The 55,850-nt window shown below is 74.9% G+C and carries 54 protein-coding genes and 1 pseudogene (1 of these 55 running past the window's edge); 35 read left to right on the top strand and 20 right to left on the bottom strand.

All coding sequences use genetic code 11. The features are described from left to right. Together AB0D08_RS07670 and AB0D08_RS07665 are read left to right on the top strand one after the other, a co-directional pair. A protein-coding gene (locus AB0D08_RS07670; RefSeq protein WP_359886872.1) for an MFS transporter crosses the window boundary here: on the top strand, positions 1–981 show its 3' portion. The gene continues 366 nt to the left of window position 1, outside the view; only the last 981 of its 1,347 coding nucleotides appear in the window; the start codon falls outside the window, past its left edge; the stop codon is at positions 979–981. 221 nt (positions 982–1,202) lie between these two features. Continuing rightward, positions 1,203–2,435, top strand: coding sequence for a glycerophosphodiester phosphodiesterase (locus AB0D08_RS07665; RefSeq protein ID WP_359886870.1), 1,233 nt, complete (start codon positions 1,203–1,205; stop codon positions 2,433–2,435). Between the two features lie 237 nt (positions 2,436–2,672). Here the strand turns inward: AB0D08_RS07665 and AB0D08_RS07660 are convergent, their stop codons facing one another. Then, a complete protein-coding gene (locus tag AB0D08_RS07660) occupies positions 2,673–2,951 on the bottom strand; it encodes a hypothetical protein (RefSeq protein WP_033818493.1) in 279 nt (92 codons plus the stop codon). Positions 2,952–2,987: 36 nt separating this feature from the next. Then, positions 2,988–3,890, bottom strand: coding sequence for an SPFH domain-containing protein (locus tag AB0D08_RS07655; RefSeq protein WP_033818502.1), 903 nt, complete (start codon positions 3,888–3,890; stop codon positions 2,988–2,990). 238 nt (positions 3,891–4,128) lie between these two features. Between AB0D08_RS07655 and AB0D08_RS07650 the strand changes: the two genes are divergently transcribed. The 5 genes and pseudogenes from AB0D08_RS07650 to AB0D08_RS07630 all read left to right on the top strand — a co-directional run bounded on the left by AB0D08_RS07650 (position 4,129) and on the right by AB0D08_RS07630 (position 10,985). Further along, on the top strand, positions 4,129–5,016 hold the full coding sequence (locus AB0D08_RS07650; RefSeq protein WP_033818494.1) for a DMT family transporter: 888 nt from the start codon (positions 4,129–4,131) through the stop codon (positions 5,014–5,016). Positions 5,017–5,375: 359 nt separating this feature from the next. Further along, positions 5,376–5,984: a hypothetical protein gene (locus AB0D08_RS07645; protein WP_033818495.1), complete on the top strand. Its 609-nt coding sequence runs from the start codon at positions 5,376–5,378 to the stop codon at positions 5,982–5,984. Between the two features lie 191 nt (positions 5,985–6,175). Beyond that, complete coding sequence (gene sph, locus AB0D08_RS07640) at positions 6,176–7,174, top strand: sphingomyelin phosphodiesterase (protein WP_033818496.1); 999 nt, start codon at positions 6,176–6,178, stop codon at positions 7,172–7,174. Between the two features lie 108 nt (positions 7,175–7,282). Continuing rightward, positions 7,283–9,588, top strand: a pseudogene (locus AB0D08_RS07635) (glycosyl hydrolase family 65 protein). Positions 9,589–9,593: 5 nt separating this feature from the next. Next, positions 9,594–10,985 (top strand): NADP-dependent succinic semialdehyde dehydrogenase, encoded by a 1,392-nt coding sequence (locus AB0D08_RS07630; protein ID WP_033818498.1) that lies wholly within the window; start codon positions 9,594–9,596, stop codon positions 10,983–10,985. A 9-nt stretch (positions 10,986–10,994) separates the two neighbouring features. On the opposite strand, the gene AB0D08_RS07625 is transcribed toward AB0D08_RS07630, so the two are convergent. Next, positions 10,995–11,279, bottom strand: coding sequence for a hypothetical protein (locus tag AB0D08_RS07625; protein ID WP_055731231.1), 285 nt, complete (start codon positions 11,277–11,279; stop codon positions 10,995–10,997). Between the two features lie 134 nt (positions 11,280–11,413). On the opposite strand from AB0D08_RS07625, the gene ligD reads away from it, so the two are divergent. From ligD to AB0D08_RS07610, 3 genes are all read left to right on the top strand, one after another. Then, the gene (gene ligD, locus AB0D08_RS07620) at positions 11,414–12,340 is read left to right on the top strand and encodes a non-homologous end-joining DNA ligase (RefSeq protein WP_359886925.1); all 927 of its coding nucleotides are present in this window, start codon (positions 11,414–11,416) and stop codon (positions 12,338–12,340) included. A gap of 87 nt (positions 12,341–12,427) precedes the next feature. Beyond that, positions 12,428–12,625 carry a DUF1508 domain-containing protein gene (locus tag AB0D08_RS07615; RefSeq protein WP_033818501.1) on the top strand — a complete coding sequence of 66 codons (198 nt, stop codon included), beginning with the start codon at positions 12,428–12,430 and terminating at the stop codon, positions 12,623–12,625. A 217-nt stretch (positions 12,626–12,842) separates the two neighbouring features. Then, positions 12,843–13,397, top strand: coding sequence for a hypothetical protein (locus AB0D08_RS07610; RefSeq protein WP_359886864.1), 555 nt, complete (start codon positions 12,843–12,845; stop codon positions 13,395–13,397). Here AB0D08_RS07610 and AB0D08_RS07605 read toward each other — a convergent pair. Further along, positions 13,353–13,790, bottom strand: a complete 438-nt coding sequence (locus AB0D08_RS07605; protein WP_051813950.1) for a DUF488 family protein — start codon at positions 13,788–13,790, stop codon at positions 13,353–13,355. The genes AB0D08_RS07610 and AB0D08_RS07605 overlap by 45 nt on opposite strands. A gap of 100 nt (positions 13,791–13,890) precedes the next feature. On the opposite strand from AB0D08_RS07605, the gene AB0D08_RS07600 reads away from it, so the two are divergent. From AB0D08_RS07600 to AB0D08_RS07590, 3 genes are all read left to right on the top strand, one after another. Then, positions 13,891–14,985 carry an NUDIX hydrolase gene (locus tag AB0D08_RS07600; RefSeq protein ID WP_359886861.1) on the top strand — a complete coding sequence of 365 codons (1,095 nt, stop codon included), beginning with the start codon at positions 13,891–13,893 and terminating at the stop codon, positions 14,983–14,985. A 75-nt stretch (positions 14,986–15,060) separates the two neighbouring features. Then, positions 15,061–15,444 (top strand): DUF6188 family protein, encoded by a 384-nt coding sequence (locus AB0D08_RS07595; protein ID WP_033821339.1) that lies wholly within the window; start codon positions 15,061–15,063, stop codon positions 15,442–15,444. Between the two features lie 174 nt (positions 15,445–15,618). Further along, positions 15,619–15,915 (top strand): DUF4193 domain-containing protein, encoded by a 297-nt coding sequence (locus tag AB0D08_RS07590; RefSeq protein WP_033821340.1) that lies wholly within the window; start codon positions 15,619–15,621, stop codon positions 15,913–15,915. 79 nt (positions 15,916–15,994) lie between these two features. On the opposite strand, the gene AB0D08_RS07585 is transcribed toward AB0D08_RS07590, so the two are convergent. Next, on the bottom strand, positions 15,995–18,193 hold the full coding sequence (locus AB0D08_RS07585; protein WP_359886858.1) for an alpha-N-acetylglucosaminidase: 2,199 nt from the start codon (positions 18,191–18,193) through the stop codon (positions 15,995–15,997). A gap of 363 nt (positions 18,194–18,556) precedes the next feature. On the opposite strand from AB0D08_RS07585, the gene AB0D08_RS07580 reads away from it, so the two are divergent. The 3 genes from AB0D08_RS07580 (at position 18,557) to AB0D08_RS07570 (ending at position 21,273) form a co-directional block, all read left to right on the top strand. Beyond that, the gene (locus AB0D08_RS07580; protein WP_082526648.1) at positions 18,557–19,348 is read left to right on the top strand and encodes a hypothetical protein; all 792 of its coding nucleotides are present in this window, start codon (positions 18,557–18,559) and stop codon (positions 19,346–19,348) included. Positions 19,349–19,475: 127 nt separating this feature from the next. Then, a complete protein-coding gene (locus AB0D08_RS07575) occupies positions 19,476–20,669 on the top strand; it encodes an Ig-like domain-containing protein (RefSeq protein WP_359886856.1) in 1,194 nt (397 codons plus the stop codon). A 49-nt stretch (positions 20,670–20,718) separates the two neighbouring features. After that, on the top strand, positions 20,719–21,273 hold the full coding sequence (locus AB0D08_RS07570; RefSeq protein WP_149038246.1) for a histidine kinase: 555 nt from the start codon (positions 20,719–20,721) through the stop codon (positions 21,271–21,273). 34 nt (positions 21,274–21,307) lie between these two features. On the opposite strand, the gene AB0D08_RS07565 is transcribed toward AB0D08_RS07570, so the two are convergent. Continuing rightward, a complete protein-coding gene (locus AB0D08_RS07565; protein ID WP_359886854.1) occupies positions 21,308–22,246 on the bottom strand; it encodes a polysaccharide deacetylase family protein in 939 nt (312 codons plus the stop codon). Positions 22,247–22,545: 299 nt separating this feature from the next. After that, positions 22,546–23,661 carry a PP2C family protein-serine/threonine phosphatase gene (locus AB0D08_RS07560; protein WP_033820025.1) on the bottom strand — a complete coding sequence of 372 codons (1,116 nt, stop codon included), beginning with the start codon at positions 23,659–23,661 and terminating at the stop codon, positions 22,546–22,548. Between the two features lie 221 nt (positions 23,662–23,882). Between AB0D08_RS07560 and AB0D08_RS07555 the strand changes: the two genes are divergently transcribed. The 15 genes from AB0D08_RS07555 (at position 23,883) to AB0D08_RS07485 (ending at position 39,309) form a co-directional block, all read left to right on the top strand. Next, positions 23,883–24,974 (top strand): hydrogenase expression protein HypE, encoded by a 1,092-nt coding sequence (locus tag AB0D08_RS07555; protein ID WP_033820024.1) that lies wholly within the window; start codon positions 23,883–23,885, stop codon positions 24,972–24,974. A gap of 162 nt (positions 24,975–25,136) precedes the next feature. Next, on the top strand, positions 25,137–26,921 hold the full coding sequence (locus AB0D08_RS07550; protein WP_033820023.1) for a nickel-dependent hydrogenase large subunit: 1,785 nt from the start codon (positions 25,137–25,139) through the stop codon (positions 26,919–26,921). Then, positions 26,918–27,469: a hypothetical protein gene (locus AB0D08_RS07545; RefSeq protein WP_359886852.1), complete on the top strand. Its 552-nt coding sequence runs from the start codon at positions 26,918–26,920 to the stop codon at positions 27,467–27,469. The genes AB0D08_RS07550 and AB0D08_RS07545 overlap by 4 nt, the downstream gene beginning before the upstream one ends. Then, the gene (locus tag AB0D08_RS07540) at positions 27,466–28,095 is read left to right on the top strand and encodes a DUF5947 family protein (RefSeq protein WP_033820021.1); all 630 of its coding nucleotides are present in this window, start codon (positions 27,466–27,468) and stop codon (positions 28,093–28,095) included. The genes AB0D08_RS07545 and AB0D08_RS07540 overlap by 4 nt, the downstream gene beginning before the upstream one ends. Then, positions 28,092–28,745, top strand: a complete 654-nt coding sequence (locus AB0D08_RS07535) for a DUF6084 family protein (protein WP_033820020.1) — start codon at positions 28,092–28,094, stop codon at positions 28,743–28,745. Before AB0D08_RS07540 ends, AB0D08_RS07535 begins: the two co-directional genes overlap by 4 nt. Next, entirely contained in the window at positions 28,742–30,121 is a 1,380-nt protein-coding gene (locus AB0D08_RS07530; RefSeq protein ID WP_033820019.1) for a hypothetical protein, read from the top strand. The genes AB0D08_RS07535 and AB0D08_RS07530 overlap by 4 nt, the downstream gene beginning before the upstream one ends. Beyond that, positions 30,118–30,642, top strand: coding sequence for a hydrogenase maturation protease (locus tag AB0D08_RS07525; protein ID WP_359886847.1), 525 nt, complete (start codon positions 30,118–30,120; stop codon positions 30,640–30,642). Before AB0D08_RS07530 ends, AB0D08_RS07525 begins: the two co-directional genes overlap by 4 nt. 277 nt (positions 30,643–30,919) lie before the next feature. Then, complete coding sequence (gene hypA, locus AB0D08_RS07520; protein WP_033820017.1) at positions 30,920–31,303, top strand: hydrogenase maturation nickel metallochaperone HypA; 384 nt, start codon at positions 30,920–30,922, stop codon at positions 31,301–31,303. Between the two features lie 4 nt (positions 31,304–31,307). Further along, a complete protein-coding gene (hypB, locus tag AB0D08_RS07515) occupies positions 31,308–32,108 on the top strand; it encodes a hydrogenase nickel incorporation protein HypB (protein WP_359886844.1) in 801 nt (266 codons plus the stop codon). Next, positions 32,105–34,432 (top strand): carbamoyltransferase HypF, encoded by a 2,328-nt coding sequence (hypF, locus tag AB0D08_RS07510; RefSeq protein WP_033820015.1) that lies wholly within the window; start codon positions 32,105–32,107, stop codon positions 34,430–34,432. The genes hypB and hypF overlap by 4 nt, the downstream gene beginning before the upstream one ends. Before the next feature lie 26 nt (positions 34,433–34,458). Continuing rightward, positions 34,459–34,752: a HypC/HybG/HupF family hydrogenase formation chaperone gene (locus AB0D08_RS07505; protein ID WP_033820014.1), complete on the top strand. Its 294-nt coding sequence runs from the start codon at positions 34,459–34,461 to the stop codon at positions 34,750–34,752. Continuing rightward, positions 34,749–35,903, top strand: a complete 1,155-nt coding sequence (gene hypD / locus AB0D08_RS07500) for a hydrogenase formation protein HypD (RefSeq protein WP_359886840.1) — start codon at positions 34,749–34,751, stop codon at positions 35,901–35,903. Before AB0D08_RS07505 ends, hypD begins: the two co-directional genes overlap by 4 nt. 1 nt (position 35,904) lies before the next feature. Beyond that, positions 35,905–36,984: a hydrogenase expression/formation protein HypE gene (hypE, locus tag AB0D08_RS07495; RefSeq protein WP_033820036.1), complete on the top strand. Its 1,080-nt coding sequence runs from the start codon at positions 35,905–35,907 to the stop codon at positions 36,982–36,984. A 120-nt stretch (positions 36,985–37,104) separates the two neighbouring features. After that, on the top strand, positions 37,105–38,199 hold the full coding sequence (locus AB0D08_RS07490) for a hypothetical protein (protein ID WP_359886837.1): 1,095 nt from the start codon (positions 37,105–37,107) through the stop codon (positions 38,197–38,199). A gap of 279 nt (positions 38,200–38,478) precedes the next feature. After that, positions 38,479–39,309 carry a hypothetical protein gene (locus AB0D08_RS07485; protein ID WP_359886835.1) on the top strand — a complete coding sequence of 277 codons (831 nt, stop codon included), beginning with the start codon at positions 38,479–38,481 and terminating at the stop codon, positions 39,307–39,309. A gap of 382 nt (positions 39,310–39,691) precedes the next feature. Here AB0D08_RS07485 and AB0D08_RS07480 read toward each other — a convergent pair whose 3' ends face one another. Continuing rightward, positions 39,692–39,946, bottom strand: coding sequence for a hypothetical protein (locus AB0D08_RS07480; protein ID WP_033820010.1), 255 nt, complete (start codon positions 39,944–39,946; stop codon positions 39,692–39,694). A gap of 65 nt (positions 39,947–40,011) precedes the next feature. Between AB0D08_RS07480 and AB0D08_RS07475 the strand changes: the two genes are divergently transcribed. Beyond that, positions 40,012–40,638, top strand: coding sequence for a sigma-70 family RNA polymerase sigma factor (locus tag AB0D08_RS07475; protein ID WP_051812209.1), 627 nt, complete (start codon positions 40,012–40,014; stop codon positions 40,636–40,638). A 39-nt stretch (positions 40,639–40,677) separates the two neighbouring features. On the opposite strand, the gene AB0D08_RS07470 is transcribed toward AB0D08_RS07475, so the two are convergent. Next, positions 40,678–41,094 carry a hypothetical protein gene (locus AB0D08_RS07470; protein WP_033820009.1) on the bottom strand — a complete coding sequence of 139 codons (417 nt, stop codon included), beginning with the start codon at positions 41,092–41,094 and terminating at the stop codon, positions 40,678–40,680. Positions 41,095–41,189: 95 nt separating this feature from the next. Here AB0D08_RS07470 and AB0D08_RS07465 point away from each other — a divergent pair, with 95 nt between their 5' ends. The 3 genes from AB0D08_RS07465 (at position 41,190) to AB0D08_RS07455 (ending at position 42,677) form a co-directional block, all read left to right on the top strand. Beyond that, on the top strand, positions 41,190–41,675 hold the full coding sequence (locus tag AB0D08_RS07465; RefSeq protein ID WP_033820008.1) for a DUF2975 domain-containing protein: 486 nt from the start codon (positions 41,190–41,192) through the stop codon (positions 41,673–41,675). Then, positions 41,675–41,962, top strand: coding sequence for a helix-turn-helix transcriptional regulator (locus AB0D08_RS07460; RefSeq protein WP_359886831.1), 288 nt, complete (start codon positions 41,675–41,677; stop codon positions 41,960–41,962). The genes AB0D08_RS07465 and AB0D08_RS07460 overlap by 1 nt, the downstream gene beginning before the upstream one ends. Positions 41,963–42,044: 82 nt before the next feature. Further along, complete coding sequence (locus AB0D08_RS07455; protein ID WP_359886828.1) at positions 42,045–42,677, top strand: alpha-ketoglutarate-dependent dioxygenase AlkB; 633 nt, start codon at positions 42,045–42,047, stop codon at positions 42,675–42,677. 18 nt (positions 42,678–42,695) lie between these two features. Here AB0D08_RS07455 and AB0D08_RS07450 read toward each other — a convergent pair whose 3' ends face one another. The 11 genes from AB0D08_RS07450 to AB0D08_RS07400 form a co-directional block, all read right to left on the bottom strand. After that, positions 42,696–43,160 carry a DUF5990 family protein gene (locus AB0D08_RS07450; protein ID WP_033820006.1) on the bottom strand — a complete coding sequence of 155 codons (465 nt, stop codon included), beginning with the start codon at positions 43,158–43,160 and terminating at the stop codon, positions 42,696–42,698. Positions 43,161–43,190: 30 nt separating this feature from the next. Further along, a complete protein-coding gene (sbnB, locus tag AB0D08_RS07445) occupies positions 43,191–44,225 on the bottom strand; it encodes a 2,3-diaminopropionate biosynthesis protein SbnB (protein WP_082526456.1) in 1,035 nt (344 codons plus the stop codon). An 88-nt stretch (positions 44,226–44,313) separates the two neighbouring features. Next, on the bottom strand, positions 44,314–45,414 hold the full coding sequence (gene sbnA, locus AB0D08_RS07440) for a 2,3-diaminopropionate biosynthesis protein SbnA (protein ID WP_359886824.1): 1,101 nt from the start codon (positions 45,412–45,414) through the stop codon (positions 44,314–44,316). 224 nt (positions 45,415–45,638) lie between these two features. Continuing rightward, positions 45,639–47,054, bottom strand: a complete 1,416-nt coding sequence (locus tag AB0D08_RS07435; protein ID WP_359886823.1) for a condensation domain-containing protein — start codon at positions 47,052–47,054, stop codon at positions 45,639–45,641. Then, positions 47,051–47,317 carry an acyl carrier protein gene (locus AB0D08_RS07430; protein ID WP_359886820.1) on the bottom strand — a complete coding sequence of 89 codons (267 nt, stop codon included), beginning with the start codon at positions 47,315–47,317 and terminating at the stop codon, positions 47,051–47,053. The genes AB0D08_RS07435 and AB0D08_RS07430 overlap by 4 nt, the downstream gene beginning before the upstream one ends. 69 nt (positions 47,318–47,386) lie before the next feature. Next, a complete protein-coding gene (locus AB0D08_RS07425) occupies positions 47,387–48,922 on the bottom strand; it encodes an acyl-CoA dehydrogenase family protein (protein ID WP_359886818.1) in 1,536 nt (511 codons plus the stop codon). Further along, positions 48,919–50,649: an acyl-CoA dehydrogenase family protein gene (locus tag AB0D08_RS07420; RefSeq protein WP_359886816.1), complete on the bottom strand. Its 1,731-nt coding sequence runs from the start codon at positions 50,647–50,649 to the stop codon at positions 48,919–48,921. Before AB0D08_RS07420 ends, AB0D08_RS07425 begins: the two co-directional genes overlap by 4 nt. Next, a complete protein-coding gene (locus AB0D08_RS07415) occupies positions 50,646–52,406 on the bottom strand; it encodes a fatty acyl-AMP ligase (protein WP_051812203.1) in 1,761 nt (586 codons plus the stop codon). Before AB0D08_RS07415 ends, AB0D08_RS07420 begins: the two co-directional genes overlap by 4 nt. 7 nt (positions 52,407–52,413) lie before the next feature. After that, a complete protein-coding gene (locus AB0D08_RS07410) occupies positions 52,414–53,781 on the bottom strand; it encodes an MFS transporter (protein WP_051812202.1) in 1,368 nt (455 codons plus the stop codon). Beyond that, a complete protein-coding gene (locus AB0D08_RS07405; RefSeq protein WP_359886812.1) occupies positions 53,778–54,755 on the bottom strand; it encodes an ornithine carbamoyltransferase in 978 nt (325 codons plus the stop codon). The genes AB0D08_RS07410 and AB0D08_RS07405 overlap by 4 nt, the downstream gene beginning before the upstream one ends. A gap of 54 nt (positions 54,756–54,809) precedes the next feature. Beyond that, positions 54,810–55,850 (bottom strand): alpha/beta fold hydrolase (locus AB0D08_RS07400; protein WP_359886809.1); only part of this gene is annotated, 1,041 nt, incomplete at its 5' end.

Raw genomic sequence — 55,850 nt, 5'->3', positions numbered from 1 at the left:
CTGCTGACGGCACCCGGCACGGGGGCGTTCACGGCGGCGGCCGTGCTGCTGGGCATCGGCAGCCAGTCCTGGCCGACCACGCACGCGGCGATGGTGGCGACGCTCGCGGACGGCCGGGTCCGCGACACCGCGCTGGCGGCCGGACGTTCGCTGCGCAACGCCGGTCTGGGCGCGGGCGCGCTGATCGCCACGGTGGCGCTGGCCGGCGGCGCGGGCACCCTGCGGGCGCTGGCGGCACTCACCGCCGCGGGCTGTCTGCTGGCGGCCGGGCTGGTGCTGTCGATGCGGGTGACTGCGGAGCGAGCGGAACGGGCGGCACCCGCGCAGGCCCCCGGGACCGCGGCGCCCGGGAAGGCCGTGCCGGGCACCGCCGGTCCCGGCCGGCCGGGACGGCTGGGACGGCTGGGACGGCTGGGACGGCTGGGACGGCTGGGACGGCTGAGCCTGGCCAACCTGCCGTTCGCGTTCTGCTTCGACGTCCTGGAGGTCGCGCTGCCCGCCCTCCTGGTGACCCGGCTGCACGCCTCCCCCGCCTGGTCGTCCGGGATCTTCGTCGGCAACACGCTGCTGGTGATCACGGCTCAGGTGGCGGTCGTGACCCGCCTGGCGCGGTACCCGCGCCGGACCGTGTTCGGCGCGGCGGGCTGGCTGCTCGCCCTGTCCTACCTGGGGTTCTGGGCCGGCGGCGGCCTCGGCGGTACCGCTGGTGCGGCCGCGGTGGCGGGCGTCTCGGTGCTGTACACCTTCGGCGAGATCCTCTACGCCGGGTCCGGTACGGCGCTGGTGGTGGCCGAGGCGCCGCCGCACCTGCTGGGCCGGGCGCTGGCCCGCTGGGAACTGTCCACCGGTCTCGGCCGGGCCGCCGCGCCGGCCGCCCTGACCGCCCTGCTCGCGGTCGGCCCGGGCGCCCTGTGGGCGGTCCTCGCCGGCTGCACGGCCCTGGCGGCGGTGGCGGTACGGCGCCTCGGCCCTGCCGCCTGACCCGGCCGCCCCGGACCCGGCCGACCGACCCGGCACCGCCGGGTGGCCGGAACACCGCCACCGCACCACCTCGGCGCGGGCCTCGGGAGTAGGGTCCGACGGGTTGTCATGCATTCGGCACCGGTTGGCGGCCGGTTCGTCCCGGGTTCACCGGCCGGTCCGGCCGCGGCGCCTAGGGTGCGGGTCGGAATGCGCCGGAACTCCAGCAGGGAGCACAGCACATGACGAACCGTCCGACCGAGGAACAGTCCTCCCGCCGCTCGTTCCTGCGCGCAACCGGGGCCGTCGGCCTCGGGGTGGCCGCGCTGGGGGCCGCGGGTGCGGGCGAGGCCGCCGCCGATGACGCGTCCGGTCCGCAGCCCTCCGCCGCTCAGCGGCCGGCCGCCGGCACCCGGCCGCCGGTGCACACCGGAACCGGCCTCGACCGGCTGCCGCACCCGCTGGTCATCGGCCACCGCGGCGCCAGCGGCTACCGTCCCGAGCACACCCTCGGCTCGTACGAGCTGGCGCTGGAGCTGGGCGCCGACGTCATCGAGCAGGACCTGGTGCCGACCAAGGACGGCCAGCTGGTGGTCCGGCACGAGAACAACATCGCCGAGACCACCGACGTCGCCGACCACCCCGAGTTCGCGGGCCGCCGGACCACAAAGACGGTCGACGGGGTGGCGCTGACCGGCTGGTTCACCGAGGACTTCACCCTCGCCGAGCTGCGCACCCTGCGCGCCAAGGAGCGCCTGCCGCAGCAGCGCCAGCGCAACACCCTGTACGACGGCCGGTGGCCGATCCCGACCTTCCGCGAGGTCATCGAGTTCGCCGCGCGCCGCTCGCGCACCCTCGGCCGCGACGTGTGGCTGTACGTCGAGACCAAGCACCCCAGCTACTTCCGCTCGATCGGCCTCCCGCTGGAGGAGCGGCTCGCCGACGAGCTCCGCCGCGCCGGGCTGGCGGGCCGGCAGGGCCGGGCGATCCTGCAGTCCTTCGAGCCGAGCAGCCTCCAGCGCCTCGCCGAGCTGGTCGGCAACCCGCGGATCCAGCTGCTGAGCGGCCCCACCACCCAGCCGTACGACTTCGTGCTGGCCGGGGACAAGCGCACCGTCGCCGACCTGGTCACCCCCGACGGGCTGCGCTGGCTGGCCACCTTCTCGCACGGCCTGGGGCCGACCACCGAGCTGATCGCCCCGACCGACCCGGCCACCGGCCGGCTCAAGCCGCCGACCACCCTGGTCGCGGACGCCCACCGGGCCGGGCTGGTGCTGCACCCGTGGACGGTCCGCAACGAGAACGGCTTCCTGCCCGCCGACTTCCGCCACGGCACCGACCCGGCGGCCTACGGCGACGCGATCGGCTGGGCGCGGCGGCTGTACGACCTCGGCGTGGACGGCTTCTTCACCGACAACTCCGACACCAGCGTGCTGGCCCGCGCGGACTTCTGGGCCTCCCACGGGGTGGGCTGACACCGGGTCACGGCCGGCGCGTCCACTCCGGGCCGCCGGCCGTCCCACGTTCCGGTGGCTCGCGACCGGCCGGGGCATGCGGGCGGGGCGGTGGTGGAAGGTCCGTCGCAGCAGCACCGACCGCCCCGCACCGGGAGGACGCCCATGCCCGCCGGCCACCTGTCCGACCTCGCCCGCCGCCCCGACCGGTCCTCCGTCACCCGGCCCTTGGCGTCGCCGACCCAGCCACCGGCGGCGCTACGGCTGCCCGCCGTCCGGCCCGTCCGGCCCTCCCGGGTCCGTCCTCCCGCCGGACGGTTCCTCCGGCGGGCCGGGAGCGGGGCTCCTCGGTGGCCGGCCGCGGGCCGGGATCCGGGCGACGCCGCCCGGCATCCGGCCGCCGTCGGTCAGCGCCCGGCGCAGCAGGAACTCGATCTGCGCGTTGGTGCTGCGCAGTTCGTCGGCGGCCCAGCGGGCGAGGGCGTCGTGGACGGCCGGGTCCAGCCGCAGCAGGATCTTCTTGCGCTCGGTCGCCACCTGACCACCTCGTCCACTGCTCGGTCCACTGCTCGGTCACTGGTACAGGGAGCCGGTGTTGACCACCGGCTGGGTGCCCCGGTCGCCGCAGAGGACGACCAGCAGGTTGCTGACCATCGCGGCCTTGCGCTCCTCGTCCAGCTCGACCACGTTGTCCTCGGCGAGGCGATCCAGCGCGAGGTTCACCATGCCGACCGCGCCCTCCACGATCAGGCGGCGGGCCGCGACGACGGCGCCCGCCTGCTGCCGCTGCAGCATGACCTGCGCCACCTCGGGAGCGTAGGCGAGGCGGGTGATCCGGGACTCGACGACCCGCACACCGGCGGAGGCGACCCGGGCATCGATCTCGGCGGACAGCGTGCGGGTGATCTCGTCGGCGCTGTCGCGCAGCGACATCTGGCCCTCGGTGTGCGCGTCGTAGGGGTAGCTGTTGGCGATGTGCCGGACGGCGGTCTCGGTCTGGATGGCCACGAACTCGACGAAGTCGTCGACCTCGTAGAGGGCCTTCGCGGTGTCCTCCACCTGCCAGACGACCACGGCGGCGATCTGGATCGGGTTGCCGTCGGCGTCGTTGACCTTGGCGGTCTCGGTCTCGTGGTTGCGGATCCGGGTGGAGATCAGGCGGCGGCTGGTGAAGGGGTTGAGCCAGGTCAGCCCGTCGGCCCGGACGGTGCCGCGGTACCGGCCGAGCAGCTGGACCACCCTGGCCTGGCCGGGGGAGACGGCGGTGAGCCCGCGGGAGACCAGCACCCCGCCGACGAACAGCAGCGGGCCGACGGAGACCAGGGTGGCGCCGAGCGCCGAGGGGTCGCCCGCCTGGGTGGCTATGCCCCAGACCGTGAGGCCCGCACCGCCGAAGATCAGCAGCAGGCTGAGCACCATCATCGGCAGCCCCGCCGCGCCGGTGATCACGCGTTCGGTGACCCGGGGCGCGGGCATCTCGACGCCGAAGCCCTCGACGGCGGCGGGTTCGGCTTGCGGTACGGACATGGCGGTCTGCTCCTCGGGACGGTACGGCACGTAACTATCATAGTGATATCACTTAACCTCGGCGCCGGGAACTCCCCCGCCGCCCGGCACGGAGACCGTCGAGGTGTGGCCCCGCCGCGGCCCGCCGCAAGATGGTGGATGACGGCCGTCCGACCCACCGGCCGGTACCAGGCGCCAGGAGAGGCCCGTGCACATCCCCCTCGCCGTGCTGTTCGCGCTGCTGACCATGCTCAGCAACGCACTCGCCGTGGTGCTCCAGCGCAAGGCCGCGCAACGGGTACCGCTGCACGAGGGGCTCGGCCGGGGGCTGATGGCCGGGCTGGTCCGCCAGCGGGTCTGGCTCGGGGGCATGCTGGCGGTCCTGGCCGCGGCCTGCTTCCAGGCGCTGGCGCTGGGCAACGGGCCGCTCTCGGTGGTGCAGCCGATCTTCGTGCTCGAACTCCCGGCCGCGCTGCTGCTGGGCAGCGTGATCCTGCGCCGCGGCCTGCCGCCGGACGCCTGGCGGGCAGCGGGTTTCGTCACGGTCGGCCTGGGCGTCGCGCTCGGGGCGGCCTCCCCCACCCCGGGCGACACCCAGGCACCGATGACCCGCTGGCTGGTCGCACTGGCCTGCTGTCTGGGCTCCGCCGCCGCCCTAACCGTCTCGGCCGCCCGGCGCCGTCCGGGCCCGGCCAGGGCCGCCGCCCTCGCCCTGGCCGCCGCGCTGTGCTACGCCCTGACGGCGGCGCTGCTGAAGTCGGCCGCCCAGACCTGGGAGACCGACGGCGCCGCCGGCTTCTTCACCGCCTGGCAGACCTACGGCTTCGCCGCGGTGGGCGTCACGGCGCTGTTCCTGCTGCAGCACGCCCTCCAGTCCGGCCCGCTGACCTTCTCCCAGCCCGCCCTGATCCTCGGCGACGCCGGCACGAGCGTGGCGCTGGGCGTGCTGCTCTACGACGAGCAGCTGCGCGGCGGCTGGTGGGTGGTGCCGGAGGTGATCGGGCTGATGCTGATCATGGCCGGGATCGTGCTGCTCAGCCGCTCCAGCGCGGCCCGGAACCTGATCGGCCCGGAAGGCTCGGCGGAGCGGGCGTAGCACCCGCGCGAACGGCCCCGCGGGCGGCCCAGCAGGCGGCCCAGCAGGCGGCTCTGCAGGCGACCCTTCGGGCGGCCCCCGGCGGTCCGCGCCCGGACGCCCGGACATCGGCCGGGACCACCCCTTGACGAGGGTCCCGACCGTCCCGACCGTCCCGGCGCGCCCGGCGCCGGCCGGTGCTGGGCACCCGCCCCGGCGGCCCCGCCGAAGGCCCCGAGCCCGGGCGCCGGACCGGCCTCGGCCCGCCCCCGGTCGGGCGAGTCCCGATCGCGCGGGGCCCTGACGGGGTGTGACTGTGGGGGGACGAGGCAGGGGACGGCTCTGCCGTGGACCCGGGTGGATTCGTGGACAGAAGGTACGTGGGCAGGGCCGCGGGGACGCGGGGCGGCCGCCGGCAGGCGCTGGCCGCGGTGGCGCTGGTGGTGGGGGCGTTCGGCGTGGTCGTGGCGTGCGACTCCTCCGGTTCCGGCGGTTCGGCGGCGAGCAGCTCGGCCTTCTCCCCGAACCCGTCCGGCTTCTCCGGCTCACCGCCGTCGGCGCTGTCCTCGCTGGCCTCCTCCGCCAAGTCCGAGGTGTCGTCCGCGGCCGCCTCGCTCTCGGCGGCCGCGTCCTCGTTCGCCGCCTCCGCCTCGGCGGAGGCGAGCCGGGGCCGGGCCGCGGCGGAGTCGGCGCTGGCCACCGCCGCCGGGCGCGGCAACGTCACCTCGGGCGTCACCATCACCGGGGTGCCGAAGGCCAGTTCCGGCGGCCTGAACGCCGCGGTGGTCACGGTGGTGAACACCACCTCCTCCCAGGCCTCGTACGCGGTGCGGGTCAACTTCTCGGACCCCTCCGGCAACGTGGTGGACACCAGCGTCCTCAGTTTCGAGAACGTCGCGCCGGGGGCGACGGCGAAGGAGACCGCGTTCAGCACCAAGTCGCCCGACCAGACGCTGGTGCCCACGGTGGCGCAGGCCGAGCGCTACTGAGGCGGGGCCGAAGGGTGTCCGGATGCCCGGCAGGGGCGCCCGGACACCCTTCGGCTACTGCCGAGTAGGGCTGTTTCGGCCGAGTTCACCTGATGCTCGACCGGCGTCTTGAAGGGCGTGGATCAGCGCGAGTTGACTACACAACACCTCGTCGACTGACGAGCCCCCGACAAGACTTAGCGGAGCATCTGATGCCCCAGTCCACGAGCCGCCGCACCCTGCGCCTGGCCGCCGCCGTCTGCACGGCGGCGGCGCTGCTCTCCCCGCTGGCCACCGCCCCCGCCTCCGCGGCCGCCGCCGAGAGCGCGCCCCTGACCGCTCCGCCGCTGAACGTGCTGACGTACAACACCTTCCTGATGAGCACCAGCCTGTACCCGAACTGGGGCCAGGACTACCGGGCCAAGGCCATCGCCGGGGCGGACTTCTTCCAGGGCCACGACGTGGTGGTGCTCCAGGAGGCGTTCGACAACGCGGCCTCCGACGCGCTCGCCGCCAAGGCCGCCGCGGCCTACCCGCACCAGACCCCGGTGGTCGGCCGGTCCAAGAGCGGGTGGGACGCCACCAGCGGCAGCTACAGCTCGACCACGCCCGAGGACGGCGGCGTGACGCTGCTCAGCAAGTGGCCGATCCTGCGCAAGGAGCAGTACATCTTCAAGGACGCCTGCGGCGCCGACTGGTGGTCGAACAAGGGCTTCGTGTACGCCGTCCTGAACGTCAACGGCCTGCGCACCCACGTGGTCGGCACCCACCTGCAGTCCACCGACACCGGCTGCTCCAGCGGCGAGCCCGCCACCGTCCGGGCCGCGCAGCTCACCGCGATGCGGGCGTTCCTGGACGCCAAGCAGATCCCGGCGAACGAGCCGATCGTGCTGGCCGGCGACCTCAACATCAACTCGCACGACTCCGAGTACCCGGCCCTGCTGGCCAACGGCAACCTCGCGCCCGCCTCCCAGCGGACCGGCTGGACCAACTCCTTCGACACCGTCGACAACTCCATCGCGGCCTACCGCTACCCCGGTGAGCCCAAGGAGGACCTGGACTACGTGCTGTACCGGGCCGACCACGCCCGCCCGCAGCAGTACACCAACCAGGTGTACCGCTTCCACAGCACCCCGTGGACGGTCAGCAGCTGGGGCAAGAGCTACACCTACAGCGACCTCTCCGACCACTACCCGGTGATCGCGGGCTGACCCGGCCCACCCCGGCCCCGGGCGGCGCGTCGTACAGGCGCCCGGGGCCGATCCGGGGGAGGGTGGTCGCATGGCCTGTCCGCCGACGACCGCGGGAGGTGCGGCGGCGTGATCCTCCACCCCGCGTACCCCGTCGATCCCTGGTGCCTGCGCGAGACTTCGCTGGACCTCGACGTGCTGGCGCAGAGCGAGTCGCTGTTCGCGCTCTCCAACGGGCACCTCGGCTGGCGCGGCACCCTGGACGAGGGCGAGCCGCTCGGCCTGCCCGGCTGCTACCTCAACGGCGTCTTCGAGCAGGAGCCCGGCTGCGACGGCGAGCCCGGCGAGCGGGTGCTCGACGTCCCGGACGGCCGCCTGGTGCGGCTGCTGGTCGACGACGAACCGTTCGACCTGCGCTACGGCCGGCTGCACCGCCACCGGCGCACCCTCGACCTGCGCAACGGCGTCCTGGAGCGGGACGTGGAGTGGACCGCGCCCTCCGGCCGCACCGTCCGGATCACCACCTCCCGGCTGGTCTCGCTCAGCCAGCGGGCGGTCGGCGCGATCGGCTACCGGGTGGAACCCGTCGACGGGCCCGCCCGGATCGTCCTGCAGTCCGAACTGCTCGCCACCGCCGACGCCCTGGAGCCCGAGGACGCCGCCGCCGACGGCACCCGGCTGCACCTGCTGCACCGCACCCGGCGCAGCGGCCAGCGGATCGCCGTCGCCGCCGAGCACACCGTGGACGGGCCGCCCGGCACCGCCACCGCCGTCGAGTACGGTCCCGGGCTGGCCCGCCTGACCGTGACCGCCTCGCTCCGGCCCGGCCAGGCGCTGCGGCTGGACAAGCTGGTCGCGCACGGCTGGTCCGCGGTCCGCTCCCGGCATGCCGTGCGCAGCCAGGTGGACGCGGCCCTGGCCCGCGCCGCGGCGACCGGACGGCAGGCGCTGGCCGAGGAGCAGCGGGCCGTGCTGGCCGGCTTCTGGGGCAGCGCCGACGTCGAGGTGGACGGGGACGCGGAGGTCCAGCAGGCCGTCCGGTTCGCGCTGTTCCAGCTATTCCAGGCGGGCGCGCGGGCCGAGCAGCGGGCCCTCGCCGCGAAGGGCCTGACCGGGCCCGGCCACGACGGGCACTGCTTCTGGGACACCGAGACCCACGTCCTGCCGGTGCTCACCTACACCGCGCCGCAGCTGGTCGCGCAGGCGCTGCGCTGGCGGCACGCCACCCTGCCCGCCGCGCGCCGCCGGGCCCGCCGGCTGGGGCTCGCGGGCGCCGCCTTCCCGTGCCGGACCATCGACGGCGAGGAGTGCGGCCCGCACCGGCCGGCCGACGCGGCCGCGTTCCACGTCAACGCCGGGATCGCCGACGCGGTGGTGCACTACACGGCGGCCACCGAGACCTGGTGCTGGACCGCGAGGCCGGGCTCGAACTGCTGGTCCACACCGCCCGGCTGTGGCGCTCGCTCGGCCACCACGACCCGGCCGGGGTGTTCCACCTGGACGGCGTGAGCGGGCCGGACGAGTACGGCGGCACCGCCGACGACAACCTGTACACCAACCTGATGGCCCAGCAGAACCTGCGGGCCGCCGCCGACGCCGCCGAGCGCAACGCGGACCTGGCGGTGGCGCTCGGGGTCAGCGACGAGGAGACCGCCGCCTGGCGGGACGCCGCGCTGCACCTGGCGGTGCCGTTCGACGAGCGGCTCGGCGTGCACGAGCAGTCGGCGGGCTTCACCCGGCACCAGCGCTGGGACTTCGCCGCCACCGGGCCCGGCGGGTACCCGCTGCTGCGCCACCACCCGTACTTCCAGCTGCAGCGTCGGCAGGTGGTGCAGCAGCCGGACCTGGTGCTGGCACTGTTCCGGCGCGGCGAGGCGTTCGGGCCGGAGCAGCGGGCCAGGGACTTCGCCTACTACGAGGAGCTGACCGTCCGGGACTCGCCGATCGCGGCCGGGGTGCAGGCGGTGCTGGCGGCGGAGACCGGGTACCCGGAGCTGGCGTACGACTACCTGGCCGAGACCGCGCTGCTGGACCTCGGCTCCACCGCGCACGACCTGCGCGACGGGCTGCGGCTGGCGGCGCTGGCCGGGACCTGGCTGGCGCTGGTGGCCGGGTTCGGCGGGCTGCGGCACCAGGGCGACGTGCTGTCGTTCGCGCCGCGGCTGCCGCCGGGCCTGGCCCGGCTGGCGTTCACCGTCCAGTTCCAGCGCCGCACACTGCGCGTGGAGGTGACCGCCGACCGGGCCGGGTACACCCTGCTGGAGGGCGCCGAGATCCAGCTGTGGCACCACGGCGAACCGCTGACCATCACCCGGGACACGCCCGCGCACCGGCCCGTACCGGCGCTGCCCGGGCGGCCCGCCCCCACCCAGCCGGCCGGTCGCCGGCCCCGCAACCGGCGCCGGTCGGCGGACCGCGCCGGCAGACAGGAGTGACCCAGATGCCCATCGCCACCGTCAACCCCGCCACCGGCGAGCTGTTGGAGGCCTTCACCCCGCTCGACCACCAGGAGCTGGAGCTGCGCCTGGCCCGCGCCGCGGCCACCTTCGAGGGGTACCGCACGACCGGCTTCGCCGACCGGGCGGCGATGCTGCACCGGGCCGCCGACCTGCTGGACGAGGAGCAGGAGCGGATCGCCCGGACCATGACCACCGAGATGGGCAAGCCGATCGGCTCGGCCCGCGCGGAGGCCGCCAAGTGCGCCAAGGCGATGCGCTGGTACGCCGACCGGGCGCCCCTGCTGCTGGCGGACGAGCACCCGGCGCAGGCCGACGTGGCCGACTCCGGGGCGTCCTCGGTGTACGTGCGCTACCGGCCACTGGGTGTGGTGCTGGCGGTGATGCCGTGGAACTTCCCGCTCTGGCAGGTGGTCAGGTTCGCGGCCCCCGCCCTGATGGCGGGCAACGTCGGGCTGCTCAAGCACGCCTCGAACGTGCCCCGCACCGCGCTGTTCCTGGAGGAACTGTTCGCCCGGGCCGGGTTCCCGGCGGGCTGCTTCCAGACCCTGCTGATCGAGTCCGGCGCGGTGGAGGGCGTGGTCCGCGACCCGCGGGTGGCGGCGGTGACGCTGACCGGCAGCGAGGGCGCCGGCCGGGCGGTCGCGGCCGCCGCCGGGGACGAGGTGAAGAAGACGGTGCTGGAGCTCGGCGGCAGCGACCCGTTCGTGGTGCTGCCCTCCGCCGACCTCGAGCAGGCCGTCAGGTGGGCGGTGACCGCCCGGGTGCAGAACAACGGCCAGTCCTGCATCGCGGCCAAGCGCTTCATCGTGCACACCGAGGTGTACGACGCGTTCGCCGCCGCGTTCATCGAGCGGATGGGTGCGCTGAAGGTCGGCGACCCGCAGGTGGAGGACATCGAGGTCGGACCGCTGGCGACCCGCCAGGGCCGCGCCGACCTGGAGGAGCTGGTGCAGGACGCGCTCGCGCTCGGCGCGGTGGCGGAGTGCGGCGGCGAGCGGCCGGCCGGTCTGGACGAGGGCTGGTACTACCGGCCGACAGTGCTGAGCGGGGTGACGTCCGCGATGCGGATCCACCACGAGGAGGCGTTCGGTCCGGTCGCGACGCTGTACCGGGCCGGGAGCCTCGACGAGGCGCTGACGCTGGCCAACGACACCCCGTTCGGGCTGAGTTCCAACGTGTGGACCGCCGACGCCGCCGAGCGTGACCGCTGCGTGCGCGACCTGCGGGCCGGCGGGGTGTTCTTCAACGGCATGACCGCCTCGCACCCCGCCTTCCCGTTCGGCGGTGTCAAGCGTTCCGGCTACGGCCGGGAGCTGTCGGCCCACGGCATCCGGGAGTTCTGCAACATCACCACCGTCTGGCTGGGGCGCTGAGCACCCCGATCACGCCACCGGGTACGGATGCGGCGGCTGCCCCAGCCTGGGGTGGCCGACCGCCCAGCCGGCCGTCAGCACCACCGTGGTCAGCCAGATCGCGCTCATCACGGCCAGCGCCACCGGGTCGTTCAGCTGCACCACGATCAGGGTCGCCCCGATCGCCAGGCCCCACCAGAACGCCAGCGCCAGCGCCGGGGTGTGCCGCAGCGCCGTGGTCAACCGCCTGTGCAGCGGAGCGGGCTTGCGGTGTGTCGGGCCGTGGAGCTGTCCGAGGTCGTAGGTCGTAACCATGGCGCCCACCTCCTGGGTCTGCCGCACCTGGTCCGTGCGCCGTCCCCCTGGTGACCACGATAGGGCCGCCCGGGTGATGCGGCGTGCCGAGCCGGGGGCCGGGCGGGTACCGCTCCCCCGTGGAGATCCATCCGATGCTGGCCACCGCGAGCGACCGGCGCGACTTCGACGGCGGCTGGCTGCTGGAACGCAAGCTCGACGGCATCCGGGCGCTCGCCCGGCGGGACGCCGGCGGGGTGCGGCTGCTGTCGCGCACCGGCAAGCCGCTCGGCGAGCGCTACCCGGAGCTGGTCGAGGCGCTGGCCGCCCAGCCGGTCCCCGAGTACACCGTCGACGGCGAGATCGTCGCGCTGGCCGGCGGGGCCACCAGCTTCGCCCGGCTGCAGCAGCGGATGCAGCTGCGCGACCCGCGGGCGGCGGCGGCCGCGGGCGTGCAGGTCACCTACTTCCTGTTCGACCTGCTGGACCTGTTCGGCCACGACACCACCGCGCTGGCCCTGACCGATCGCAAGGAACTGCTGCGGGAGTCGCTGGTCTACGGCGAGCGGCTGCGCTTCACCGAGCACCGGCGGGCCGACGGCCCGGTCCCGCTCGCCGAGGCGTGCGCGCAGGGCTGGGAGGGGCTGATCGCCAAACGGGCCGACAGCCGCTACCTGCCGCGGCGCTCCGCCGACTGGCTGAAGCTCAAGTGCGAGGCGGGTCAGGAGCTGGTGGTCGGCGGCTTCACCGACCCGGCCGGCAGCCGCGCCGGGTTCGGCGCCCTGCTGCTCGGCTACCACGAGGGCGGGCGGCTGCGGTACGCCGGGAAGGTCGGCACCGGCTTCGACACCCGCACGCTGCTGGCCCTGCGGGGCGCACTGGACGCGCTGGCGCAGCCGGACAGCCCGTTCGGCGGGCCGATGCCGGAGCGCCGGGTGCACTGGGTGGCACCGCGCCTGGTGGTGCAGGTCGGCTTCACCGAGTGGACCAGGGACGGGCGGCTGCGCCAGCCCCGCTTCCTCGGGCTGCGCCCCGACCGGCCGGCCGCGGAGGTGGTGCGGGAGTACCCGCTGCGGGGGTGACCCGTCCGACGGCGCCCGGGGTGCGCGGGTACCGGGGTCCGCCTAGGTTGCCGCTGGGGGGCGGTCCTACAAGAGGTGGAGACGTCCATGGCAGGGAAGTTCGAGATCTACCAGGATTCCGCGGGCAACCACAGGTTCCGGCTCAAGGCGAGCAACGGGTCCGTCGTGGTGACCGGCGACCCGGAGGAGTCGCTCGAGAAGTGCATGAAGAGCATCGAGTCGCTCCGCAAGCTGGCGCCGTACGCGCAGGTCCAGGAGGTTTCGCAGGCGCAGGCCCTGGCCTGAGCGCCCCGCTCGCCCGCACGGGCGCACCCGGGCCGGCCACCGTCGCGGTGGCCGGCCCGGCGGCGTGCCCGGGGCCGGTGGGCGGCCCGCAGCCGTGCATGGGATCTCCGCGAAAGCCTCACAGCCGGTACCTGTCGGGGCCCGCCGTGCCGTACGTAGGGTCCCTGACAGGTCGCGCACAAAATGCGCGGGCCTTGAGGCGACCCGGAAAGCTGACATGGACCACGGCAGCCCGAACTACTGCGTACCGTGCCGACGGCACCTGAACGGCGCGTTCTCCTGCCCCGGCTGCGGGGCCCCGGCGAGCGACTTCGTCCCGCTGCCGGCGGCCGCGCCCGAGGCCGCGCTGCGGCCCGCCGGCCGCGCCAGGCGCCGTACCGGGCGGGGACGCCGGATCGTGCTGATCACGGCGGCGGGGCTGGTGATCGGCGGCGCCGGGGTGGTCGCGCTGGCCGCGCCGCAGGACGACGGCGCCGCCCGGCCCGGGAGCGCCCCCACCGAGGAGCACCAGGCGCCGGTCATGCCCAGCCTGTCGCCGGTGGCGGTCTCCGCCCCGCCGAGCCCGTCCGCGACGGCCAGAGCGAGCCGCAGCGCCAGGCCGAGCGCGTCCGCGTCGGCGTCCACCGCCCCGGCCACCGCGTCCCGCGGGCCGGTCTCCCCCACCGCGCCGGCGCCCGCGCCGACCAGCGCCGCGCCGACCGGCCAGACCCCCACCACCCCGGCCCCCTCACCCACCCGGACCTGCAAGCCGATCCTGTTCTGGTGCAGCTGAGCGGCCGCCGAGCAGTTCGGCCAGCACCGGGAGGTGGCTCGGCTCCAGGTCGTGGGTGGCGGTCAGCAGGGTGAGCCGGCCGCCCGCGAGCTCGCGCAGCCGCCGCAGCGCCGCCGCGTGCGCCGGGTCGGCGAGCTCCGCGAGGTAGCGGAGGCGGAACTCCTCGTACCGCTCCGGCCGGTGCCCGTACCAGCGGCGCAGGCCGTCGCTCGGGGCGGCGTCGCGCAGCCACTCGTCGAAGAGTCCGGCGTCCTTGCGCACCCCGCGCGGCCAGAGCCGGTCGACCAGCACCCGGTGGCCCTCGGCGGCGGCGGGTTCGTCGTGGATCCTGCGCAGGGCGACGGTCACGGGCACTCCTCGGGCGGTGGGGCGGCGGTGTTCGGCTGCGGGCATCCTCGCGCGGACCGCGCCCGGACGCGTGCGCGCACGCCGTGGTGTCCTGCATGCTGTCCGCAACGGAACGCGACGGGCGGTACCGCGACAGGGGGCGTGTGTGACAACGAGTCAGCCGGCGGACGGGGACGGCCGTGACCTGCTCGCGGCGGCCGGTGTGCTGTTCACCGACGAGCGGGGGCGGCTGCTGGTGGTGCGGGTGTCCTACGCGGCCGAGCACCCGGTGGAGATCCCGGGCGGCGGCTGGGAGGACGCGGACGGCTCGCCGCGCGAGACCGCCCGGCGCGAGATCGAGGAGGAGCTCGGCATCACCCCCCGGCTCGGGCCGCTGGCCTGCCTGGACTGGTCGCTGGACGGGGACCGCCCGCCGATCGCCGCGTTCCTCTACTGGGCGGACCCGCTGACCGCGGCGCAGCTGGCGGCGGTCCGGCTGGAGGAGCGGGAGCTCGGCTGGTACGGGTACCTGGCGCCGGAGCTGGCCGCGTCCGCGCTGCCGCCGCTGCTGTCGCGGCGGGTGACGGCCTGTCTGCGGGCGCCGCGGTCGGCCGGGCCGCTGGAGCTGGAGGTCGGGCACCCGGCCGGCCACACCAGGGCCCACCTCGCGCCGGCGCCGCCCGCCGCGTACACCGGCGCGGCCGCCCTGCCCGGGCCGGGCGCGGCGCCGCGGCCGGCGCCCGCTCCGCCGATGGACCGGGAGACCTACCTGGCGACCCGGCCGAGGATCCGGGCGAAGGCGCGGATGCTGTTCACCGATCCCGAGGGGCGGATCCTGCTGGTCCGGTTGCGGCCGCGGGCGGGCGATCTCGGTCCGTACTGGGTGCTGCCCGGCGGCAGTGTGGAGGCGGACCGGGAGCTGCCGCGGCAGGCGGCCCGCCGGGAGATCCGCGAGGAGCTGGGCTGGGAGTGCGAGGTGGGCCGGCTGCTGGCGCTGGACTGGGTGCCCGCCGAGGCGGACCGGCCGGGTGACCGGGCGCGGCTGGTGCACGTCTACGACGGCGGGACGCTCGCCGCCGGGCGGCTCGCGACCGCGCGGCTGCAGCCGGCCGAGCTGGCCGAGGCGCGGATGTTCACACCGGACGGCGCCCGCGAGGTGCTCCCGGGGCCGTCCTGGGCGCGGATCGCCGGGGCGCTGGCCGCCCGGGACGGCGACGGCGGGCCGGCCGAGCTGGTCCAGGGGGTGCCGGCCGCGCCGTGAGCGGCCGGGCCCCGCGGTGGGCGCCCGGTGGGGCGGACAATGGACCCGGGTGACCGGGCGAGGGAGGCGGAGGCCATGGCGGCGGATCCGATCGAGGGCGCACTGCGCGGGCACCGGGTGGAGACCGTCGAGGGCGGCTACCGGCTGCGGGTGGGCCTGACCGGCGGGCTGGCGGTGACGGTGGACAACGACTTCCGGCTGACCGGCCCGCACGAGGTCGAGCACTTCTACCCCGGCCTGACCATGGCCCCGGCCGGCGGCCTCGCCGCACTGGTCGGCGCGTTGGTCACGGCCGTCCGGGTCAGCCCGGCCGGCAGCCTGGAGATGGACTTCGACACCGGCCGTACACTGGCCGTGCCGCCGGAACCCGGGCCCGGCGGACCGGCCGTGGCCTGGCGGGTGAGCGGCCCGGGCGGTGCGCTGTTCACCTCGGTGCCGGGCGGTTATCTGAGCGGCTGAACCGCCGGTGACGGACGGTGCGTTCCGGGTCCGGTGCCGGTTCACCGTCATCCGAACAGGTGCGGGCCGACCGTCCCGGCTTCCCCCTGCCGCGCGGACAGGACAGGATGTCCGTCGACACCCACCGCCGCGCGGTCCCCGACCGTGCGGTATCCCGACCGGAAGGCCGCCGTTTTGGCAACCGACTACGACGCCCCGCGCAACAACAACGAGGAATCGGACGACAGCATCGAGGAACTGAAGAGCCGGCGCAACGACAAGTCGACCGGTCAGGTCGACGCGGACTTCGAGGCGGTCGAGGGGCTGGAGCTGCCCGGCGCCGACCTGTCCGGTGAGGAGCTCGTCGTCCAGGTGCTGCCGGAGCAGCAGGACGAGTTCACCTGCGCCACCTGCTTCATGGTGCACCACCGCAGCCAGCTGGCCGGTAAGGACTCCCAGGGCCGGCCGATCTGCAAGGACTGCGCGTCCTGATCCGGCGCCCGCGAGGGCCGGGCCATGGTCGGTGTCCCTGATCATGGCCCCCGGGCCCGCTCCCCCGGCGCCGCCGCGGTCAGGGCCCGGTCGGCGGCGGGACGGCGGCCAGGACCTCCCGGGCCAGGACCACCGGGTCGCCCGTGGGGGTGAGCGGGTAGCTGCCGTGCTGACGGGACCAGGCGTCGTCCACGGCGAACCAGTCGACCGGCGCCGGGTCGCGGCCCGCCGTCAGCGCCGCGTCCAGGCCGGCGAAGTACCCGGCCCAGCGGGGGGCGTAGAGCGTGGCGACCAGCCCCGACCACTCCCGGTTGGCGTAGTCGTGCACGCCTTCCTCGCTGGGCCCGCGCCCGGCCCAGGTGGTGAGGATGGTCCGGGCGTCGTACTCCAGCTGGTCCCGTTCGGCGTCGGTGGCTCCCCAGGAACGGGCGGCCGCCAGCCACGGGCCGAGCAGGAAACGGGCGTCGGAGCCGGTCACCCGGTCCAGCAGCGCCGCGTCCGCGGCCCACTCGGCGGCCAGGCGGCGGAAGGCCGGCCGGTCCTTCGCCCGGTAGGCGCCGGCGATCAGCGGCAGCAGCTCGCGGCTGCGGTCGGCGAGCGTCTGGCGGGCCGTGTTGACCAGGTCGAAGCGGTAGGCGTCGGTGGCCCGCCGCTCGGGGGCGACCTGGAGCAGTTCGGCGAGCGCGGTGCGGACGGTCTGCGGGCGGTAGCGCAGGGCGGGCGGGCTCCAGCTCGCCGCGGTGGCCGCCGCGAGGTCGGGACGGGCCGCGAACAGGCCGTCCTGCGGCTCGCTCCAGGTCCCCGAGGGCAGGCTGTACGGGCCGAGGCGCAGCTGTTCCCAGGCCGCGGTGGCGTGCGGGTCGGGGCCGCCGTAGCGCCGGGCCGCGTACCGGGCGAACCAGTCCCCCTGGTCGATCCCGCCCGGCTCCCAGGCGAGTTGGGTGAACAGGTCGAAGGCGGCCGGGTCGGTGCCGGTGCCCTCGGGCAGGTAGGCGAGACCGCGCAGGGCGCTGCCGGGCCGGTCGCGCCACTGGCGGAAGCGGGTGGTCCAGGTCACGGTGTTGGCACCGACGGCGGTGTGGCCGCCGAAGTTGTGGATGGTGCCGAAGGCGTACGGGGTGCCGGCCCAGCTGCTCTCGCGGTCCAGGCCGTCGTAGCGGTCGGACAGTCCGTCGACGACCAGCATCCGGGTCCGGTCCACGCCGCCGAGCAGGGCGGCGGTGGGGTTGTCCTGCCACCCGAGGATCGCCCAGAGCGCACCGGGGTGGGCCGTCTGCAGGGCGCGCTGGACGGCGCCGGCGGCGGCACCGACGTCGACCGTGCCGGGGTTGCCGCCCTCGTGCAGCAGGTCCATCTTGTACATCGCGCTGTCGCCGAAATCGGCTCGCTGGGCGGCGTAGTAGGCGGCGGCCACCTCGGCGAACACGGGGGTGCGCGGGTCCAGCCAGTCGGGCCGGGCGAAGCCGACCCAGCTGCCCTGGGGGACGGTGACGGCGGTGGGGTTGCGGTCGGTGAACCCCGGCGGGACGGTCCCGAAGTAGCCGGGCAGCACCGGGGTCATGCCGAGCCCCCGGAGCTGGTCGGCGATCCGCCGGCCGAGCGCGGCGCGGTCGGCGGCCAGGTGCGCGGACACGGGCCCGCCGAAGCCGCTCATGTTCTGCAGCAGCCACCAGCTCTGGTGCGCGGGTGCGGGGATCCAGGCGCGCAGCTCGGCCTCGGTGTAGCCGAACCGGCGGAAGGTCTCGAGGTACGGCTGCTCGGCGCCGGTCTGCACGAAGACCTCGTTGACGCCGTGCAGGGCCAGCACGTCGATCTCGTGCTGGCGGGCGGCGAAGTCGCGGTAGGCGCCGGAGTAGCCGTCGTCGGTGTCGTTGAGGGCGTAGCGGTGGGCGACGGCGGCGGTGCGGGTGACCGGCTGCGATACGGCGGGCAGGGTGGCGGGGAGCGCGGCGAGGCTGTCGCCGGGCAGGCCGATGTCGACGCCCGCCACCTCGCGCAGGTACCAGCCGGCGCCGGCCAGCAGGGTGGCCGGGGAGGTTCCGCGGACCTCGACCGCGCCGGCCCGGCCGAGGACGGTGAAGGTGTCGGCGCCGGTGTCCCGGGCCGCGGGGGTGAGGGTGAGCTGGTCGGCGGCGGCCGCGGGCAGCAGCCGGTGGAGGCTCGCGACGGCCGCGGCCGGGTCGAAGGCGGGTTCCGCCCGCGCTGCCGCGGGGGCGGTGCTCAGGGTGGCGGCGGTCAGGGCCGCGGCCGCGGCCCACGCCGGACAGCGTCTCCTCATGGGGATCCCCTCGGCGGATGCGACGTCCCGGTCCGGCCGTCTGCAGGGCGGGTGTCTTCGCAGGTCGCGGCCGCCGCGCAGGCATCCGGCCGGTCCCATCGCAGCAGCGGCACGCGGCGGTGGTCAAGGACATCCGGGCCGCTGTCGGCCGATCGGGCCAACCGGGGACGGACGGGCGGCGGGTGAGCCGCGTCACCCGGTCGCGGCGGGCGGCCCGCGGCCGCCGGGGGCAATCGCGGCCTCGGGGAGCCGAGTTGACCGGCGGTGGACGGCGCGGCCGGGCGAGCGCGGGCGGAAATCCGGTGTCGGCCGTCGACGGCGGACCGCTAGCGTGGCCGCGAAGATCCACAAGGGGAGCAGCAGATGGTGGTAGCAGTATCCGGGCTCGGGGGCACCGGGCGGCGGCGGACGGCCGGTCGGGGCCTGGTGGCGGCGGCGGTCCTGGCGGGCGCGGTGGCCTGCGCGGGCGGCGGCGCGGGCGGGTCGGCGCCGGCCTCGGGCAAGGCGCCGGAGGCCTTCGGTGCGGCCGGCTACCGGGGTCTGACGCCGGGCCAGGCGAAGGACGCGGCGCTGGCGACCGGCGCGCTGCAGGCCGCGCCGGTGTCCACGCTCGGCGGGTGCACGGACTTCTCGTACCAGGGCGGGCCCGCGCCGGACCCGGCCCGGATGGCGGCCGAGACCGCCGCCGAGACCAGGTCGAAGGACCTGAACGCCAAGGCCGACGAGGCCGGCGCCAAGGCCGAGCAGGGCAAGGCCGGCCCGGGCGCCTCGGCCCGGGAGTACGCGGACGACGCCGGACGCCAGGCCGAGGCGGCCCGGCTGTTCGCCGACGCGACGCAGGCCATCGTCGACGAGATGAAGGTCCGTGAGGCCCGCGACGCGGCGTTCGCGGCGGCTGGCGGCGCGTCCTTCGGCAAGGACGGCCTGCGGGAGCTGGCCGCGCCGGCCGGGGCGCGTACGGCCGAGGGCGTCGGTGCGGGCTCCACGCTGGAGGAGCTGAAGCAGGCGTACGGCTCGCGCGGTCTGGAGCTGCGCAAGGACGGCCGGTACCAGGTGTCGGCCCAGGGCCCGGCGGGCTGGATGCTGGAGTTCACCGTCGCGGACGGCAAGGTCGGCTCGGTGACGCTGGTCAACCGCGACCTGAAGTGCGTCTGACCGGCCGGACAGCACTCCCGGCGCCGCCGCCGGAGATCCATGCGTGACCGAATCGTCCCTCTCTGCGGGAACCTGTCCGCCCGCTCCGGCGTGTATACGGCTGGAACCGGCAAGAGGGGTCATTCGGGTGGAACGGAACAACAGGGTCCTGGCGGTGGCGCTGCTCGGCGGCGCACTGGTGCTGACCACGGCGTGCAGCGGCGGCAGCGGAAGCGGATCGGGCGGGGCGGCGGCCGCGTCGAAGCAGAGGACCTCGGCGGCGGCGGTGACCATCGAGCCGGGCAACGGCGCGACGGACGTCAAGCCGACCGGAGCGCTCAAGGTCGCGGTGGCGAACGGCAAGCTGACCGAGGTGAAGGTCACCGGACCGGACGGCAAGGAGGTCCCGGGCGCGATAGCCGCCGACGGCCTGGGCTGGGTGCCCGCGGCCGGGCTCGCGGTGTCGACCGCGTACCGGGTGAGCGCCAAGGCCACCGACGCCGAGGGACTGGCCGCCACCGCGGAGAGCAGCTTCACCACCCTGACGCCCAAGGCGGGCGCGGGCCCGCAGGACAACATCGCCGACGGCCAGACCTACGGCACCGGCATGATCGTCTCACTGACCTTCAAGAAGGCCGTCAAGGACCGGGCGGCGGTGGAGCAGGCCGTCAGCTTCGAGACCTCCGACGGCAGCGTGGTCAAGGGCCACTGGTTCAACGACACCCGGATCGACTTCCGGCCGCAGACGTTCTGGAAGTCGCAGACCAAGGTGGTCGCGCACTACCGCCTCAAGAGCGTGGAGACCGCGCCCGGCGTGTACGGCGAGGTCGACAGCGACCAGACCTTCACCATCGGCCGCTCGCGGATCAGCACCGCGGACGCCGCCTCCCACCAGATGGTGGTCGAGGAGGAGGGCAAGCCCGCGGAGACCATCCCGATCAGCGCCGGCGCCTCCTCCCCCGCCTCGCAGAACACCTTCAACGGCACCATGGTGATCATGGCGAAGGAGGGCACCACCGTGATGGACTCCTCCACCGTCGTCAACCACGAGGGCCCGGACTACAAGGTCAAGATGCCGCACGCGCTGCGGCTCACCCCGACCGGCACCTACGTCCACGGCAAGTACGCCCCCGACAACCCGTTCGGCAGCCGCAACACCAGCCACGGCTGCGTCGGCCTCCAGGACGGCTCCGCGGAGGACGGCGACGACGGCTCGGTGGCGGGTAGGTTCTACGCCGCCTCGCTGATCGGCGACGTGGTGACGGTGAAGAACTCGGTCGGCCAGCAGGTCGACCCGGCCAACGGCCTCAGCGGCTGGAACATCGCCTGGGACAAGTGGTGACCACCCGCCGGGGTCCGGCACGACCGGCCCCGGCGGGCCTACCGTTGCGATGAGCACCCGCGCCCGCACGTCGAGAGGCAGCACGATGCACGAGAGCCACAGCATGGTCTTCGTGACCTTCGGATCCACCGAGGCCGCCCGCCGGGCGTACCACGAGATCAAGGAGGTGCACGGCGTGCGGCAGGCCGCCGTGATGGAGCGGTCGGCCGAGGGCCTGCTGGACGTACCGGAGAGCTGGGTGCGCGGCGCGGGCACGGCGACGGTGCTCAGCGGTGTGGTCGGCGGACTGGTCGGGCTGATCGGCGGGCCGATCGGGGTGTTCCTCGGCTGGGGCGCGGGCACGGCGCTCGGCGGCGGCGCGGAGTACAAGCGGCTCAGCGACTCGGCCGAGGGCCTGCTGGTCTTCAGCCGGGGCCTGGCCGACAGCACCAGCATGCTGATCGCCGAGCTGACCGAGACCTCCCCCGACGCGGTGGACGAGATCGCCGCCCGGCACGGCGGCCGGCTGGTGCGCCGCCCCGCCGACGAGGTGGAGGCCGAGGTGCGGGCGGCCCAGGAGGAGGCCGAGGAGTCGCTGCGGGCCGAGCACGAGCGACAGGACTGACGGCCGGCCGGTCAGCGGCGGCAGCAGCAGCGGTTCACCACGCCACGTCCGAGAGCCGGACGAACCGGTGGCCCGCGTCGAGCAGCTCCGGCAGCGCCGCGGCCACCCCGCGGGCGGTGCCGCTGCCGGGGTGGTTCATGTGCGCCAGCACGATCGAGCCGGGCCCGGCCGCGGCGACCGTGCGCCGGACCTGCTCGGCGCCGAACGTGGCGCCGCCGTCGCCGTTGACGGTGAAGCCGGCGATGCGCGCCCCCAGCGCGGTCACCACCTGCGCGGCCACGTCGTCGTAGTACGCGGTGCCGGAGCGGAAGAACGCGGGCGGGCGGCCGAGCAGTTCGGTGAGCCCCTCCTGGTTGCCGGCCACCTCGTCGTAGACCTCGCCGACGTCACGGGTGCCCGCGATGTCGTACGCCGAGCGGCCGGTCACCGACAGCGGCCGGTGCCGGGTGCCGTGGTTGCCGATCTCGAACAGCGGGTCGCCGGCGAGTTCCCGGAAGAGCTCGGGGTTGGCCTCCACCCAGCGGGAGTTGAGGAACAGCGTGGCGGGCACCTGCCGGGCCCGGAGGGTGCCGATCAGCGCCTCGTCGTACCCCGATCCGCCGGGGCCGCCGCACGCGTCGAAGGTCAGTGCAATGGCCCGTTCACCCTCGGGCAGTTCGGTGGCGGCGCCCGGCGGGTCGAAGCCCCAGCTGCGCGGCGACTCGCCGGACAGCCGCTCGACCAGCTCGGCGCGGCCGGGCAGGACCGCCGGGACGGCCCGGGCCGCCGGCCCGGGCGCCTGCTCCGCGGCCGGTGCGGCGGAGGGCCCGGCGGACGGTCCCGTCGACGGCTCCGGGGTCACCGGCGCCGCGAGGGCCGGGGCCTGCGGCGCGGACGTCTGCGGCCGCGGGGCCGCGGAGCGGCGGGAGATCCCGCAGCCGGAGACCGCGCTGCCGGCCAGCGCGGCCAGTACCACCCGACGAGCCAACGACATGCGGACCTCCGTGCCACCGGGACGACAGCGTTCTGACCCACCGTAGGCACGAGCGGCCCGATCGAGCCCGGGAAGATCTCCCCCGCGCCGCCGTTCGGGTTCTGATCAGCCGTCCGCCCCCCGGGCGCGTCCGCCGTGGCCCTGCCCTGCGCCCCTTCGGGAGTCAGCGGGCCGCGAGAGTGGCGAAGGCCGCCCGCACAGTTGTCGCCGGGCCGGTCCGGTCCACCGGGCGCGTCGCCGTGCTGTCCGTCACCGCGTCCGAGGGCGCCTTCGACGGCCCGGCGCTGCGGGCCGTGGGGTCACCCGGGGGGTGACGGCAGCCGGACGATCGCCACCATCGCGGCGTCGTCGCCGAGGCGGCCGCCGGTGTGCGCGGCCAGGTCCTGGCAGAGCAGCTTCAGCAGCTGCCCGGGGTCGTCGGCCGGCCAGGCGGCCAGCCGTTCGGCGAGCGGGTAGAAGCGTCCGGCCGTGTCCCGGGCCTCCACCACGCCGTCGGTGTACAGCAGCACGGTGTCACCGGGCTCGAACGGGAAGGACTCCAGGCCCAGCCCCCGCTCGGCCATCGCCGCCAGGCCCAGCGGCGGGGCCGGCTGCCGGGCCTCGAGCGCGACCACCCGGCCGCCGCGCAGCAGCAGCGGCGGCGGGTGGCCGCAGTCGACCAGGCTCAGTACGGGCCTGCCGTCAGGGATGTCGATCAGCACCGCGGTGGTGAAGGACTCCTGCCGCTCCGGGTCGTCCCCGGCCTCCTCCAGGTCGCCGGAGACGGTGCTGTCCAGGAAGTCGACCAGCCGGGTCAGTTCGACCCGGCGGTGGGCGGCGGCCCGGAACGCGCCGAGCACCAGCGCGGCGTCCCCGATCGCCCCCAGCCCCTTGCCCCGGACGTCGCCCACGATGAACCGGGTCGCCCGGCCGGAGCGCACCGCCGCGTACAGGTCGCCGCCGATCTGCGCCTCGGCCTCGGCGGCCACGTAGACCGAGGCGATCCGCAGCGGCCCCATCCGGGGCGGGATCGGGCGCAGCACCACCTGCTGCGCGGCCTCGGCGACCGAGCGCAGCTGGGTCATCTCCTTCTCGTGCTGCTCGCGCAGGTAGGCGAAGAGCGTCACCAGCGCGGAGATCACGGCCAGCGCGGTGATCTGGACGGTGTGGTTCAGGTCGAGCAGGGTGGTCCGGGCGGCGGCGACCGTGGCCTGGGCGAGGACGGCGAGCGCGCCGATGAAGCCGGTGGTCCTGGGACCGGCGAAGGAGGCCGTGATCGCGGGCGCGGCGACCAGGAACGGCCCGAGGTGGACCTCCGGCGGGGCGAGGACGTCGCCGATGCAGACCAGCACGATCAGGAGCAGCGGGATGACGACCAGGGCCCGCGAGGCCCGGCCGGGCCTGCGGATCGCCTCGGCGCGTGCCCGGATGTCCATGTCTCCTGGATACACCCCGCCCTGGGGAGGCGCTGGCGAAGGGAACGGCGGGGGGCGTCCCGGGCGCGCCGCGAGCGGTGCTCACCCGGTCGGCGCAGCCGCGGCCCGAGGTCCACCGGTTCGGCCGTATCGACCTCCCGGTCCGGGGAGGGCGTTGGTAGGAAGATGCCAAGAGACCGATTTGTCGGTCTTGTCGTGCCTTCGCGAGGAGGAGGCGTCCCATGGCTTCGACACCGACGACCACCGAGGCGACATCCCGATCCACCGGCCCGCCCGCCGGGGACGAGGAGCCGGTGGTCCACATCCTCTGGATCAACGCGGGCCTGAGCTGTGACGGTGACTCCGTCTCGCTCACCGCGGCGACCCAGCCCTCCATCGAGGAGATCGTCCTCGGCGTGCTGCCCGGCCTGCCGAAGATCGCCGTCCACTGGCCGCTGATCGACTTCGAGTGCGGTCCGGTGCAGGGCGCGGACAACTTCGTGGAGTGGTTCTTCAAGGCCGACCGCGGCGAGCTGGAGCCCTTCGTCCTGGTGGTCGAGGGGTCCATCCCGAACGAGTCCATCAAGGCCGAGGGCTACTGGTGCGGTTTCGGCGACGACCCGGAGACCGGCCAGCCGATCACCACCAGCGAGTGGGTGGACCGGCTCGCCCCCAAGGCCACCGGGGTGATCGCGATCGGCACCTGCGCGACGTACGGCGGCATCCACGCGATGGCGGGCAACCCGACCGGCGCGATGGGCCTGCCCGACTACCTGGGCTGGGACTGGAAGTCCAAGGCCGGGCTGCCGATCGTCTGCGTGCCGGGCTGCCCGATCCAGCCGGACAACTTCTCCGAGACGCTGGTCTACCTGCTCCACCAGCTGGCCGGCGCCGCGCCGATGATCCCGCTGGACGACAAGCTCCGCCCGACCTGGCTGTTCGGCGCGACCGTGCACGAGGGCTGCGACCGGGCCGGCTACTACGAGCAGGGGCAGTTCGCCTCGGAGTACGGCACGCCGGAGTGCCTGGTGCGGATCGGCTGCTGGGGCCCGGTGGTGAAGTGCAACGTCCCCAAGCGCGGCTGGATCAACGGTGTGGGCGGCTGTCCGAACGTGGGCGGCATCTGCATCGCCTGCACCATGCCCGGCTTCCCGGACAAGTTCATGCCGTTCATGGACGAGCCGCCGGGCGCCAAGGTGTCCAGCTCCGCGAGCGCCGCGTACGGCTCGGTGATCCGCCGGCTGCGCTCGATCACCGCACACTCCGTGGACCGGGAACCCAAGTGGCGGCACACCGGCCGCAAGCTCGCGACGGGCTACAAGCCGCCCTGGTGACCGCCGGCCGGCCGGTCCGGGGCCGCGCCCGCCCGCTGCGGCGGCCGCGGCCCCGCTCCGGTCGGCCGGCCCGCTCCCCGCAGAACTCTGCGCGGACCTCCGCAGACCCGCGGGCGGTCCGCAGACCCCTCCGCAGACCTTCAGAAGGGCACGACACACGCCATGACGACAACAGCCCCGCGGCCGGGCGGCAACGACGGCCTGGTGGAGATGAGCTGGGACCCGATCACCCGGATCGTGGGCAGCCTCGGCATCCACACCAAGATCGACTTCAAGCAGAAGAAGGTCGCCGAGTGCTACAGCACCTCGTCGGTCTTCCGCGGCTACAGCGTGTTCATGCGCGGCAAGGACCCGCGCGACGCGCACTTCATCACCAGCCGGATCTGCGGCATCTGCGGCGACAACCACGCCACCTGCTCGGTGTACGCGCAGAACATGGCGTACGGCGTGAAGCCGCCGCACCTGGGCGAGTGGATCATCAACCTCGGCGAGGCCGCCGAGTACATGTTCGACCACAACATCTTCCAGGAGAACCTGGTCGGGGTCGACTACTGCGAGAAGATGGTCCGCGAGACCAACCCCGGGGTGCTGGAGAAGGCCGAGCGCACCGAGGCGCCGCACGCCGCCGAGCACGGCTACAAGACCATCGCCGACATCATGCGCTCGCTCAACCCGATCGAGGGCGAGTTCTACCGCGAGGCGCTCCAAGTCTCCCGCTACACCCGGGAGATGTTCTGCCTGATGGAGGGCCGCCACGTGCACCCCTCCACGCTCTACCCGGGCGGCGTCGGCACGGTGGCCACGGTGCAGCTGTTCACCGACTACCTGAGCCGGCTGATGCGCTACGTCGAGTTCATGAAGCGGGTGGTGCCGCTCCACGACGACCTGTTCGACTTCTTCTACGAGGCGCTGCCGGGCTACGAGGAGGTCGGCCGCCGCCGGATCCTGCTCGGCTGCTGGGGTTCGCTCAACGACCCCGACCACTGCGACTTCACGTACCGCAACATGACGGACTGGGGCCGGCGGATGTTCGTCACCCCGGGCGTGGTGGTCGACGGCAAGCTGGTCACCAACGACCTCACCCAGATCAACCTGGGCATCCGGATCCTGCTCGGCTCCTCGTACTACCAGGACTGGGAGGGCAAGGAGCAGTTCGTCACCCACGACCCGCTCGGCAACCCGGTCGACCCGCGCCACCCGTGGAACCAGCACACCATCCCGCAGCCGCAGAAGCGCAACTTCGACGACAAGTACAGCTGGGTGATGTCGCCGCGCTGGTTCGACGGCAAGGACCACCTGGCGCTGGACACCGGCGGCGGCCCGATCGCCCGGCTGTGGTCGACCGCGCTGTCCGGCCTGGTCGACATCGGCTACATCAAGGCGACCGGGCACAGCGTGGTGATCAACCTGCCGCGGACCCTGACCAAGCCGGAGACCACCTTCGAGTGGAAGATCCCGAAGTGGTCCAACGCGCTGGAGCGCAACCGGGCCCGCACCTACTTCCAGGCCTACGCCGCGGCCGCCGCGCTGCACTTCGCCGAGAAGGCGCTGGCCGAGGTCCGCGCCGGGCGCACCCAGACCTGGGAGAAGTTCGAGGTGCCGGACGAGTCGATCGGCTGCGGCTTCACCGAGGCGGTGCGCGGCGTCCTCTCGCACCACATGGTGATCCGCGACGGCAAGATCGCCAACTACCACCCGTACCCGCCGACCCCGTGGAACGCCAGCGTCCGGGACAGCTACGGCACCCCCGGGCCGTACGAGGACGCGGTGCAGAACACCCCGATCTTCGAGGAGAACTCCCCGGAGAACTTCAAGGGCATCGACATCATGCGGGCGGTGCGCAGCTTCGACCCGTGTCTGCCCTGCGGTGTGCACATGTACCTGGGCGACGGCAAGTCGCTGCAGAAGATGCACGTGCCGACCGGCCTGAGCGGGATGACCGGGTGAGCGCGCCGACCGGGGAGGCGGCCGGGCGGCGGGTCGAGGAGATCCTCGACCGGCTCGCCGCCGACGGCGACCCGAAGGCGGCGGCCGCCGCCGAGGAGCTGGTACGGGTGCTGATGGACTTCTACGGCGCGGGCCTGGCCCGGGCGGTGGAACTGCTGTCGGCGGGCGCGCACGACCCCGACCGGCCGGCCGCAGGGCCGCTGGCGGAGCTGCTGGACGATCAGCTGGTCGCGGGGCTGCTGGTCCTGCACGACCTGCACCCCGAGGACACCGTCGGGCGGCTCGAACGGGCGGTGCGGCAGGTGCCCGGGGCGGCGCTGGCCTCCTTCGACCCCGCCTCCGGTGTGCTGCGGGTCCGGGTGGAGAACTCCGGCTCCGGCTGCGGGTGTTCGGGCGGCGCGGACGACGGCCGGGCGGCGGTGGCCGAGCTGGTCGCGGTGTTCGCGCCGGAGGTGACCGCCGTCGAGCTGGAACCGGCCGGGCCCAAGGAGCCCGCCCTGCTGCAGATCGGGCTCCGGCCGGGACTGCAGCCCGCGGAGGCCCGGTGAGCGCGCCCGCCCGCGGACTGCGTCGCTTCCGGGCGCCCGCACCGCCGCAGCCCGAGCGCTGCGAGCTGTGCACCGCCGTGCTGGCGGAGCGTCACCGGCACCTGGTCCGCACCGCGAGCCGGACCCTGACCTGCGCCTGCGTGCCCTGCGCCCTGCTGTTCGAACAGCCGGGCGCGGGGCGGGGCGGCTACCGGGCGGTCCCCGACCGGTACCTGTCCGACCCGGGCCACGCGCTGGACGCGGCGGCCTGGGAACGGCTGCAGATCCCGGTCGGCACCGCGTTCTTCTTCCGCAACGCGGAGCTGGACCGGCTGGTGGCGCTCTACCCCAGCCCCGCGGGGGCCACCGAGAGCGAGCTCGACCCGGCGGCCTGGCAGGCCGTCCTGGGCTCCAGCCCGCTGGCGGCACTGCTGCAGCCGGACGTCGAGGCCCTGCTGGTGCACCGCTCCGAGGAGCGCAGCGAGTGCTTCCTGGTACCGGTCGACGTCTGCTACGAGCTGGTCGGCCGGATGCGGCTGACCTGGCAGGGCTTCGACGGCGGGGCCGAGGCGCGGGCCGAGCTCGCCGCCTTCTTCGACAGCGTCCGGGCCCGCGCCCGGGCCGTACGGACCGAGGAGCCGGTGTGACCGAACTGGGTTTCAGCTGCACCGGGGTGCGGGCCGACCCGTACGCGGCCGGGCCGACCCTGGTGTTCCGGCTGCGGATCACCGCGTCCGAGGGTGCCCGGGTGCACGCCCTGGCGCTGCGCTGCCAGCTGCGGATCGAACCCGCCCGGCGGCGCTACGAGGCCGGGGAGCAGGCCGCGCTGGCGGACCTGTTCGGCGAGCCGGCCCGCTGGGGCAGCTCGCTCAACCCGGTGCAGTTCGCGCAGGTCTCGCTGACCGTGCCGGGTTTCACCGGGGAGACGGAGGCCGAGCTGGCTGTGCCGTGCAGCTACGACCTCGACCTCGCGGCGACCCGCTACTTCGACGCGCTGGCCGGCGGCGAGGCTCCGCTGCTGATGCTGTTCTCCGGCACCGCGTTCACCGGCGAGGGCGGCTTTCGGGTCGAGCCGGTGCCCTGGGACCGGGAGGCCAGGTGCGGCCTGCCCGCCGAGGTCTGGCGGGAGATGGTCGACCAGCACTTCCCGGGCTGCGGCTGGATCCGGCTGCCGCGCGAGGACCTGGCGGCGCTGCTGGCCTACCGCTCCCGCAACGCGCTGCCGTCGTGGGAGGCGACCGTCCGGTCGCTGCTGGCCGCGCAGGCCGTCCCCGTCGTCGAAGGGAGTGTGCTGTGACCGCCACCGCCGAGGTGGACTCCGCGCCGTTCGAGGTGGCGCGGCGGATCGCGGACGCCGTGCTGTTCGAGGGGTACGTGCTGTACCCGTACCGGGCGTCGGCGGCCAAGAACCGGCTGCGCTGGCAGTTCGGCGTCCTGGTGCCGCCGGCCTTCGAGGACGTCGGCGGCGAGCACTCCTGGCAGCGCACCGAGCTGCTGCTGGAGCCCAAGGCGGGCGCGCGGCTCACCGTCGAGCTGCGGTTCCTGCACGCGGTGCGGCGCACCGTCCAGGAGCTGCGGCCGGACGGTTCCACGCCGACCGTCGCCGCGCTGGAGCTGCCCGACCGGGTGCTGGTGCCCTGGGACGAGGGCGTCGAGGAGCGGGTCCGGCTGTCCTTCCCGGTCTCCGAGCTGCTGGGCGAGGGCGTCACCGTGCCGTTCAACCGGCCGGCCGCGACCGAGACCGAGCTGGTGTCGGCGGACGGCCGCCCGGTGGGACGGCTCAGCCGGCGCCGGGAGCGGCTGGAGGGGGCGCTGCGGCTGGCGGCCGTCGACCTGCCGGGCCCCTACCCGCTGCTGCGGCTCACCGCCGAGGTGCTCAACACCAGCGCCTGGGAGCCGGCCGCCGGTTCGGCCGACCGCGAGGCGGCGCTGCCCAGGTCGCTGGTCGCCGCCCACCTGCTGCTGGGCCTCGACAGCGGGTCGTTCCTGTCGATGACCGACCCGCCGCAGTGGGCCGCGGGCGCCGTCGCCGAGTGCCGCAACCTGCGGACCTGGCCGGTGCTGGCGGGTGCGGACGGGCGGGCGGACGTGGTGCTCTCCTCGCCGATCATCCTGGAGGACCACCCGGCGATCGCACCCGAGAGCCCGGGCGGCTTCTACGACGCCACCGAGATCGACGAGATCCTCGCCCTGCGCACCGCCGCGCTGACCGACGAGGAGAAGCGCGAGGCCCGCGGCACCGACGAGCGGGCCGGCGCGGTGATCGACCTGGCCGACTCGCTGCCGCCCGAGGTGATGGACCGGCTGCACGGCGCCGTCCGCGCGCTGCGCGATGTCACCGGTGACGGCGCCGGCCCCGACACGCCCTGGTGGGACCCGGGCGGCGACCGGTCGGTCGACCCCGGCACCGACCGCGTCCTGATCGACGGACAGCACGTCGGCGCCGGCAGCCGGGTGGTGCTGCGGCCCGGACGGCGCCGCACCGACGCCCAGGACCTCTTCCTCCAGGGCCACACCGCGCTGGTCGAGGCCGTCCTGCACGACGTCGACGGCACCGTGCACCTCGCCGTCACGGTGGAGGGCGACCCCGGCGCCGACCTGTGGCGCGAACAGGGCCGGTTCCTGTACTTCCAGCCGGACGAGGTCGCCCCCGCCCCGGAGGTGGCACCGTGAGCGCAGCCGTACCGAAGGGCCGGGTGCTGGTCGCCGGGGTGGGGAACATCTTCCTCGGCGACGACGGCTTCGGCGTCGAGGTGGTCCGGCGGCTGTCCGCGCTGGCCCTGCCCGACCACGTGGAACTGGTGGACACCGGCGTCCGCGGCGTCCACCTCGCCTACCAGCTGCTGGAGGGCTACCGCACGGTGGTGCTGGTGGACGCCACCGCCCGCGGCTGCGAGCCCGGCACGGTCTACCTGATCGAGGCCCGGCTGCCGGAGCCGGAGGAGCGGCCCGCCGTCATGGACGGGCACCGGATGACCCCGGACGCGGTGCTCGCCGTCCTCGGCACGCTCACCTCCGGACTCGGCCGCAGCGGGCCCGAGAAGGTGCTGGTGGTCGGGTGCGAGCCGCAGTCCCTGGACGAGGGGATGGGGCTCAGCCCGGTGGTCGAGGCCTCCGTCGACGAGGCCGTCCACGTCGTGCTCGGCCTGGTGGAGGAGGCCGGCCGGACGGCGGCCGCGCTGGGAACCCGATGAGAGAGGAATGCCCGACCATGAGCAAGTTCCTGATCCGTGCGGCGGCGCTGGCCGCCGTGGTCGCCGTCGTCAAGCTGACCCTGCCGGACATCAAGCGCTATCTGCGGATCCAGCAGATGTGAGGCGCGCCCCGCTGGGGCAAACGGAGTAGCCCGGGCCCGGTGCCCGGCGCGGCGCGAGGGCCGCGCCGGGCACCGGGCCTGTAATGGTCCACGTCGCCGGGCTCCCGCCCGCGGCACCAGGCGGCGGACACGGGCCCGACGGGCGGAGAGAGCCGATGCACGAGATGTCGATCGCGCAGGCGATCGTCGACCAGGTCGAGGCCAGCAGCGAGGCCCGGGCCGGCTCGACCGCGCACCAGGTCAACCTCCAGGTCGGCGAGTTGGCCGGGGTGGTGCCCGACGCGCTGCGGTTCGGCTTCGACCTGGTCTGCGAGGGCACCGTCCTGGCCGGCGCCGAACTGCGGATCGAGCCGGTCCCCGCGCTCGCCGAGTGCGGCCCGTGCGGTACCGGCTGGGCCCCCGGCATGCCGCCCGACCTGGTCTGCCCGACCTGCGGCAGCGGCACCGGCACCGAGCTGGTGTCCGGCCGCGAACTCCAGATCACCGCCGTGCACTGGTCCGGCGGCGACATCCGCGTTCCCCGAGCCGAGGAGCTGTGAGCCCGTGTGCCGTGTGGTGGAGCTGAAGCAGTCCGTGCTCGCCCGCAACGACGAGTGCGCGCTGGCGCTGCGCGAGGAGCTGACGGCCCGCGGGACGGTGGTCGTCAACCTGCTCTCCAGCCCCGGCAGCGGAAAGACCGAACTGCTGGAGCGCGAACTGACCCTGGCCCGCGAGCGCGGGCTGGCGGTCGCCGCGCTCACCGCGGACCTCGCGACCGAGCACGACGCCGCCCGGCTGGCCCGCTCGGGCGTCCCGGTCAAGCAGGTGCTCACCGACGGCCTGTGCCACCTGGAGGCGCACATGATGCGCGCCCAGCTGGACGGCTGGCTGCCGGACGGCACCCGGCTGCTGTTCGTGGAGAACGTCGGGAACCTGGTCTGCCCGGCCGGCTACGACCTCGGCGAGACGCTGCGGGTGGTACTGGCCTCCGTCACCGAGGGCGAGGACAAGCCGCTCAAGTACCCGGCCGCGTACGGGCTGGCCAACCTGGTCGTGGTGACCAAGACCGACCTCGCGGCGGCCGCCGCCTTCGACGAGGCCGCCTTCCGGGCCAACGTGGTCCGGGTCAACCCCGGCGTCGAGGTGGTGCTCACCTCCGCCCGCGACGGACTCGGCGTCGGCACCCTGCTGGAGCGGGCGGTGGCCGCCCTCGAGGGCGGCCCCGTGCACCGGCCGGTGATGGCCCGCCCGGCCCCGCACCGGCACGGCGGCGACGGTGACCCCGACGCCGGGCACCACCACCACGACGGCCCGGCGCACCACGGCGCGGGCCACGAGCACCAGCACTCCGCGCCGCTCCGGTGACCGGCGGCCCGGCCGCCGCACCGGCGGTGGAACGCCGGCAGGTGACGGTCCGCGGCACCGTCCAGGGCGTCGGCTTCCGGCCGTTCGTCCACGGCCTCGCGGTCGGGCTCGGACTGGCCGGACACGTCACCAACACCGGCGAGGGCGTCCTCGCCGAGGTCGAGGGCAGCGCCGGGGCGGTCGCCGAGTTCTGCGCCCGGATCGCCGCCGACGCACCGCCGCTCGCCGACGTCGAGTCGGTCGCCCACCGGCCCGCCCCGGCCACCGGACACCCCGGCTTCCGGATCCTCGCCTCGGTCGCCGACGGCCCGCAGCGCACCCTGGTCCCGCCGGACGTCGCCACCTGCGACGCCTGCCTGGCCGAACTCACCGACCCCGCCGACCGGCGCCACCGGCACCCCTTCATCAGCTGCACGCACTGCGGCCCGCGCTTCACCATCGTCACCGGACTGCCGTACGACCGGGACCAGACCACCATGGGCCGGTTCCCGATGTGCGCCGCCTGCCGGTCCGAGTACACCGACCCGGCCGACCGGCGCTTCCACGCCCAGACCGTGGCCTGCCACGACTGCGGACCGGTGCTGCGCCTGCGCGGCGCCCGCGAGGCCGCCGGCGGCGACGCCGTCGACGCCGCCCGCGCGCTGCTCGCCGAGGGCGCGATCGTCGCGGTCAAGGGCATCGGCGGCTACCACCTGGCCTGCGACGCCGCCGACCCGGCCGCCGTCGCGACGCTGCGCCGCCGCAAGGCCCGCGGCGACAAGCCGTTCGCCCTGATGGCCCGCGCCACGGCCGACCTCGCGGCACTGGTGCACACCGGCCCGGCCGAACACGCCCTGCTGACCGGCCGCGAGCGGCCCATCGTGCTGCTCCGGCGCCGGGCGGAAGGCGCCGCGCTCGCCGAACAGGTCGCGCCGCGCAGCCCCGACCTCGGCGTGATGCTCCCCTACACCCCGCTGCACCACCTGCTGTTCGGCCTGCCCGGCGACCCGCCCGGGCCGACCGTCCTGGTCCTCACCAGCGGCAACCGGTCCGGCGAATCGATCGTCACCGACGACGCCGACGCCCTCGAGCGGCTGGCGCCGCTCACCGACGCCTGGCTGACCCACGACCGGCCGATCGAGGTGCCCTGCGACGACTCGGTGGTCCGGATCTGCGACGGCGGGCCGCTGCTGCTGCGCCGCTCCCGCGGGTACGTGCCGCGGCCGGTCCCGCTGCCGATGACCGTCCCCGCCACGCTCGCGGTCGGCGGGGACCTCAAGAACACCTGCTGCCTCGGCGAGGGCGAGCGGGCCTGGCCGTCCGCGCACATCGGCGACATGGACGACCTCTCCACACTGCGCGCCTTCGACCGCGCCGAACGGCACCTGGAGGCCGTCACCGGGGTGCGTCCCGGGCTGCTCGCCGCCGACCGGCACCCCGGCTACCGCTCCGGCGGCTGGGCCCGGCGCAACGCCGCCGGACGGCCGGTCGCCGAGGTGCAGCACCACCACGCCCACATCGCCGCCGCGATGGCCGAGCACGGACTCGGCCCGGCGGACCGGGTGATCGGCGTCGCCTTCGACGGCACCGGCTACGGCGAGGACGGCGCGGTGTGGGGCGGCGAGGTGCTGCTGGCCGGGTACCGGGACTTCCTGCGCTTCGGGCGGCTCTGCTACGCCCCGCTGCCCGGCGGCGACGCGGCGGTGCGCCGCCCGTACCGCACCGCGCTCGCCCGGCTGTGGGCGGCCGGGCTGCCGTGGGATCCGGCACTGCCCTGCGTCGCGGCCTGCCCGCCCGACGAACTGGCAGCGCTGAGAGTGCAGTTGGAGCGCGGACTGAACTGCGTGCCGAGCTCCGGGATGGGCCGGCTGTTCGACGCGGTGGCATCGATCACCGGGATCTGCCAGCTGGCCGGGTACGAGGCCCAGGCCGCGGTGGAACTGGAGGCCGCGGCGCTCGGCCACGACGGCTGCGGCAGCTACGGGTTCGGGATCCGGCCGGGCGGCGGCGGGGTCGACGGCGAACTGGTGGGCGAGGCGGCGCCGGTGATCGCGGCGGCCGTCGAGGACGTGCTGCGCGGCGAGGACGCCGGGGTGGTGGCGGCCCGCTTCCATGCGGCCGTGGCCGGTCTGGTGCTGCGGCTGTGCACGGCGGCGCGCGAGCGGCACGCCCTGACCACGGTGGCGCTGACCGGCGGGGTGTTCGCCAACACCGTGCTGTCGGAGACGAGTTGTGCCGCGCTGCGGGCGGCCGGGTTCGGCGTGCTGCGCCACCGGCTGGTCCCGCCCAACGACGGCGGGCTGGCACTGGGCCAGCTGATGGTGGCGGCGGCCCGCGCGCGGTGACCGTACGACGAGGCGAGGAGAGAGCCATGTGCCTGGCGGTGCCCGGCAAGGTGTTGGAGATCGAGGAGCGCGACGGTACCCGGATGGCGGTGGTGGACTTCGGCGGCGTGGTCAAGGACGTCTGCCTGGAGTACCTGCCCGACCTGGAGGTCGGCGAGTACGCCATCGTGCACGTCGGCTTCGCCCTGCAGAAGCTGGACGAGGAGTCGGCGCTGCGGACCCTGGAGCTGTTCGCCGAGATCGGCGCGCTGCAGGAGGAGTTCGGTGACCCATGGGTGTCGGCGGCCGAGGCGGCGGCCGGCGGGGAGGAGCAGCGGTGAGGTATCTCGAGGAGTTCCAGGATCCGGCGCTGGCGCAGCGGCTGCTGGCGGACATCCGGGCCACGGTCACCCGGCCGTGGGCGCTGATGGAGGTCTGCGGCGGCCAGACGCACAGCATCATCCGGCACGGGCTCGACCAACTGCTGCCCGAGGAGATCGAGTTGATCCACGGGCCGGGCTGCCCGGTGTGCGTCACCCCGCTGGAGGTGATCGACAAGGCGCTGGAGATCGCCGCCCGGCCCGGGGTGATCTTCTGCTCGTTCGGGGACATGCTGCGGGTGCCGGGCAGTGACCGGGACCTGTTCCAGGTCAAGAGCGCCGGCGGTGACGTCCGGGTGGTGTACTCGCCGCTGGACGCGCTGCGGATCGCCCAGGACAACCCGCAGCGGCAGGTGGTCTTCTTCGGGATCGGCTTCGAGACCACCGCGCCCCCCAACGCCATGACGGTCCACCAGGCGAGCCGGCTCGGCATCCGCAACTTCAGCCTGCTCGTCTCGCACGTACGGGTGCCCCCGGCGATCATGGCGCTGATGGAGTCGCCGACCTGCCGGGTGCAGGGCTTCCTGGCCGCCGGGCACGTCTGCTCGGTGATGGGCACCGCGGAGTACCCGGAGCTGGCCGAACGCTACCGGGTGCCGATCGTGGTGACCGGCTTCGAGCCGCTGGACATCCTGGAGGGGGTCCGGCTGGCCGTACGGCAGTTGGAGCGCGGCGAGGCGAAGGTGGAGAACGCGTACCCGCGGGCGGTGCGGGAGGAGGGCAACCCGGCCGCCCGGGCGATGATCGAGGACGTCTTCGAGGTCACCGACCGGGCCTGGCGCGGTATCGGCACCATCCCCGGTAGTGGCTGGCAACTATCGGAGAAGTACCGCGAGTTCGACGCGGAGCGGCGGTTCTCGGTGGGCGGGATCACCACCGTCGAACCGGCGGAGTGCCGCAGCGGGGAGGTGCTGCAGGGGCTGCTGAAGCCGCACGAGTGCGGCGCCTTCGGGACCGTCTGCACACCGCGCACCCCGCTCGGGGCGACCATGGTCTCCAGCGAGGGCGCCTGCGCCGCGTACTACCTCTACCGGCGGCTCGGCACCGGCGCCCCGGCCGCCGCCGGCGGCTCGGCCGCGGTCGGCAGCCGGGAGGTGAGTTCCGTTGGCTGAGCTGACAGATGTCGAGAGCACGGCCGCGCCCGCGCCGGACTTCGACGGCTGGAGCTGTCCGCTGCCGCTGCGCGACCAGCCGCGGATCGTCCTCGGGCACGGCGGCGGCGGGGTGCTGTCCGCGGAACTGGTCCAGCACGTGTTCGCCCCCGCGTACGGCGGCCCGGTGCTGGAGCAGGGCGGTGACGCGGCCACGGTGACGCTCGGCGGGGCACGGCTGGCGTTCTCCACCGACTCGTACGTGGTGCGGCCGCTGTTCTTCCCCGGCGGCAGCATCGGCGACCTCGCGGTCAACGGCACCGTCAACGACCTGGCCATGGCGGGTGCCCGGCCGGCCTACCTGTCCTGCGGGTTCATCCTGGAGGAAGGGGTGGAGACCTCGGTGGTGGCCCGGGTCGCCCAGGCGGTCGGGGCCGCCGCACGGGCCGCCGGGGTGGAGATCGCCACCGGTGACACCAAGGTGGTCGAGTCCGGCCACGGCGACGGCATCTACCTCAACACGGCCGGGATCGGCCTGATCCCGGACGGGGTCGACCTCCGGCCGCAGCGGGCCCGGCCCGGCGACGTGGTGATCGTCAGCGGCGAGATCGGGGTGCACGGCGTCGCGGTGATGAGCGTGCGCGAGGGGCTGGAGTTCGGCGCGGACGTGCGCAGCGACAGCGCGCCGCTGGCCGGGCTGGTCCAGGCCATGCTGGCGGTCGAACCCGACCTGCACGTGCTGCGCGACCCCACCCGCGGCGGGCTCGCCGCCTCGCTCAACGAGATCGCCGCCGCGGCCGGGACCGGCGTGGTGATCAGGGAACGCGCCGTTCCGGTACCGCAGTTGGTGGCCAACGCCTGCGCGATCCTCGGCCTGGACCCGTTCTACGTCGCCAACGAGGGCAAGCTGGTCGCCTTCGTGCCCCGGGAGAGCGCGGACGCGGTGCTGGAAGCGATGCGGGCCCACCCGCAGGGCGTCGGGGCGGCGGTGATCGGCGAGTGCGTCGACGAGCACCACGGCATGGTGGTGGCCCGGACCGGCCTCGGCGGCACCCGGGTGGTGGACCTGCCGATCGGCGAACAGCTGCCGCGGATCTGCTGACCCGGGCGGCCGGGCGCGGTGTCACAGGGGTGGGTTACGGTGTCGCACCGTCACCCACCCCGGTGTCGGCGGCCGTCCCCGGCGCCGCCCGGGCCGTTACCCGCGCAGGAGAAGCCGCCGATGATCGAAGCCCGTCCGGTCGCCGCCCTCGACGCCCCGCTGCCGCCGGGGGACGCCGCCGATCCGGCCGTGGTCGTCCTCGGCGGCCGGCCGGTGCTGGTGCAGCGCGGCGACACCGAACTGGTCGCGGTGGACCTCCGGCAGCCGGACCGGGCCGTACGCTTCCCGGCGCCCTGGCCCCGGCGCTACGGCACCGTCGCGCTCGCACCCGGCCTCGGGCTGGCGCTGTTCGCCGGGGTGCACGCGCTGCGCGCCGTGGACCCGGCCGGCGCCACGCGGTGGGAGGTCCGGCACGCGTGCTGGGAGGACGGCTGCCCCGACCTGCACGAGGAGGCCGCGCAGTACCTGGGCGCCGGAAGCCACCCGTACGCGTCCAAGGGGTCTGCGGTCTTCTCCGCCGACGGGTCGGTGGTGTGGGCGCACGTCCGCCCCACCGCCGACGCGGACGACGACGAGGAGGAATGGCTGGTCCTGGACGCCGCCGACGGCCGGGTCCTGGCCCGGGCGCAGACCGGCACCATCGCGGCGGGTTCGGAGCATGTTCCGCACCCGGACCCGCGGCAGATGGGGCTGAGCGTCGGCGAGGGCCAGGACGGCGTTCCGCTGCGCTGGGGGCGGTGGGACGGGGACACCCTGACCGTCGGGAACCTCGGCCGCGAGCGGGTCCTGCTCGCCGTCAGCCCGTCGGGCGAGCGGATGCTGACGGTCACCCACTACCAGGAGACCCTGGCCGTGCACCGGGCCGGGGAGCAGGAGGCCCGGTCCGAGCTGGACGCCACGGACGCCGTCCCGTCCCGCCCCGGGGACACCGGCCCGGCCGCGGCGACGGACCTGCGCTGGGACTACTACGGCGGCTTCCTGGACGAGGAGACGGTGATCGCCGGCACCTCGGAGAGCGAGCAGAAGGACGACGAGGAGTACGGCGGGGCGCGGCACTGGCTGCTGGCCGCCGAACCGCTGCGGCCGGCCGGCCGGGTCGCCTACCCCTTCCCGGTGTCCGGCCCCCCGCACCCGCTCGGCGACGGCACCTGGGCGACCGTCACCGGCCAGGCCCGTACGGTGCACCTGTGGGAGCGGGCACCCGAGCGGGGCTGAGGCCGCGGCCGGCGCGCGGAGGCCGCCTGACCGTGGCGCGGGCCGCCTGACGGCGGGTCGGTACCACGGGCCGTCAGAGGTGGTGGCGGGTGCGGGATCCCGGCGCTCCGCTCCGATGGCCGGCCGGGCGGAGGCGTGGGGGCGGCCGGGAGGCGGCGTGGGTTGGCGTGGGTTGGCGTGAAAGCGAGCCTCCGACCGCACGGGTACCCCCCGGGGGTTTCGACGCCGACCGGCGGGGGTGGCACGATGGCGGACACTGTGACTGCCCGACTGCCCCGCGTGATCCGCTCAGGGGTCTTCGCCGCCCTGTGCGTGGCGTTGGCCGCCTGCGCGCACGCCAGTATGACGACGGCCGAGCTGCCTTCGTCCTGGCTCGTGCTGGCGTTCGCGGGCATCCTGGGCTGCTCCTGGCTGCTGGCCGGTCAGCGCCGCGGCCCGCTCGCGGTCACCGGGTGGATGGTGGCGCTCCAGGGCGGGTTGCACCAACTGTTCGACACCATCCAGCGGACGCCGGTGATGCCGGTCGCCAAGCCGGACTGGGTCTCCCTGCTGCTCTGCGAGGCCGGTCCGGTCAGCGGCCGGATCGACCCCGAGGAACTGGCCCGCGCGGCCGGCCTGGATCCCGCTGTCCTGCCCGCACTCCGGTCCGGGCAGGGGGCCGTTCTGACGATGGCCCACGGCGCACACGGGCTGGCGACGACCGCGTCCGGGGCAGCAGACCTGGCCGGGACCGGCGGCCTGAGCGGTACGGCCGGCCCGGGAGGCGTGGCGGGCATGGCGGGCATGGCCGGTATGGCGCACTCGGGCTGGACGCTCGGTGACGGCCTGACCCTGGCCGGTGTCGCCTCGCTCGGCATGGTCGCCGCGCACCTGCTGGCCGCGCTCGCGTGCGCCGTGCTGTTCTGTCACGGCGATGCCGCCGTCGCCGGGCTCGGCCGGTTGCTGCTGGCCCTGGCGGCTGCGGTGGTGCCGGTCCTGCTGCTGCTCCCGCCGACCGTACGGCCGGCCGGGCCGCGCTGCCGGCCGCGGCGGCGGGAGAGACCGACCGCCGAACCGGTCCTGCTGCACGTGGTGGTGCGGCGCGGCCCGCCACCGCTCGTCCTGCTGTGACGCTCCCGCCACCCGCGCCGCGGGCCGCCCCCCTGGCGGCCGCGGACCGACCGCGCTGCTGACCGGAACACCGGTCGGCGGTCCGGGTGGTGGGCCGGTCGCCCCTGCGCACGTACGCGTCCGGGGCCTGCCGCACCGCGCCCGCCGTACCCGACGCCGCAAGCCGTAGAGGCCGAGCGGCGCCGGTCGGCGGCAGGTCCGGCGTCCGGGCCCTGACCGGGCCCCGGGACGCCGGCCAGTGCGGGTCCGACCTCTCCCCTGCCTTCAGGACACCGCCATGACAGTCAGCCTTCCGGCTGCCCGACCGCCCCGCACCGAGCTGGTACTCACGGAGCCGGTACTCACCGAGCCGGACGCACGACCGAGACCTCCACGGGCCCGCTCACCCCGCGCTGCACGGCCCGCCCGATTGCCCCTCGGCCGGCGTCTCCTGCGGGGCTGCGGCCAGCGCCTCGTCCAGGCGGGCCATCAGCCCGCCCGTCCAGCTCTCGGACGGCCCCGGCGCCTGCCCGGCCAGCTCACGCAGACGGGCCGCGGCACGCTGCCACTCCTCGCACTCCGGACAGCCGTCACCGGGCGTCCCGTCCGCCGGGTCGGCGTCGGCTGCGGTGGTGGCACGGTGGTCCGGGCATCTCATGCGTCCATCGTCCCGTACGCACCGGGCCGTCGATCACGCCGCCCCCGCCGTGCGGGAGGCCGCCGGTGAACGCCGCCGCGGCCCCCCTCAACGACGATCGGCCGACCGACGACCGCCTGACCGAACTCGCCCTGGCGGGCGGCAGCGGCGACCGCCACGCCGTCGAGGACTTCGTCCGGGCCACCCAGCGGGACGTGTGGCGGTTCGTGGCCCACCTCGCCGACCCCGACTCGGCGGACGACTTGGCCCAGGAGACCTTTCTGCGCGCCCTGCGCAGCCTGCCGACCTTCACCGGCCGGGCCTCCGCGCGCACCTGGCTGCTCTCGATCGCCCGCCGCACCGTGGTGGACCGCTACCGCCGTTCGGCCGTCCGGCCGCGCAACGCCGGGCTGGCGGACTGGGAGGACGCGGTCGACCGTCGCCCCGCGCCGCCCGGCGGTTTCGAGGAGGGCGTCGCGCTGGCCGACCTGCTCGCCCGGGTGTCGGTGGACCGGCGCGAGGTGTTCGTGCTGACCCAGGTGCTGGGCTATAGCTACCAGGAGGCGGCCGCCGTCTGCGGCTGCCCGGTCGGGACCGTCCGTTCCCGTCTGGCACGCGCCCGCGACGAGCTGGTGCTGCTGCTCAGGGCGGCGGAGGCCGCGGACCGCGACCCCCGCCCGGAGCGCGGCCTCCCGGCGGGGGTACCGGGCTGAGGCGGCGCCACCCACGCGAGGCGGCCCCGCGCCCGGGCGCTACGGGCCCGCGGGGCCGCCGGTTTGCGCGGGCTGGGCGGCGGCTGCCGGCTCGAGGAGGGTCCAGCCGTCCAGTTCCACGGCGTGCGGTTCGGCCGGGTGCCATCCGGCGGCGGACGCCGCGTCGAGGAGGGCCCGGACGGCGCCAGGTTCGTGCAGGTTCAGGCCGGCGCCGCGGGTGAATCCGACGTCGCCCGATCCGAAGGGGGCGCCGCCCGGGACGTACCGGTCGGGGCCGGACACGAAGACGATGCGCAGCGGGCCGCCGCTGCCGGGCGGCTGCGGGTACAGCGTGAGGGTCTCGCGGCAGTCGGCGGACCGGCCGCTGTCCAGTACCCGGTGGCGGTGGCGGAGCGTCCACAGGTACGTACGGCCGTCCGCGACCAATCGGCGCGGCTTCTTCGGATGGCGGGGCACGGGGGTGAGCGTACGCGGTCCCGCCCCTCCTCCGCCTTTACATCACCTATCGAGATTCGATAGATTCCCATCGCAACTCGATGGAGGGATGGGCCATGGGAAAACTGACCGTGCGTGCACTGCGCGCCGTGCTCGCGGTGGTGCTGGCCGGCACCGTGTTCGTCCAGGCGGGCCTGGTGTGGGCGCTGGCCACCGATCCGGAGGACGGGTCGCTCCCGCTGACCCCGCTGCGGCTGGTCACGATCCTGGGGATGGCGTCGGCCCAGGTCGCCCTGGTCTGCATCTGGCGGCTGGTGGCGATGGTGCGCCGTGGAACGGTGTTCTCCCCCACCGCCTTCCGGTACGTGAACGGCGTGATCGGCTCGATCGTGGCGGCCGCCCTCGTGTGGTTCGCGGTCACGGCCATCAACGCGCCGGGCCAGCGGGAGGACCCGGGCGTCACCGTGATCATGGCCGGGATCGGCGTGGCCATCCTGGGGGTCGCGCTGGTCGTGCTGGTGCTGCGGATGCTGCTCACCCAGGCCGTCGCGCGCGACGTCGAGGCGACGCAGTTGCAGGCCGAGCTGGACGAGGTGATCTGATGCCGATCGCCGTCGACATCGACGTGATGCTGGCCCGGCGGAAGATGTCCGTGGGCGAGCTCGCGGACCGCGTGGGGATCACCCCCGCCAACCTGGCGGTGCTCAAGAACGGCCGCGCCAAGGCGGTCCGCTTCAGGACCCTCGCCGCGCTCTGCGAGGTGCTCGAGTGCCAGCCGGGCGACCTGCTGCGCTGGGAGCCCGAGGATGCCGGCACCACGGAGGCCACGGAGGCCACCGAGGCCGTCAAGGTCTCCGGGCTCGCCGCCGCGGACGCCGCGGACGCCTGACCCACGCGAGGTCCGGCCGTCCCGGCCGGGCCCCGCCCACCTATTCGCTCAGGTGTTCGATAGCGGGCGTATGCTGGCTGCCATGGGCGTCCACGTGCAGGCTTCGCTGTTCGACGCGGCCGAGGAGATCGGGCTGCGGCGGCTGGACGGCGTGCGGCGCACGGTGCTCGGGGACGGCGCGTGGATCGATCTGCTGCCGGGGTGGCTGACCGGGGCGGACGCGCTGTTCGAGGTGCTGGCCGCGCAGGTGCCCTGGCACGCGGAGCGGCGGCAGATGTACGAGCGGGTGGTGGCGGTGCCGCGGCTGCTGGCGCACTACCGGGAGGGCGAACCGCTGCCGCACCCGGTGCTGGGCCGGGCCAGGGCGGCGCTCGACGCGCACTACGCGCGGGAGCTGCGGGAGCCGTTCGTCAGTGCCGGGCTGTGCTACTACCGGGACGGGCGGGACAGCGTGGCCTGGCACGGCGACCGGATCGGGCGCGGCGAGCACGAGAACACCATGGTCGCGATCGTGTCGGTGGGCGAGCCCCGGCCGCTGCTGCTGCGCCCGCGGTTCGGCGGCGGCGGCGGCACGGTGCGCCAGGCGCTCGGGCACGGTGATCTGCTGGTGATGGGCGGCTCGTGCCAGCGCACCTGGGAGCACGCGGTGCCGAAGACGGCGCGCCCGGTGGGGCCGCGGATCAGCATCCAGTTCCGGCCGCGCGGGGTGGCCTGAGCAGGTCCACGGGCCTGTTCAGGCCGGGTCCGGACCGGCGCTCCAGCTGATCAGCGGCGGCCGGACCGCCGCGCACAGCGGCAGCCCGGCTGAGTCGGTGAGCCCCAGCCGGGCGGTGAGCCGGCCGCCCTCGACGGCGGCGGCCAGCGTCGCGGGGGTCACGGCGTCGAGCATCAGCTTGGCCCGGCGGAACATCGCCAGCCCGCCCGCGCCGTCCGCGGCCAGCCAGGACAGGTACACGAACCGGCCGCCGAGCCGGTTCTGCAGGTACGGGCCGCGCAGCGCGATGCCGTCCGGCCCCGGGACGGCGGTGCAGTCCAGGGTCCAGACGGCGGACGGCGCGTCGGCGGGCAGCAGGCCGAGCAGTTCGGCCGGGCGGTCCTTGCGCTGCACGCCCACGTGGATGTCGCTCGCGCCCGGGAAGCCGGGGCCGGCCGGGCAGTGGCGGCCCGGCAGGGCGGTGGCCTCGATGCGGATCTGCATGGCGGCCAGTCTGCCCTGCCGGCCGGCGGGTCAGCGCACGGCCTCGCCGTAGAAGTCCGGCACCTGCTGGCCGCCGTCGGCCGCGAGGACCGCGTCGTGCACCCACTTGCCGACCGCCAGGTCCAGTACGCCCAGGCCGAACGGGGAGAACACGGCCGCCCGCTCCGGGTCGCGGCTGACCGTGCCGGCCAGCAGGTCGGCGATGGTGCCGTGGACGAAGTCCCGGTGCCCGACCAGCTGTTCGGCCAGGTGCAGGGAGGTCCGCTCGCGGACCGCGTGGTCGATGTCGTCGGTGAAGTTCTGGGCGCCCAGGATCAGTTCGGGAGCCAGGTCACGCAGCGACAGGTGCAGGACGACGGGGGCGTGGGCGAGCAGGGCGGGGTCGGTCAGGTGCGGCTCCCCGGCGACGGTGGTGAGGATCACCAGGTCGCAGTCGGTGAAGGCGCCGGCCGCCTCCTCGACCACCTCGACGTCCTGGACGCCGTCCGCCTTGAGGGTCTGCGCGAACCGCTCGGCGTGCGCGCGGTCCAGGTCGAAGATCCGGAAGCCGCCGAACTGCCAGTTGAGGTCGCGCAGGAACTTCCACACGTGGCCGCCGATCAGCCCCGCGCCGACCAGGCCGATCCGCTCCACCCGGCGCCCGCCCACCAGGGCCTCGGCGCCCAGCACGGCGGAGGCCGCGGTACGGCTGGCGGAGATCACCGAGGACTCCATCGCGGCGATCGGGTAGCCGCTCTCGGTGTCGTTGAGCAGCAGCACGGCCGAGGCGCGCGGGATGCCGCGGGCCGGGTTGTCCGGGAAGCTGGCGATCCACTTGATGCCCGCCACCTCGAACTCGCCGCCCAGGTAGGCCGGCAGCGAGATGATCCGCGAGTTCGGCTTGTGCGGGAAGCGCAGGAACGCGCTCTCCGGGTTGACGCTCCGGCCGGCCGCGTGCGTGACGTACGCGCGGCGGACCACGTCCACGCAGGTGGCGCGGTTCCCCTCGACCTGGCGCAGCACGTCCGCGCCGGTCAGGACGCGCAGCTGGGGCAGGGTGAGCGGGGTGCTCGGGGTGTCGGTCACGGGTGGTGCTCCTCAACGTGTCGGGTGGCGCGGGTGGATCGGGGTGGATCGGGACGGTGCGGGTGGGTCCGGGTGGGTGCGGCCGGGGTCAGAGCGCCGACGGCAGGGCGGCACCCGGCCAGCCGTCGGGGACGGGCCGGTCGGCGAAGGACCGGGCGACCCAGTCGGCGTCGTACACGGTCTCCGCGTACGCGGTGCCGCGGTCGGCGCACAGGAAGGCGACGGTCGGCCGGGCGCCGCCGGCCGGGCGGCGGCCGAAGTAGTGGCGGATGGCGGCGTACACGCTGCCGGTGGAGCCGCCGGTGTAAAGGCCGTGCCGGCGGACCAGTTCCAGGCAGCCCTGGACGGCGGCCGGTTCGGGGACGATGACCACGTCGTCGATCAGCGCGCGGTCGCACAGCGGCGGCACCAGGCTGGAGCCGAGGCCGGGCAGCAGCCGGGCCTGCGGCGGCTGGCCGAAGATCGCCGATCCGGCGGCGTCGACGGCGACCACGGTCGCCGAGGGGTGCTCCTCCTTGACCCGCCGGGAGACGCCGGCGATGGTGCCGCCGGTGCTGACGCCCAGGAAGACGTAGTCCAGTTTCGGCAGGGCGGCGCAGAGTTCGCCGCCGGTCGTCCGGTAGTGCGCGAGCAGGGCGTCCTCGTTGGCGTACTGGTTGGGCCAGTAGACGTGCCGGTACTCGGTCTGCAGCTGCTTGACCCGGTCCAGGCGGGTGGTCAGGTAGCCGCCGCTGGGGTCGCGCTCGGTGACCTTCTCCACCCGGTCGCACATGATGCCGAGGTAGGCCTCGGTGAGCTGGTTGCAGTTGGGGTCGATCACCGGCACGAAGCGGATGCCGAGGGTGCGGCAGAAGGCGGCCATCGAGATGGCGAAGTTGCCGGAGGACGACTCCACCACGGTGGTCTCGGCGGTGATCTCGCCGCGTTCGACGGCTCCCTTGAGGATCCAGAACGCCGAGCGGTCCTTCGAGCTGCCGTTCGGGTTGCAGTACTCCAGCTTGGCGTGGAGGTCCACCGCGTCGTCCTCGATCCGCACCAGCGGGGTCTCGGCGAAGGTGGCGGCCAGCACGGCCAGCCGGGCGCGCAGCGCGCCGGCCGTACCGCCGGATCCGACCGGGGCCGGGAGGCCGTCCGCCACCGGGTCGAGAACGTCCGGCGCAGCCGGCGGACACGCGGCAGGCCGTGGCATCGTCGACACGGTGCAGTCCTGGTGACCGTTCTGTGCTGGCATAACGCCGTTTCTCCAGTCGTGTGTGACGGTGTGGGAGGACGCCCCGGGCGGCTTCGCCCGCCGGTGGTGCCGCGGGTGCGCGAGAGGCGTGGGGCACGCGGTGCCGGGGCGCGGGTCGTCGTCGACCCGCGCGGCCCGGCCCCCAGGTCGTGGCGGTGGTGCCCGGGTCGCGGTGCCCGGGGCTACCAGGCGGCCGTGGCGAACGAGAGCAGGGTCTCCCGCTCGGCCGCCGTGACCAGCTCGGTCCGCCGGACCGGCTGGTCCGGGTCGGCGACCGCGGCGGCCAGCAGCAGCCGGTAGTGGCCGGCCATCCGGTCCACGGTGGCCGGGTCGAACAGGTCGGTGTCGTACTTGAACGCCACCTTGACCGCCGCGTCGGTCTGCAGCACCTCGGCGCTCAGGTCGAACTGGCCCTCCTGCTGCGGCAGGTCGAAGCCGGTCAACCGCAGTCCGTGGTGGACCAGTTCGGACTTGGCATGGTCCTCGGGGGCGAGCAGTTCCAGCAGCGGCTGGAACCGGGTCGCGGTGATCAGGCTGAACATGCTCTGGAACACCGGGGTGCGGCTGGGGTCGTGCGGCAGGCCGAGTTCGGCCGGCAGCAGCGGCAGCGGCAGGTCGCGGTGGGCCAGGCCCTGCCGGAGCTGACCGGAGACCTGCGCCATGAGCTGCCGGTACGTCAGGTCGGCCGCCCCGAAGTCGGCCCGGCAGGGCAGGGTGTTGACGAAGTAGCCGGCCGTGTTGCGCATGGCGCGTTCGGGCCGGGTGCTGACGGCGTAGCCGACCAGGAAGTCCGGCTGGGCGCTCCACCGGTACAGCAGGGCCTGGAACGCGCCGAACAGCAGCACGAACGGGGTCACCCCGGCGGCCGCCGCGGCCGGCCGCAGGGCGCGGGCCAGCTCCTCGGGCAGCCGGAAGTCCCGGCTCGCCCCGGTGAACCGCTTGCGGGCCGGACGCGGCCGGTCGGTGGGCAGTTCCAGTGCGGACGGCGCCCCGGCGCACACCTGCCGCCAGTGGTCGGCGAGTTCGGCCCGGCGGGGCGAGTCCAGCAGCTCCCGCTCCGCGGTGACGTACTCCTGATACGGGCGCAGCGGCTGCGGCCAGCCGGGCGCCGCGCCCCGGACCTCGGCGGCGTAGGCCGTCAGCAGGTCCTCCAGGACGATGACCTGGGACGCGCCGTCGGTGACCGCGTGGTGGGCGGCCAGCAGCAGCACGGAGTCCTCGGCGGCGCGGCGCAGCAGCAGGATCCGGACCGGGCCCGCCTCGGTCAGGTCGAAGGGCCGGGCGACCGTCTGCCGGGCGGCGGCGTTCAGCTCCTCGTCGCTCGCGCCGGGCACCTCGCGGATCTCCAGCAGGCCGGGCAGCGCGCCGACGGTGCTCCGGCGGGGGCGCCCGTCGCGTTCGGTGAAGCGCGAGCGCAGCAGTTCGTGCCGGTCGGCGACGGCGGCGGCGGCGCGCCGCAGGGCGTCGTCGTCGACGGCCTGGCGGATCCGGACCGCCATCGCGACGTTGTAGGCCGGGCTGGCGGGGGCCAGGCGCTGCAGGAACCACAGGGCCTCCTGGCCGAGCGAGACCTCGTGCCCGGCCGGGCCGGCGGTCAACGCTGCCCCACGAGGCCGTGCAGGTAGCCGGTGATGGCGGCGATGGTCGGATGGTCCCAGGCCAGGGTGGACTCCAGCTCCAGGTCGAAGCGGTCCTCGATCTCGGTGATCAGGCTCATCCCGTAGACCGAGTCGAGGCCGTACTCGACCAGCTTGACGTCGGGCCGCAGCTCGGTGACGGGCCGGTCGAGGTAGTAGGCGACGCGGCCGGTCAGCCACTCGGCGATGGCCTCGGCGGAGGTGTCGATGGTGGTCTCGGGCATGTCGGGGTTCCTGCCGTTCTTGGTGGGTCGGGTCGGTGACGGGTCGGTGGGTCGGGCGGACGGTGCCGGTCAGCGCGCGGGCGGACGGTCGGCCAGGTCGAAGGTGCGGCCCTGCTGGAGGCGGGTGCGCAGCTCCTCGAGGAGCAGCGGGTCGCGGTCCGCGGCGGCGGGGACCGCCGGGCGTCCGGTGCGTGCGGCGAGGCGGTGGAGTGCGGCGTGGATCCAGTCGGGCCGGCCGAGGAAGCCGTCCCGGCCGGCGTGTCCGTGCCACCAGAGCCGCAGGCAGGCCGCGGCGGCGAACCCGGTACCGCCCGGGTCCCCGGCCAGCGGCGCCGCCAGGGCGACGAGTTCGGGGTGCCGGTCGGCCAGCTCCGCGGGCAGGGCGCCGAGGGTGGCGGCCAGTGCGTCGGGCCCGGTGGCCGCCGGACCGATCAGCGCCAGGTCCAGCGCGGGCAGCTGCCCGGCCGCCTCGAACAGGGCCGTCAGCGGCTCCTCGGCGGGCCCGGCCGGCGGTGCGGCGGGCGGCGGTGAGCCGTGCAGCGCCGCCAGCGCCGTCCGGTCCCGCAGGTGCTTCTGGAACACCGCGTGCGGGCCCTCCCGCAGGTACGAGCGGGCCCCCAGGAGCAGCGACAGCTGGTGGACGGCGTCCCGTACCAGGCCGGCCACCAGGTGCTGGGCGGTGCTCTGGTAGGTGGCGCGGCCGGGGTGCAGGTGCAGGGCACGGGCGGCGACGGTGGTGCAGCAGTCCGCGATCAGCAGGTCCAGGAACGCGTCGGCGAGCAGCGCGCGGGCGCTCGGCAGGCCGGTGACGGGCCGGCCGTACAGGATCCGCTCGTCGGCGAAGGACAGCGCGGTGCGCAGCTCGGTGTCCAGCACGCCGGCCAGGGCGGAGGCGACGACGGTACCGGTGATCCGCCGCACGGCCGCGGCGTCGGCCCGGCCGGCGCCGTCCGTGCCGACCAGGCGGTCCGCGGAGACCCGCAGGCCGTCGGCGCGGACCGCGCTGAACCGGCAGCCGCGCAGGCCGGTGCCGCTGTGCGGCGGGGAGACGGTGAGGCCGGGGTCGGCGGGAAGCAGCAGGTGGGCGGTGCCCCCGTCGAGGGTGACGGGCAGCAGGATCGCCTCGGCGGCGGCCGGATCGCCGACCAGGTGTTCGCTGCCGGAGACCACCAGCTCACCGCCGTCGCGGGTGGCGCGCAGGCCCGCGCCGGGTGCGGCGTGCGCGGTGGCGACCCGGCGGTCCCCGAGCAGCAGGGCGGCGAGGGCCGCCTGCTGGCCGGGGTTGCCGCTGCGCCACACGTGCAGGCCGGCGGTGAGGCTGCCGAGGCCGTACCCGGCGGCGAGGCCGAGGTCGCGGCGGGCGACGGTGCGGAACGCCTCGGCGAGTTCGTCGGCCCGGGTGAGCCGGCCGCCGAGGGCCGCGGGCACCAGCTCGGCGTTGAAGCCGTAGGTGTCCAGGGCCCGCACGCCGGCGGCGGGCAGTTCGGCGCGTTCGTCGGCGGCCACCACGGCGTCCAGGCCGAGCGGGTTGCCCGGGGCGAGCGGGTCGCCGAGCAGGGCCTCCAGCCGGGCGGTGCGGGGACGGGTGGAAAGGTGCTCGCTCATACCGTCTCCTCCATCCGGCTGTGCAGCAGCGAGAACAACTCGCCGTCCCGGTACTGCCCGTGGAGCCGGTCGGAGAGGCGGTCGAAGACCGCGCCGTCGCGGACCACGCCCGGGCGCAGCTTGGCCAGCAGCCGGGCCAGGCCGGCCTCCAGCCAGAGGCCGTCGGCCCACAGCGCGGCGGTCGGCGAGTCGGCCGCCGCGTCGCGGTTGCGCAGCCACAGCTGGACGCAGGCCGCCGCGGCGAACACCTGGGTCCAGCGGCGGGCCAGGTCGAACGCGCCGGGCGGCACGTCCCGGGCCGAGGGCCGGTGGTCGGCCATCGCGGCGTGCAGCTCGTCGGTGATCTCCCGCAGTTCGTCCGCGTACCGGCCGACGGCGGCCGGGACGGCGCGCCGGGCGGCCAGCTCGGTGAGTTCGGTGAGAGCGGCGGGGAGGCTCTGCACCAGGCTGCTGCCGGTGCGCGAGATCAGTTCCAGGGCTGCGCCGTCGTGCGGCGGCAGCTCGGCCTGCAGGTCGACGGCGGCGGCCAGGCCGCTCTCGTCGACCTTGCGGCGCCGGTGGCCGACGGCCAGCTGCGGGAACTGGTTGATCAGTGCGTTGAGGTTCACGAAGGTGTTGCCGTCGAAGATGCTCATGATGTGGTGGTCGCGTTCCAGCTTCTGGAACGCGCCGTGCAGGTAGGAGCGGCTGAGGAAGACCCCGGCGCCGAGCGCGGTGCCCAGGTCGGCGATCAGCTGCTCGACGGTGTGCGGCACGAAGCACTTGACGGCCGCCGAGACCACGCTGAGCTCGCCGGTGAGCGCGTGGATGGAGCGGATCCCGGCCAGCGTGACGGCCTCGGCGACCAGCAGGTCGGCGTAGGCCTCGGTGAGCCGCCGGTCCGCGGTGGGGCTGCCGTCGGCCGGGCCGAGGTGGTCCAGGCTGTAGCGGACGGCCAGGCGCAGCGCGTGGTCGCCGGTGCCCAGCGACAGCGGCCCGCACAGGCTGCGGGTCAGCTGGAGGATCTTCAGGACCGTCTCCAGGCCGGTGCCGGCCTCGCCGACCACGGCGGTGGCGGGGATCTCGGCCTCGGTGAACTCGATGCCGCTGATGTCGGCGCCCCGGATGCCGACCGTGCGCACGGCGGGCAGGCAGCGGAAGCTGCCGGGGGCCAGCTGCCGCTTGTCGATCAGCAGCAGGCTGAAGCCGCGCGGGCCGCCCGCCGGGTCGGTGCGGGCGAGCACGCAGACGAACTGGCCGCGCGAGGCGTTGCCGATCAGCCACTTCTCGCCGTTGACCCGGTACCAGTTCTCGCCCTCGGCGGTGGCGAGCCGGTTGGCCAGCAGGTCGCTGCCGTGCTGCTGCTCCGTCAGGGCGAGCGAGACCACGCTGCCGTCGTGGATCTCCGCCGCCAGCCGGTCGGCCTGCGCCCGGTCGCCGGCCAGCCACACGGAGGCGGCGCCGAGGAAGGTGGAGACGTGGGCGATGGCCACCGTCAGGTCGCGGCGGGCCACCGTGCGCAGCAGCGCGGCGAGGTCCTCGTAGCTGTCCAGCGCGCCACCGTGGGTGGTGGGCACGTAGTGGCGGGCGAGCCCGAGTTCGTCCAGCAGCCGGCAGATCTCGGTGGGAAACTCCTCGCGTTCGTCGAGGTCCGCGCAGCGGGCGTAGGAGAACGCCTGGAGCGGGTCGTGCGGGTCGCCGAGCCGGCGGTCGAAGACGGCGGCGAGCTCGTGCGGCAGGTACTTCACGCGTCCGCCCCGTCCTCGGTGACGGCCGCCGGCCGGTACCGGTCGCGGGTGCGCGGGGCGAGGTCCTCGTGCAGCGGGTCCAGCTCGCCGGCGACGAACAGCTGCCGCATCCGGGAGCGCTGCACCTTGCCGCTGGTGGTGCGCTGCACCTTGCCGGGCTTGAGCAGCACCACGTTGCCGACGGGGACGCCGAGGCTGCGGCTGAGCGCGAGCTTGACCTCGCCCGCCAGGGTGTCGAGGCCGGTGCCGGCGAGCCTGGCCTGGCGGACCTCCTGGACCACCACCAGGTCCTCGCCGGAGCTGCCGCCGGGGACGGAGAAGACGCTGGCGGTCAGGCCGCCGAACGCCGGGTGCAGGCCGGTGCTCTCCCGTTCGATGTCGTGCGGGTAGAGGTTGCGGCCGTTGACGATCAGCAGGTCCTTGATGCGGCCGGTGACGTAGAGCTCGCCCTCGTGCAGCACCCCGAGGTCGCCGGTGCGCAGGTGGCCGCGGTCGCCGTCGGCGGTGGCGACGTCGAAGACCTCGGCGTTGACCTCGGGCTTCTCCCAGTAGCCGGGTGCGAGCGAGCCGCCGCGCAGCCAGATCTCGCCGACCTCGCCGTCGGCCAGCACCTGACGGGTCGCCGGGTCGACGATCCGTACCTCGAGGCCCGCCGGGGCGCCGCAGCTGACCAGCGGCGCGCCGTCCGGCCGGGGCCGGAACCGGTTGCGCTCCAGGTCGGCCGCGTCCACCAGGGCGACCCGGGGCTCGTGGCCGACGGGGGTGGCGGTCACCCCGAGGGTGGCCTCCGCCAGGCCGTACGCCGGGCGCATCGCGTCGGCCCGGAAGCCGGTGGGGGCGAGCCGCTTCGCGAACAGGTCCATGGTCTGCGCGTGGACCGGTTCGGCGCCGTTGGCGGCGCAGCGCCAGGCGGACAGGTCGAGCCGGGACAGCAGTTCGTCGGTGACGGTGCGGGCTGCCAGGTTGTAGCCGAAGTTCGGCGCGTAGCTGTGGGTCGCCCGGTAGGTGTGGATCAGCTCCAGCCAGGCGTACGGGCGGCGGACGAAGTCGGTCGGCGGCATCAGCACGGTCCGCAGGCCGCTGTCGAGCGGCAGCAGCAGGGCGGCGATCAGGCCCATGTCGTGGAAGAGCGGCAGCCAGCTGCAGACGGTGGAGCCGGGGCCGACGTCGAGCAGGGCGCGCAGTTCGCCGAAGTTGTGGTCGAGGTTGCCGTGGCCGACCATGACGCCCTTGGGGTCGCTGGTCGAGCCGGAGGTGTACTGCAGGAAGGCGAGCTGCTCCGGCGCGGGGGCGGGCCACGCGTACCGGTCCGGGGCGACCGGCGGCGCGGCCTCGGTGACGACGGTGCGGACGTGCGACTGCTCCTCCTGCTCCAGCCAGTCCGCGACCTCCGGGTGGGTGGCGGTGTCGGTCAGGACGGCGGTCGCGCCGCAGTCCTGGAGGACGCCGGTGGTGCGGCGGCGCTGGCCGGAGCCACGGCCGGGCAGCGGGACCGGCACCGGTACCAGGCCGGCGTACAGACAGCCGAGGAAGCCCTTGACGAACTCCAGGCCGGTCGGGAAGAGCAGCAGCACCCGGTCGCCGGGTTCGCAGTGCAGACGCAGCTCGGCGGCCACCGACTGGGCGTCCTGGGCCAGTTGGCCGTAGGTCAGGGTGCGGGTGACGGCGTCCTCGCCGTAGCCGCTGACGAAGACGACGGCCTCGTGGTCGGGGATCTCGCGGGCGTGCCGCGCGGTCGACTGGATCAGGTCGGTCATGGCGTGGTCACTTCCCTGCGGGGGTCGGGGTCGGGGTACGGTCCTCGGCGGCCGGCACGGCGGGCGCCTCGGAGGTGGTCTCGGCGGCTGCCTCGGCCGCGGCCTCGGCGGCGGCGCGCTCGCGCAGCTCGGAGCCGATCCGGCGCAGCGAGGGGCTCGCCGCGGCGGCCAGGGTGAGCAGCAGCATCACCGCGCTGCAGGCCAGCACCGAGTCACGGAAGCCGAACGCCTGGAGGGTGTAGCCGCCGAGCAGCGCGCCCAGCGGGAGGGTGCCGAACGCCACGATGCCGATCACGCTGGCGATCCGGCCCTGCATGTCGTCCGGGGTGATCTCGACCTGGAAGGAGACCACGGCGATGGTCCACATCGCTCCGATGAACGACATCGGGGTGATCACCAGGCCGAACAGCAGCGGGTTGTGCAGCAGGACGACCAGGGGGAAGAGCACCGTCCAGACGGCGTTGGCGCCGATCACGATCACCGGCAGCGGCAGCCGCGCCATCCACCAGTTGGTGCTCAGCGCACCCGCCACCCCGCCGACCCCGGCCGCACCCATCACCAGGCCGACCACGACCTGCTCGGTGCCGGTGTCGCGCAGTGTGGTCAGCATGCCGAGCACCAGCACCTCGAAGAGCATGTTGCTGATCGCGACCACGGCGGCGGCGGCCCGCAACTGCTTGTGGTTCCAGAGCCACTTGACGCCGTCGGCGATGTCGCCGAACACGTTGCGCGGCTCGTCGGCGGTGTCCCGCTCGACCTGGAACTTGCGCTTGATGCCGGACAGGGTGGCCAGCGACACCAGGTGCGAGACCAGCGTGAACAGCAGCGGCAGCCAGGCCAGCACCGAGGACAGCGCGCCGGCCAGCGGCTGGCCGAGCAGTCCGGCGCCCTGGACCCGCGCCTCGTTCTGCGAGACGGCCTGGGACAGGTGCTCCGGGTCGACCACGTTGCGGACCGCGGAGTGCTCGGCCAGCTTGTACACGACGGTGAGGCTCGCCTCGGCGAACGCCACCGCCAGCAGCAGCGGGAGGATCACGTGCCCGGAGACCATCGTCGCGACCAGCACACCGAGCGCCGCGGCCCGGCCCACGTTGCAGCCGATCATCAGGCGGCGGCGGTCGAACCGGTCCACCAGCACGCCGGCGAACAGCGAGAACAGCAGCTGCGGCAGGCTGGCGGCAGCGCCGGTCAGCCCGGCCTGAGCAACCGTGCCGCCGGACCAGAGCACGATCAGCGGGTAGGCGAAGGTGCTGACCTGCGAGCCGAGCGAGGAGAACGCGGTGCCCGCCCACAGCAGCCGGAAGTCGCGGTTGCGGCTCAGCGGCGCGGGCTCGGCCACCGTGGCCGCCGCGGTGAGGTTGTCGGTGGTGCTCATGCCTGGGTCTCCGGGGAGTTGTCGGGTGCCGCGGTCTCGGCGGTACGGCCGCGGGCGCACCACTCCAGGACGGCCATGGCGCTGTACAGCTTGTGCTCGGCCTGCCAGAAGGCGATGCTGGCGGGCCCGTCCAGTACCTCGGCGGTGACCTCCTCGCCGCGGTGGGCGGGCAGGTCGTGCAGGAAGACGGCGTCCGGGCTGGACGCCCACAGCTCGGCCCGGACCTGGAACGGTGCGAACACCTCACGCCAGTTCGGGTCGGGCTTGGTGGTCCCGGTGGTCTGCCAGCGGGTGGTGTAGATGACGTCGACGCCCTCGGGCAGCCCGTCCATGTCGTGGCGCTCGGTGACCACGGATCCGTACGCCTCGGCCTGCTTGGCGGCCTCGGCCAGATAGCCGGCGTCCAGCCCGTACCCGGCGGGGGTGCGCAGGTGCAGCTCGGTGCCGGGGAAGCGGCTGAGGGCCAGCGCGAGCGCGGACGCCGTGTTGTTGCCCTCGCCCAGGTAGAGCACCCGCAGGCCCTCGATCCGGCCGAAGTGCCGCTGCAGCGCGGTCAGATCGGTCAGCGCCTGGGTCGGGTGCTCCTCCGCGCTCATCGCGTTGACCACCGCCATCGATCCGCGGGCGGCCAGCGCGCGCAGGTCCGCGGTCGGCTCCGCGGTCCGGGCGACCAGCACGTCGAGCATCCGCGACAGGATGTCGCCGGTGTCCTCCAGGGTCTCGCCGGTCGCCAGCTGCAGGTCGCCGTTCTGGTACGTGACGATCCGGGCGCCCAGGCGCAGCGATCCGCTGGAGAAGGCGGTACGGGTACGGGTCGAGGACCTCTTGAAGTAGATGCCGACGACGTCACCGTCGAGGGTCTGCGGGTACGGCTGTCCACCGTCGGCGAACTGCGCGCCCCGGGCCACGATGTGGCGCAGGTCGTCGTCCTCCAGGTCGGAGATCGAGATCAGGTGTCGTGCAGGAGACGTCATCGTCTTTCCGTTCCATGAGTGTTGGGGGTTCGGCCGCCGGGTGGAGAAGTGGGGTCAGCCGCCGAGCCTCGCGGTCAGCACGCGCCCGATCTCCGCCGCGGACCGGCCGGTCATCAGCTCGGCGTGCGAGCTGTCCACGCCGTGGACCTCCACCGCACCGGAGGTCTGCCGCCGCCAGGCGGACGGCTTCGGCAGGTCGGCCGGCTCGGTCCGCCGAGCGACGACCAGGAGCACATCGGTGTCCAACGCGGGTGCGCGGTGGGCGTCGCCGATCCGCTGGTTGTTGAGCAGCACCTCGATCAGGGCCTCGGACGAGCGCTCGTCGAGGTCGGCCAGTTCCGGGTAGGCGGAGTGCAGGATCTGCCGGAACTGGTCGCGGGGCGCGGCCGGTTCCTCACCGGGTGCGGGCTCCGGGGCGCGTTCGGGCAGGATGCCCAGACCCGCCAGGATCTCGATCAGCTCCGCACGCTCGCCGCGCGCGGCCGGTGCCGGGGCCTCCTCGGGGCCGCCGGTCCAGTCGGGGTAGGCGTCGAGCACCGCGAGCAGTTCGACCTCCGCCCCCTGCTCCCGGAGCCCGGCGGCGACCGCCGCGGCGAGCATGCCGCCGAACGACCAGCCCAGCAGCCGGTACGGGCCGGCCGGCTGGACCTCGCGGATCGTGGCCAGGTAGTCGGCGGCCATCTCCTCGACGGAGGAGGGCAGTTGATCGCCGGTGCCGTCCAGCCCGCGGGCCTGGAGGGCGTACACCGGCAGGTCGGCCGGCAGGTGCGGCAGCAGGCCGGCGTAGCTCCAGCCCACCGCGAGGCCCGGGTGGATGCAGAACAGCGGGAGGCGGGTGCCCGTAGGCCGCAGCGGCAGCAGCGGGGTGAGCGCCTCACCGCCGACGCCGTCGAGCCGCCCGGCCAGGCCGGCCACGGTCGGGGTGTCGAACAGGGCGCGGACGGGGAGTTCGCTGCCGAGTTCGGTGCGGATGCGGCTGACCAGGCGGGTGACCAGCAGCGAGTGGCCGCCCAGCGCGAAGAAGTTGTCGTCGATGGTGACACCCTCGACGCCCAGCACCTCGCCGAACAGCGCGCACAGCACCCGCTCACGCCC

This window comes from Kitasatospora sp. NPDC048540, assembly GCF_040651175.1.
GTDB lineage: Bacteria > Actinomycetota > Actinomycetes > Streptomycetales > Streptomycetaceae > Kitasatospora.
Note: the sequence above shows the minus strand (reverse complement) of the source record. Positions and strands in the feature narration are given on the sequence as shown.

What these genes read in the sequence shown, in the direction of transcription:
- AB0D08_RS07585 (WP_359886858.1), bottom strand. Translation starts at nt 18,193, where the DNA reads ATGAGGAGACGCTGTCCGGCGTGGGCCGCGGCCGCGGCCCTGACCGCC.
- ligD (WP_359886925.1), top strand. Translation starts at nt 11,414, where the DNA reads ATGCTGGCCACCGCGAGCGACCGGCGCGACTTCGACGGCGGCTGGCTG.
- AB0D08_RS07450 (WP_033820006.1), bottom strand. Translation starts at nt 43,160, where the DNA reads ATGCAGATCCGCATCGAGGCCACCGCCCTGCCGGGCCGCCACTGCCCG.
- AB0D08_RS07415 (WP_051812203.1), bottom strand. Translation starts at nt 52,406, where the DNA reads ATGACCGACCTGATCCAGTCGACCGCGCGGCACGCCCGCGAGATCCCC.
- hypA (WP_033820017.1), top strand. Translation starts at nt 30,920, where the DNA reads ATGCACGAGATGTCGATCGCGCAGGCGATCGTCGACCAGGTCGAGGCC.
- sbnA (WP_359886824.1), bottom strand. Translation starts at nt 45,414, where the DNA reads ATGCCACGGCCTGCCGCGTGTCCGCCGGCTGCGCCGGACGTTCTCGAC.
- AB0D08_RS07550 (WP_033820023.1), top strand. Translation starts at nt 25,137, where the DNA reads ATGACGACAACAGCCCCGCGGCCGGGCGGCAACGACGGCCTGGTGGAG.
- AB0D08_RS07490 (WP_359886837.1), top strand. Translation starts at nt 37,105, where the DNA reads ATGATCGAAGCCCGTCCGGTCGCCGCCCTCGACGCCCCGCTGCCGCCG.
- AB0D08_RS07480 (WP_033820010.1), bottom strand. Translation starts at nt 39,946, where the DNA reads ATGAGATGCCCGGACCACCGTGCCACCACCGCAGCCGACGCCGACCCG.
- AB0D08_RS07455 (WP_359886828.1), top strand. Translation starts at nt 42,045, where the DNA reads ATGGGCGTCCACGTGCAGGCTTCGCTGTTCGACGCGGCCGAGGAGATC.
- AB0D08_RS07505 (WP_033820014.1), top strand. Translation starts at nt 34,459, where the DNA reads ATGTGCCTGGCGGTGCCCGGCAAGGTGTTGGAGATCGAGGAGCGCGAC.
- AB0D08_RS07465 (WP_033820008.1), top strand. Translation starts at nt 41,190, where the DNA reads ATGGGAAAACTGACCGTGCGTGCACTGCGCGCCGTGCTCGCGGTGGTG.
- AB0D08_RS07615 (WP_033818501.1), top strand. Translation starts at nt 12,428, where the DNA reads ATGGCAGGGAAGTTCGAGATCTACCAGGATTCCGCGGGCAACCACAGG.
- AB0D08_RS07560 (WP_033820025.1), bottom strand. Translation starts at nt 23,661, where the DNA reads ATGGACATCCGGGCACGCGCCGAGGCGATCCGCAGGCCCGGCCGGGCC.
- AB0D08_RS07565 (WP_359886854.1), bottom strand. Translation starts at nt 22,246, where the DNA reads ATGTCGTTGGCTCGTCGGGTGGTACTGGCCGCGCTGGCCGGCAGCGCG.
- AB0D08_RS07425 (WP_359886818.1), bottom strand. Translation starts at nt 48,922, where the DNA reads ATGAGCGAGCACCTTTCCACCCGTCCCCGCACCGCCCGGCTGGAGGCC.
- AB0D08_RS07655 (WP_033818502.1), bottom strand. Translation starts at nt 3,890, where the DNA reads ATGCCCGCGCCCCGGGTCACCGAACGCGTGATCACCGGCGCGGCGGGG.
- AB0D08_RS07630 (WP_033818498.1), top strand. Translation starts at nt 9,594, where the DNA reads ATGCCCATCGCCACCGTCAACCCCGCCACCGGCGAGCTGTTGGAGGCC.
- AB0D08_RS07595 (WP_033821339.1), top strand. Translation starts at nt 15,061, where the DNA reads ATGGCGGCGGATCCGATCGAGGGCGCACTGCGCGGGCACCGGGTGGAG.
- AB0D08_RS07405 (WP_359886812.1), bottom strand. Translation starts at nt 54,755, where the DNA reads ATGACGTCTCCTGCACGACACCTGATCTCGATCTCCGACCTGGAGGAC.
- AB0D08_RS07570 (WP_149038246.1), top strand. Translation starts at nt 20,719, where the DNA reads ATGAGCACCCGCGCCCGCACGTCGAGAGGCAGCACGATGCACGAGAGC.
- AB0D08_RS07430 (WP_359886820.1), bottom strand. Translation starts at nt 47,317, where the DNA reads ATGCCCGAGACCACCATCGACACCTCCGCCGAGGCCATCGCCGAGTGG.
- AB0D08_RS07580 (WP_082526648.1), top strand. Translation starts at nt 18,557, where the DNA reads ATGGTGGTAGCAGTATCCGGGCTCGGGGGCACCGGGCGGCGGCGGACG.
- AB0D08_RS07460 (WP_359886831.1), top strand. Translation starts at nt 41,675, where the DNA reads ATGCCGATCGCCGTCGACATCGACGTGATGCTGGCCCGGCGGAAGATG.
- AB0D08_RS07555 (WP_033820024.1), top strand. Translation starts at nt 23,883, where the DNA reads ATGGCTTCGACACCGACGACCACCGAGGCGACATCCCGATCCACCGGC.
- AB0D08_RS07605 (WP_051813950.1), bottom strand. Translation starts at nt 13,790, where the DNA reads ATGCCCGCAGCCGAACACCGCCGCCCCACCGCCCGAGGAGTGCCCGTG.
- sph (WP_033818496.1), top strand. Translation starts at nt 6,176, where the DNA reads ATGCCCCAGTCCACGAGCCGCCGCACCCTGCGCCTGGCCGCCGCCGTC.
- AB0D08_RS07625 (WP_055731231.1), bottom strand. Translation starts at nt 11,279, where the DNA reads ATGGTTACGACCTACGACCTCGGACAGCTCCACGGCCCGACACACCGC.
- AB0D08_RS07410 (WP_051812202.1), bottom strand. Translation starts at nt 53,781, where the DNA reads ATGAGCACCACCGACAACCTCACCGCGGCGGCCACGGTGGCCGAGCCC.
- AB0D08_RS07665 (WP_359886870.1), top strand. Translation starts at nt 1,203, where the DNA reads ATGACGAACCGTCCGACCGAGGAACAGTCCTCCCGCCGCTCGTTCCTG.
- AB0D08_RS07610 (WP_359886864.1), top strand. Translation starts at nt 12,843, where the DNA reads ATGGACCACGGCAGCCCGAACTACTGCGTACCGTGCCGACGGCACCTG.